Annotated in this window: 50 protein-coding genes, 3 tRNA genes and 2 other annotated features (1 of these 55 running past the window's edge); of the genes, 51 read left to right on the top strand and 2 right to left on the bottom strand. The window is 39.5% G+C overall.

The window, feature by feature from the left end; all coding sequences use genetic code 11:
* The 24 genes from ACKVDP_RS07270 to ACKVDP_RS07155 form a co-directional block, all read left to right on the top strand.
* On the top strand, window positions 1-1,594 hold the 3' portion of the coding sequence (locus ACKVDP_RS07270) for a bifunctional diguanylate cyclase/phosphodiesterase (RefSeq protein ID WP_409228147.1). The gene continues 884 nt to the left of window position 1, outside the view; only the last 1,594 of its 2,478 coding nucleotides appear in the window; its start codon lies off the left edge, out of view; it ends in the stop codon at window positions 1,592-1,594.
* A gap of 66 nt (window positions 1,595-1,660) precedes the next feature.
* On the top strand, window positions 1,661-2,935 hold the full coding sequence (locus ACKVDP_RS07265; RefSeq protein ID WP_409228169.1) for a GGDEF domain-containing protein: 1,275 nt from the start codon (window positions 1,661-1,663) through the stop codon (window positions 2,933-2,935).
* A gap of 32 nt (window positions 2,936-2,967) precedes the next feature.
* Window positions 2,968-3,210: a putative signal transducing protein gene (locus tag ACKVDP_RS07260; protein ID WP_409228146.1), complete on the top strand. Its 243-nt coding sequence runs from the start codon at window positions 2,968-2,970 to the stop codon at window positions 3,208-3,210.
* 78 nt (window positions 3,211-3,288) lie between these two features.
* Window positions 3,289-4,437, top strand: coding sequence for an iron-containing alcohol dehydrogenase (locus tag ACKVDP_RS07255; RefSeq protein ID WP_409228167.1), 1,149 nt, complete (start codon window positions 3,289-3,291; stop codon window positions 4,435-4,437).
* Window positions 4,438-4,536: 99 nt separating this feature from the next.
* Window positions 4,537-4,733, top strand: a binding site (T-box leader).
* 45 nt (window positions 4,734-4,778) lie between these two features.
* Window positions 4,779-5,774, top strand: a complete 996-nt coding sequence (gene trpS, locus ACKVDP_RS07250; RefSeq protein WP_409228145.1) for a tryptophan--tRNA ligase — start codon at window positions 4,779-4,781, stop codon at window positions 5,772-5,774.
* A 332-nt stretch (window positions 5,775-6,106) separates the two neighbouring features.
* On the top strand, window positions 6,107-7,018 hold the full coding sequence (locus tag ACKVDP_RS07245; protein ID WP_409228144.1) for a hypothetical protein: 912 nt from the start codon (window positions 6,107-6,109) through the stop codon (window positions 7,016-7,018).
* A gap of 80 nt (window positions 7,019-7,098) precedes the next feature.
* Window positions 7,099-7,944 carry a fumarate hydratase gene (locus tag ACKVDP_RS07240; protein ID WP_409228143.1) on the top strand — a complete coding sequence of 282 codons (846 nt, stop codon included), beginning with the start codon at window positions 7,099-7,101 and terminating at the stop codon, window positions 7,942-7,944.
* Window positions 7,945-7,960: 16 nt separating this feature from the next.
* On the top strand, window positions 7,961-8,509 hold the full coding sequence (locus ACKVDP_RS07235) for a Fe-S-containing hydro-lyase (RefSeq protein WP_409228142.1): 549 nt from the start codon (window positions 7,961-7,963) through the stop codon (window positions 8,507-8,509).
* Window positions 8,510-8,522: 13 nt separating this feature from the next.
* Window positions 8,523-9,698 (top strand): NAD(P)-dependent malic enzyme, encoded by a 1,176-nt coding sequence (locus ACKVDP_RS07230; protein WP_458306237.1) that lies wholly within the window; start codon window positions 8,523-8,525, stop codon window positions 9,696-9,698.
* Between the two features lie 29 nt (window positions 9,699-9,727).
* Window positions 9,728-10,774 carry an Ldh family oxidoreductase gene (locus ACKVDP_RS07225; protein ID WP_409228141.1) on the top strand — a complete coding sequence of 349 codons (1,047 nt, stop codon included), beginning with the start codon at window positions 9,728-9,730 and terminating at the stop codon, window positions 10,772-10,774.
* Between the two features lie 234 nt (window positions 10,775-11,008).
* The gene (gene iolN, locus ACKVDP_RS07220; protein WP_409228140.1) at window positions 11,009-11,965 is read left to right on the top strand and encodes a 3-dehydro-scyllo-inosose hydrolase; all 957 of its coding nucleotides are present in this window, start codon (window positions 11,009-11,011) and stop codon (window positions 11,963-11,965) included.
* A 24-nt stretch (window positions 11,966-11,989) separates the two neighbouring features.
* Entirely contained in the window at window positions 11,990-12,649 is a 660-nt protein-coding gene (locus ACKVDP_RS07215; RefSeq protein WP_409228139.1) for a nitroreductase family protein, read from the top strand.
* A 26-nt stretch (window positions 12,650-12,675) separates the two neighbouring features.
* On the top strand, window positions 12,676-13,116 hold the full coding sequence (locus ACKVDP_RS07210) for a hypothetical protein (protein ID WP_409228138.1): 441 nt from the start codon (window positions 12,676-12,678) through the stop codon (window positions 13,114-13,116).
* Between the two features lie 77 nt (window positions 13,117-13,193).
* Window positions 13,194-14,297, top strand: coding sequence for a tripartite tricarboxylate transporter substrate binding protein (locus ACKVDP_RS07205; protein ID WP_409228137.1), 1,104 nt, complete (start codon window positions 13,194-13,196; stop codon window positions 14,295-14,297).
* Window positions 14,298-14,382: 85 nt separating this feature from the next.
* A complete protein-coding gene (locus ACKVDP_RS07200; protein WP_409228136.1) occupies window positions 14,383-14,871 on the top strand; it encodes a tripartite tricarboxylate transporter TctB family protein in 489 nt (162 codons plus the stop codon).
* 16 nt (window positions 14,872-14,887) lie between these two features.
* Window positions 14,888-16,363, top strand: a complete 1,476-nt coding sequence (locus tag ACKVDP_RS07195; protein WP_409228135.1) for a tripartite tricarboxylate transporter permease — start codon at window positions 14,888-14,890, stop codon at window positions 16,361-16,363.
* A 35-nt stretch (window positions 16,364-16,398) separates the two neighbouring features.
* On the top strand, window positions 16,399-18,102 hold the full coding sequence (locus ACKVDP_RS07190) for an aldehyde ferredoxin oxidoreductase C-terminal domain-containing protein (protein WP_409228134.1): 1,704 nt from the start codon (window positions 16,399-16,401) through the stop codon (window positions 18,100-18,102).
* 16 nt (window positions 18,103-18,118) lie between these two features.
* Window positions 18,119-18,343 carry a hypothetical protein gene (locus ACKVDP_RS07185; RefSeq protein WP_409228133.1) on the top strand — a complete coding sequence of 75 codons (225 nt, stop codon included), beginning with the start codon at window positions 18,119-18,121 and terminating at the stop codon, window positions 18,341-18,343.
* Between the two features lie 40 nt (window positions 18,344-18,383).
* Window positions 18,384-18,752, top strand: a complete 369-nt coding sequence (locus tag ACKVDP_RS07180) for a cupin domain-containing protein (protein WP_409228132.1) — start codon at window positions 18,384-18,386, stop codon at window positions 18,750-18,752.
* A gap of 154 nt (window positions 18,753-18,906) precedes the next feature.
* A complete protein-coding gene (locus tag ACKVDP_RS07175; RefSeq protein WP_409228131.1) occupies window positions 18,907-20,823 on the top strand; it encodes a sigma 54-interacting transcriptional regulator in 1,917 nt (638 codons plus the stop codon).
* A 94-nt stretch (window positions 20,824-20,917) separates the two neighbouring features.
* On the top strand, window positions 20,918-21,457 hold the full coding sequence (gene pgsA / locus ACKVDP_RS07170) for a CDP-diacylglycerol--glycerol-3-phosphate 3-phosphatidyltransferase (protein WP_409228130.1): 540 nt from the start codon (window positions 20,918-20,920) through the stop codon (window positions 21,455-21,457).
* Window positions 21,458-21,587: 130 nt separating this feature from the next.
* Complete coding sequence (locus ACKVDP_RS07165) at window positions 21,588-22,778, top strand: CaiB/BaiF CoA transferase family protein (RefSeq protein WP_409228129.1); 1,191 nt, start codon at window positions 21,588-21,590, stop codon at window positions 22,776-22,778.
* Window positions 22,779-22,894: 116 nt separating this feature from the next.
* Window positions 22,895-23,105 (top strand) — a binding site (T-box leader).
* A gap of 44 nt (window positions 23,106-23,149) precedes the next feature.
* Window positions 23,150-25,795 carry a valine--tRNA ligase gene (locus ACKVDP_RS07160; protein ID WP_409228128.1) on the top strand — a complete coding sequence of 882 codons (2,646 nt, stop codon included), beginning with the start codon at window positions 23,150-23,152 and terminating at the stop codon, window positions 25,793-25,795.
* 12 nt (window positions 25,796-25,807) lie between these two features.
* The gene (locus ACKVDP_RS07155) at window positions 25,808-27,109 is read left to right on the top strand and encodes a bifunctional folylpolyglutamate synthase/dihydrofolate synthase (protein ID WP_409228127.1); all 1,302 of its coding nucleotides are present in this window, start codon (window positions 25,808-25,810) and stop codon (window positions 27,107-27,109) included.
* Here the strand turns inward: ACKVDP_RS07155 and ACKVDP_RS07150 are convergent.
* The gene (locus ACKVDP_RS07150) at window positions 27,102-27,644 is read right to left on the bottom strand and encodes a DUF4364 family protein (protein WP_409228126.1); all 543 of its coding nucleotides are present in this window, start codon (window positions 27,642-27,644) and stop codon (window positions 27,102-27,104) included. The two genes, ACKVDP_RS07155 and ACKVDP_RS07150, sit on opposite strands and share 8 nt — an antisense overlap.
* Window positions 27,645-28,076: 432 nt before the next feature.
* Here ACKVDP_RS07150 and hpt point away from each other — a divergent pair, with 432 nt between their 5' ends.
* From hpt to argS, 23 genes are all read left to right on the top strand, one after another.
* Window positions 28,077-28,598 (top strand): hypoxanthine phosphoribosyltransferase, encoded by a 522-nt coding sequence (gene hpt, locus ACKVDP_RS07145; protein ID WP_409228165.1) that lies wholly within the window; start codon window positions 28,077-28,079, stop codon window positions 28,596-28,598.
* Window positions 28,599-28,671: 73 nt separating this feature from the next.
* A complete protein-coding gene (locus ACKVDP_RS07140; protein WP_409228125.1) occupies window positions 28,672-29,628 on the top strand; it encodes a CPBP family glutamic-type intramembrane protease in 957 nt (318 codons plus the stop codon).
* 17 nt (window positions 29,629-29,645) lie between these two features.
* Window positions 29,646-30,386 carry a class I SAM-dependent DNA methyltransferase gene (locus ACKVDP_RS07135; RefSeq protein ID WP_409228124.1) on the top strand — a complete coding sequence of 247 codons (741 nt, stop codon included), beginning with the start codon at window positions 29,646-29,648 and terminating at the stop codon, window positions 30,384-30,386.
* Between the two features lie 16 nt (window positions 30,387-30,402).
* The gene (gene hslO / locus ACKVDP_RS07130; RefSeq protein ID WP_409228123.1) at window positions 30,403-31,290 is read left to right on the top strand and encodes an Hsp33 family molecular chaperone HslO; all 888 of its coding nucleotides are present in this window, start codon (window positions 30,403-30,405) and stop codon (window positions 31,288-31,290) included.
* Between the two features lie 46 nt (window positions 31,291-31,336).
* A tRNA-Phe gene (locus ACKVDP_RS07125) sits at window positions 31,337-31,412 on the top strand.
* A gap of 28 nt (window positions 31,413-31,440) precedes the next feature.
* A tRNA-Gly gene (locus tag ACKVDP_RS07120) sits at window positions 31,441-31,515 on the top strand.
* A 7-nt stretch (window positions 31,516-31,522) separates the two neighbouring features.
* A tRNA-Cys gene (locus tag ACKVDP_RS07115) sits at window positions 31,523-31,596 on the top strand.
* A gap of 69 nt (window positions 31,597-31,665) precedes the next feature.
* Entirely contained in the window at window positions 31,666-32,412 is a 747-nt protein-coding gene (locus tag ACKVDP_RS07110; RefSeq protein ID WP_409228122.1) for a DUF6873 family GME fold protein, read from the top strand.
* A gap of 83 nt (window positions 32,413-32,495) precedes the next feature.
* The gene (gene hisS, locus ACKVDP_RS07105; protein WP_409228121.1) at window positions 32,496-33,806 is read left to right on the top strand and encodes a histidine--tRNA ligase; all 1,311 of its coding nucleotides are present in this window, start codon (window positions 32,496-32,498) and stop codon (window positions 33,804-33,806) included.
* A 302-nt stretch (window positions 33,807-34,108) separates the two neighbouring features.
* A complete protein-coding gene (thrS, locus tag ACKVDP_RS07100; protein WP_409228120.1) occupies window positions 34,109-36,016 on the top strand; it encodes a threonine--tRNA ligase in 1,908 nt (635 codons plus the stop codon).
* Between the two features lie 14 nt (window positions 36,017-36,030).
* Entirely contained in the window at window positions 36,031-37,431 is a 1,401-nt protein-coding gene (gene pepV, locus ACKVDP_RS07095; RefSeq protein WP_409228119.1) for a dipeptidase PepV, read from the top strand.
* 192 nt (window positions 37,432-37,623) lie between these two features.
* Complete coding sequence (gene infC, locus ACKVDP_RS07090) at window positions 37,624-38,163, top strand: translation initiation factor IF-3 (protein WP_409228164.1); 540 nt, start codon at window positions 37,624-37,626, stop codon at window positions 38,161-38,163.
* Window positions 38,164-38,181: 18 nt separating this feature from the next.
* Window positions 38,182-38,373 (top strand): 50S ribosomal protein L35, encoded by a 192-nt coding sequence (rpmI, locus tag ACKVDP_RS07085; RefSeq protein WP_409228118.1) that lies wholly within the window; start codon window positions 38,182-38,184, stop codon window positions 38,371-38,373.
* Window positions 38,374-38,404: 31 nt separating this feature from the next.
* A complete protein-coding gene (gene rplT / locus ACKVDP_RS07080; protein WP_409228117.1) occupies window positions 38,405-38,755 on the top strand; it encodes a 50S ribosomal protein L20 in 351 nt (116 codons plus the stop codon).
* 73 nt (window positions 38,756-38,828) lie between these two features.
* On the top strand, window positions 38,829-40,172 hold the full coding sequence (locus tag ACKVDP_RS07075; RefSeq protein WP_409228116.1) for a TrkH family potassium uptake protein: 1,344 nt from the start codon (window positions 38,829-38,831) through the stop codon (window positions 40,170-40,172).
* 11 nt (window positions 40,173-40,183) lie between these two features.
* Entirely contained in the window at window positions 40,184-40,840 is a 657-nt protein-coding gene (locus ACKVDP_RS07070; RefSeq protein WP_409228115.1) for a potassium channel family protein, read from the top strand.
* A gap of 2 nt (window positions 40,841-40,842) precedes the next feature.
* Window positions 40,843-41,631, top strand: coding sequence for a TrmH family RNA methyltransferase (locus ACKVDP_RS07065; RefSeq protein WP_409228114.1), 789 nt, complete (start codon window positions 40,843-40,845; stop codon window positions 41,629-41,631).
* Window positions 41,632-41,712: 81 nt separating this feature from the next.
* Complete coding sequence (gene pheS, locus ACKVDP_RS07060) at window positions 41,713-42,735, top strand: phenylalanine--tRNA ligase subunit alpha (protein WP_409228113.1); 1,023 nt, start codon at window positions 41,713-41,715, stop codon at window positions 42,733-42,735.
* Between the two features lie 14 nt (window positions 42,736-42,749).
* Window positions 42,750-45,143, top strand: a complete 2,394-nt coding sequence (gene pheT / locus ACKVDP_RS07055) for a phenylalanine--tRNA ligase subunit beta (protein ID WP_409228112.1) — start codon at window positions 42,750-42,752, stop codon at window positions 45,141-45,143.
* 64 nt (window positions 45,144-45,207) lie between these two features.
* A complete protein-coding gene (gene zapA / locus ACKVDP_RS07050; protein WP_409228111.1) occupies window positions 45,208-45,750 on the top strand; it encodes a cell division protein ZapA in 543 nt (180 codons plus the stop codon).
* Between the two features lie 15 nt (window positions 45,751-45,765).
* Window positions 45,766-48,171 (top strand): DUF3656 domain-containing U32 family peptidase, encoded by a 2,406-nt coding sequence (locus ACKVDP_RS07045; protein ID WP_409228110.1) that lies wholly within the window; start codon window positions 45,766-45,768, stop codon window positions 48,169-48,171.
* Between the two features lie 12 nt (window positions 48,172-48,183).
* Window positions 48,184-50,565 (top strand): endonuclease MutS2, encoded by a 2,382-nt coding sequence (locus ACKVDP_RS07040; protein ID WP_409228109.1) that lies wholly within the window; start codon window positions 48,184-48,186, stop codon window positions 50,563-50,565.
* 286 nt (window positions 50,566-50,851) lie between these two features.
* Entirely contained in the window at window positions 50,852-52,552 is a 1,701-nt protein-coding gene (gene argS / locus ACKVDP_RS07035; protein WP_409228163.1) for an arginine--tRNA ligase, read from the top strand.
* Between the two features lie 57 nt (window positions 52,553-52,609).
* Here the strand turns inward: argS and ACKVDP_RS07030 are convergent, their stop codons facing one another.
* Window positions 52,610-52,825 (bottom strand): hypothetical protein, encoded by a 216-nt coding sequence (locus tag ACKVDP_RS07030; RefSeq protein WP_409228108.1) that lies wholly within the window; start codon window positions 52,823-52,825, stop codon window positions 52,610-52,612.
* 142 nt (window positions 52,826-52,967) lie between these two features.
* Here ACKVDP_RS07030 and ACKVDP_RS07025 point away from each other — a divergent pair, with 142 nt between their 5' ends.
* From ACKVDP_RS07025 to ACKVDP_RS07010, 4 genes are read left to right on the top strand one after another with little or no spacing between them, the layout of a single operon-like run.
* Window positions 52,968-54,731: a B12-binding domain-containing radical SAM protein gene (locus ACKVDP_RS07025; protein ID WP_409228107.1), complete on the top strand. Its 1,764-nt coding sequence runs from the start codon at window positions 52,968-52,970 to the stop codon at window positions 54,729-54,731.
* Window positions 54,718-55,467 carry a hypothetical protein gene (locus tag ACKVDP_RS07020; protein WP_409228106.1) on the top strand — a complete coding sequence of 250 codons (750 nt, stop codon included), beginning with the start codon at window positions 54,718-54,720 and terminating at the stop codon, window positions 55,465-55,467. The genes ACKVDP_RS07025 and ACKVDP_RS07020 overlap by 14 nt, the downstream gene beginning before the upstream one ends.
* Window positions 55,468-55,478: 11 nt before the next feature.
* On the top strand, window positions 55,479-56,615 hold the full coding sequence (locus ACKVDP_RS07015; protein ID WP_409228105.1) for a tetratricopeptide repeat protein: 1,137 nt from the start codon (window positions 55,479-55,481) through the stop codon (window positions 56,613-56,615).
* A 16-nt stretch (window positions 56,616-56,631) separates the two neighbouring features.
* Window positions 56,632-57,546, top strand: a complete 915-nt coding sequence (locus ACKVDP_RS07010; RefSeq protein ID WP_409228104.1) for a bifunctional enoyl-CoA hydratase/phosphate acetyltransferase — start codon at window positions 56,632-56,634, stop codon at window positions 57,544-57,546.
* Window positions 57,547-57,671: the final 125 nt, after the last annotated feature.

Below are 57,671 nucleotides of genomic sequence, written 5' to 3'. Positions count from 1 at the left end.
GGGAATCGTTACAAAGATAAACAGTTTTGGTGAAATTTTGCTTGGATACAAAGAAGATGAAATAGTAGGCAAGGATGCATATCAAATTTTTATTGATGAGCAGGAAAAAAGTGAGTTGGACATACATCTCGAGAAAGTATTCCAAGGTAAGGCTATGAGAAATATTGAAACTAAGATGGCAACCAAGACAGGTGAAATCAAGACTATTTTGTGGAGTAATAGCTTTCTTAATGACATGAATGGTGAGATTGATGGTTTAGTTTTCGTGGGAGTGGATATCAGCGATAGAAAGGAAATGGAGGAGAAGCTTGAAAGACTTGCATATTTTGATCCTCTTACCGAAATGTCCAACAGAGAGAAATTCAAAGAAGATACTGTGAACATGATCTTGAATAACCAAGATAGTAGCGAAACTTTCGCTTTGGTTTATGTGGACATTGATAATTTTAAACTGGTCAATGACACAATGGGACATGCTGCCGGTGATGAACTGCTTAGGCATGTTGGATATTCAATGGTTGAGATAGTGGGATCAGAAGATAGGGTATACAGATTCGGTGGAGATGAGTTTGTAATGCTGGTTGAAAACATATCTGATGACAGCTTGAATTCAAAAGTCAATGCTCTAATGGAAAAGGTACGGATTCCCTGGTACTATAAGGAGCAACCCTTTCATATATCTGCAAGTGCAGGAATTGCAGTTTATCCCATACATGGACGAAGCTATGAACAGCTGATGCAAAATGCTGATACAGCGCTATCATACGCGAAGGAGGAAGGTAAGAACATTTTTATTGTATATGACAGGGAGATGAGAGAAAGGGCCTGGAATCATATTCAATTGACCAATGATTTAAGATTTGCTTTGGAAAGAAATGAGTTTGAGTTGTATTATCAACCACAGTTTAGTCTCTCAACTGGAAACTTTGTTGGAGTGGAAGCCTTGATAAGGTGGAATCATCCTGTCAGGGGTAATGTTCCTCCCATTGACTTCATACCATTTTCTGAGGAGACAGGACAAATTGACAAAATAGAGGAATGGGTCATTGATACTGCATGTAGACAAGGGAAGGAATGGGATCGGAAGGGCTATGAGAATGTAACCATCTCAATTAATATTTCAGGGAAAATGCTTGGAAGAAGTGAATGGATAGATAGAATACACAAATATATAACTGACTGTCAGAGTTATGGGAGGATAATCTTTGAAATCACAGAAACCGCAATAATATCCGATATGGAAGTCAGTCTAAGGTCTTTGAGACAGATTCATGATTTAGGGATAAAACTGGCATTGGATGATTTCGGAACAGGGTTTTCTTCACTGACGTATCTACAGAAACTGCCCATTGACATTATTAAACTTGACAAGGATTTTATTTGGGAAATAGGTAGTGATCAAGGCAAGGAGTTCATCATTAAATCAGTTATAGATCTCGCTCATAATCTGGGAATGAGTGTTGTGGCTGAGGGTGTTGAAACTGATGGGCAGTTAAGCTTTCTAAAAGATTCTGGATGTGATTATGCGCAGGGATATCTGTTTAATAAGCCTTTAAGTGTCGAGAATGTTGAGGAAGTGTTAAAAAAACTTTGATATAGGGGATTGGTACAAATGAGGGAATTCTTAAACAATGCCAAGATTTGGTTGGTTTTGTTGATTGTGGGCATGCTATTGGTAGTGTATTTAGTTGTCTACTTGCCAATGGTAAACAACTTAAGGTCTCTTACAGTAGAAAATATGCACATGGCTGCTCATTACAAAATGACTATATTGCAAAGGGAAATCAATCAAAGCGTGGTAGGCTCAAAAGGCATTAGCACCAGGAGTCTGCTGAAGGAAAGCCTATACAGATACAGAAACGGTGAACTTAGTCTGGATGAGCTGAGGACAATTTCCCAGAGCAGATTCACTGACGGTATTGATACTCTCGAAAACCTTAAAAGCGCTTTTCGAGTTTCAAATGGTAAGATAATTGCTACTTATAACAATCCAAAACCCTATGATGAAGAAATTCCATCCGGGAATGAAATAATCTACAGCATAGACTTGCAAAAGGATGAACTGAGAGTTATTTCACCAATTCTTAGCAATGGTCAGATTGTTGGTCATGATATTTTTTATTATGATCTAGGTCCAACCATATCTAAACTGGATATGGAAGGACTAAAGGGTACCGTTGTTACAGATGAAGAAATGACTAGTATCTTATCATCATCAAGTTATGTTGATATAGGGGATACCCATGTGATAATTGAGGATAACAGTACCATTTATCATATTGAAAGTATTCCAGGCACTCATGAGTATCTCTTCATTCCGGCAGAAAAGAAAGTACTTTTTAACTCTGTAAATAGGATGACTACAACCAACTTATTGAGTTTCTTTGCGATAGGAATAATTTTTATAGTTGCCTCTAATTTGATTACAACAAAATTGGCGAAAGAGAGGATTGTAGCCCTGGAATCCGGAAGGGAAATGTACAGGTCAAAGTATCTAATAGACCCTCTTACTGGAGCTTATACAAGAAGAGTACTCCTAGATGGGAAAGATGAGAAGCTTTTAACGAATGATATAAGCGGCGTTGCAGTTATGATGGATTTGACCGATTTCAAGTCAATTAATGATAATCATGGGCATAGGGAAGGTGACAGAGTACTTGTAAAACTTGTGGAAACAATGAAGGATGCATTGAGAGAGGAAGATTTTGTAATAAGGTATGGTGGAGATGAATTTTTAGTTCTCCTTAGAGAGTGTGATCTTGATGAGGCCCGTGTTATAATTGAAAGAATAAGGGATAGCTTTCGTCTGTTGCCTCAATTCAAGTATAATATTGACTTTGACTTCGGTATGGAATATTTCAACAATTTAAGTGAATTGAATAGTAGCATTGAAAAATCTGATGAGAGGATGTATATCCATAAATCAAAGAATTAGAATAACCCATTATAGGGTAGGGAGGTAAACTGATGACAGACAATGTTGATCTAGTGGTACTGAGGACAGTTGAGAACGAGTTTGAAATGAACATGATTACTGCGATTCTGGAAGATAACAAAATTCCATTTATCGTCAAAAACAAGGGATCAGGAAGCTACATGAGAATACTGACTGGAAGCTCACCTTTTCTGACTCATATATTGATAGACAGTAGAGACCTTGAAAGGTCGATAGAGCTTATTAGTCCAATTGTTGGTGAAGATCTAGAGTGATTGAATATAAGAAAAATGCTCCAGCTCTAGCTGGAGTAAATAATTCAAAAATAAATTGGAGGGATTGACTTGATTGAGATGTTTGATTTTATTTTGCCGACAAAAATAATATATGGAGCGGGATCCATTAATTTACTAGAGGAAGAGTTGAGGAACATTAAAGCAAAGAAAATTATGATAATTACTGACAAAGGTATAGCAAAATCCGGATTGCTAAGCAAGCTTGAAGACATTATGAATCATGGAGGGTATGACTATATGGTTTTTGATGATATTGAAGCTAATCCAAAGGATTACATTGTTGAGGAATGTGCAAAAACTGCTGGGGAAAATGATATTGATACCTTCGTTGCCTTTGGGGGAGGAAGTCCCATGGATGCGGCAAAAGGTGCTGCTGTGATTTCCAGACAGGGTGGAAGAATTCGTGATTATCAAGGTAAAAACAAGATAGGGGAAGACTGCATGCCCTTGATTACAATACCGACAACAGCTGGAACAGGTAGTGAAGTAACATTCTCATCAGTGATTACGGATACAGACAGGAACTTCAAATTCACAGTGAAAAGCCCATACATAGCAGCGAAAACAGCAATTCTGGATCCGGAGCTTACCATTAGTGTCCCATCTTTGATTACTGCATCAACAGGTATGGATGCCTTGACACATGCTATTGAGGGTTACACAGCCAATTGCACTGAACCAATAGCTGAAGCAATTGGGCTATATGCAGTTGAGTATATAGTTTCAAGCCTATCTAGAGCGGTCAGTAAGGGTGATGATCTGGAGGCCAGAGATAATATGATGATGGGTAGTTTAATGGGAGGACTATCCTTCAGCCATTCAGATGTTGCATCTGTACATTGTATGGCAGAAGCCCTTGGCAGCCTTTATGACGCTCCACACGGACTGTGTAACTCAATATTGCTGCCATACGTAATGGAATATAATCTTCCGGAGTGCGAGTACAAATATGCTAGAATTGCCAGAGCAATGGGAATAGATGACAGCAACGACAGAAGTGCTGCAGAGAAGGGGATAGAATATATAAAGGAGCTATCAGAAGAAATTGGCCTTCCAGGACTGAGCTCTCTTGATATTGACCCGGATGATTTTGAAAGGCTTGCTGAGATGTCAGTTGAAAACGGTTCAAATGCAAGCAATCCAAGAAAAGTGGATAAAGAAACATATATTCAACTGTTTAGAAAAGCTTATGAGGACAGGAGATAATCCCTGTGTGATAATAGAAAATGAGGTTTAGGTTTGGAATATGACTGGTTGAGTGGGATTGATGTTTACAAACCCAATTATTGTAGTATAATATGAGATATAGAAGCTGAAGGAGAATAGTATCTGTGTAATACCCTACAGAGAGTCGATGGTGGTGCAAATTCGACGGGGATAAGCAGTGAATGGGCTCCTGAGCATTGCCTGAAAAAGTAGGGCAAGGGTATCCACCCTTACAGGGAACCAAGCTGGCAGAAATGCAAGAAGAGTGGCAACGCGGAAAACCCTTCGTCTCTTTATCAATGAGATGAAGGGTTTTTATATTTCAGGGAGGATGATTATTTATGGAAAAGAAAATTGTATTCAGTGGGGTACAGCCATCTGGAGCACTGACTATAGGCAACTATATTGGTGCCTTGAGAAATTTTACTGAGCTGCAGGATGAATATGACTGTAACTACTGTGTGGTTGATATGCATGCTATCACAATCCCTCAGGTCCCGAAAAACCTTAGGAAAAACACATTAGATGTTTTAGCCATGTATATGGCAAGTGGAATTGATCCAGATAAGTCAACATTGTTTATTCAATCACATGTTCCAGCACATGCTGAGCTGTCATGGGTACTAAATACCATAACCTATATGGGCCAGTTAAACAGGATGACTCAATTCAAAGAGAAGTCAAAAAAATCAGATGAAAACCTTAATGCAGGGCTGTTCACCTATCCGGTGCTAATGGCAGCAGATATACTATTGTATCAGGCTGATTTTGTCCCTGTGGGGGAAGACCAGAAGCAACATCTTGAGCTTTCAAGAGACCTGGCCGAAAGATTTAACAGTAGATATAGTGATACGTTTACAGTACCCGAACCACTGATAAAGGAATTTGGAGCAAGAATTATGAGCCTACAGGATCCGGTGGCAAAGATGAGCAAGTCGGACAGCGATACCAACGCATATATACTATTGCAGGACAGCAAGGACCAGATTGCGAGGAAAATTAAACGTGCAGTGACCGACTGTATTGGTAGTGTCAATTACACGGATGAACAACCTGGAATAAAGAATTTAATAAATATACATTCAGTTCTATCTGGCATGAGTGTTGATGAAATAATTAAGTTGTACAGTGGAAAAGGATATGGAGTATTCAAATCAGAGCTTGCAGAGGTTGTAATAGATGCTCTTGACCCAATTCAGACAAGATACCAACAATATCTAGACAACAAGGACTTTCTCGAAAAAGTATATTCTGAAGGTGCCAACAAGGCTGAATCAAAAGCGAGAAAAACCTTAAGGAAAGTATACAAAAAGATAGGCTTTGTACCAAGAGGCTAGATTTAATTTTCAAAAAACAAAGCGGAACTTCAATTCAGCATTTCAATGTGAAAAGGTTCTGCTTTTTTTACTTTTTGATAAATCTTATCAGAGGAAGATATATTTAATTTCCATAAATATCTGAGAGCGTTAAAGCCTGAAAATTCAGTAATCTCAAAGAAGGATATAAAAAATAATTTTAATCAAGGACGTCAATAAAGATTTTGGCACATAAATTGCTTATATTAATGGCAACGTTATAAAGGCGTACCATTTCCGGAAATGGAGAAGTCTTAGTTTAAATTTGAAAGTGTTGAAATTAGTTACTAAAAATTTACTGGAGGTAATTTGAAATGATGGAGAAAACTAGAGAGTTTTTGGTTAAGATTGGCTTGCCAGATGGTGATGCATTTGACTGTCCGACTTCTGAGAAAAGGTTCCCAGGAGGAGCGCATTTCGGTATTGAGGTTCCAACAATCAATACAGCAGTGGCCTGTAAAGCGCTGATAGAGGAAGCGGAAAAACTAGGGGTTCAGATCAACAGAGTTGATGAGACCTACGGAGCTTTCAGACATACATTTTCCGAGCTAAAGGAATATGCTGCCATATGCAAGGCACATGGATCAGGTCTTAATATGTCAATCGGACCCAGAGCAGCTTATGATACAAGTGCCACCAGACTTAGCGAGCAGGGAAGAGTAATAGCATACAGGCTTAGGGGTCAGGAGCAGGTTGCAAGAGCTCTTGAAGATGCAAAAAGGATTGCTGAAGCAGGCATAAGAGGACTTATAGTGTACGACGAAGGAATGCTTTGGGTACTCGATGAAGCAAGGAAAATGGGTGAACTACCAGCAGATATGAAATTCAAGAACTCTGCACACAATGGGCAGGGAAATCCAGCAAGCTTTAAATTACTCCAGGATTTGGGTGCTGATTCAATAAACCCTGTAAGAGACCTTTCGATACCAATGCTGGCAGCTTTAAGACAAACGGTAGATGTACCACTTGACCTACATACAGATAATCCACCGGGATCAGGGGGATTCATAAGAGTCTACGAAGCTCCTGAAATGGTAAGATGCTGTGCGCCAGTATATCTTAAGACAGGAAACTCATGCGTATCCGGTCATGGACAGTTGACTACAGCTTCAAACGGAATAGATATGGCTAGACAAGCATCCATAGTCCTGGAAATGGTCAAGAGATACTATCCCGAAGCCATACAACTGAAAGCTGGAGAGGCTGAACCACAGATAGCCGATTAACAGCATAGAAAAACAATTGTCTCTCCTGTTTGACTGAAGTCTTACAGGAGAGATAGTTCTATTACGAAAGGAAGAGTTATATGAGAGAGGTCAATGTATCTGAAATAACAGATGTGGTAGAGAAACTTTGTATAGACTCCAACTATTATCTTCCAGAGGATGTAAAAAAGGCTCTTGAAGATGCGTTGGAAGGTGAAGAATCACCATTGGGAAAGGAAATACTACAGGACATCCTGAAAAACCAGGAAATTGCCAGAACGAAAAACGTACCCATTTGCCAGGATACTGGATTGGCAGTTCTATTCCTTGAATTAGGTCAGGAGGTAAGGCTTATTGGAGGGGAACTGAACGATGCGATAAATGAAGGCGTAAGAAGAGGCTATGAGAAAGGATACTTAAGAAAATCCACAGTGGATGATCCCTTCATGGAGAGAAAGAATCTAGGAGACAACACCCCAGCAATAATTCATACAAAGATTGTACCAGGAGACAAGGTGAAAATGATATTGGCACCCAAAGGTGGCGGAAGTGAGAACATGAGTGCCCTTGCCATGCTAAAGCCATCGGATGGGGTAGAGGGAATTAGGAAATTTGTTCTGGATACAGTGGAAAAGGCAGGATCAAACCCATGCCCTCCAATAATAATAGGGGTGGGAATTGGTGGAACAATTGAAAAGACAACCCTAATAGCCAAGCAGTCCCTCCTTAGGAATATTGGGGAACACAATCCAAATCCGAAGATCGCTGAGCTTGAGAAAGACCTGCTGGAGCAGGTGAACAACCTGGGAATTGGGCCACAGGGCTTTGGTGGAAGGACTACAGCGTTGGCGGTTCATATAGAGACCTTTCCGGCCCACATAGCAAGTATGCCAGTAGCCATTAACATCCAATGTCATGCAGCTAGACACCTGGAAGCAACAATTTAAATTGGAGGTAGTTGATATGTCTAAGAGAGTAAATACACCTTTGACTGAAGAAGCGGTCAAGGACCTAAAGGCTGGGGATAGAGTTCTGCTCAATGGAATCATTTACACTGGAAGAGATGCCGCCCACAAAAGATTGGCAGATATGATAGACAAAGGCGAAGGTCTCCCCATGGATTTAAGGGATCAGACAATATACTACGTAGGACCCTGTCCAGCAAAGCCAGGACAGGCAATAGGATCGGCGGGCCCCACAACAAGCGGTAGGATGGATGCCTACACTCCCAAGCTTATGGACCACGGATTAAGGGGAATGATCGGAAAAGGCCTAAGAAACCAGGCGGTAGTTGATTCCATCATAAAGCATACCGGGGTATATTTTGCTGCCATCGGTGGTGCAGGAGCTCTTCTGGCAGAAGCCATAAAGGAGGCGGAGGTAATAGCATTTCCAGACCTTGGAGCAGAGGCAATATACAAGCTAAGGGTTGAGGATTTTCCCGTGACAGTGATAATAGACAGCCAAGGGAACGACCTTTATAAAATAGGAAAAGAACAATACAAAAAATAGGATGGTGTTGATAATGTCATTAAGAGATGATGCACTAAAGCTACATAAGGACAACAAAGGAAAACTCAATGTGGAAAGCAAGGTCAAAGTAAACGACAAGGAAAGCCTAAGCCTGGCATACACACCTGGAGTTGCGGAGCCCTGCAAAGAGATTTTCAAGGATAAGAATACAGTATATGATTATACATCAAAGGGAAACATGGTTGCAGTTGTGTCAGACGGATCCGCAGTTCTCGGCCTTGGAGATATAGGAGCCAGTGCCTCATTACCGGTAATGGAAGGAAAGGCTGTACTATTCAAGGAATTTGGAGGGGTGGATGCATTTCCAATCTGTGTAGAGACGAAGGATCCCGATGAGATAGTAAACATAGTAACAATGATTGAACCTGTATTTGGGGGAATAAACCTTGAAGATATATCAGCACCAAGATGCTTTGAAATAGAAAACAAGCTTAAGGAAAAGCTTTCCATACCGGTATTTCACGATGATCAGCATGGTACAGCAATAATAGTTTTGGCTGGACTTATGAACGCACTGAGATTGACAGGAAAGAAAATGGAAGAGTTGAAAATAGTGATTAACGGAGCTGGAGCAGCCGGTGTAGCAATAGCAAAGATCATCCTAAACCTAGGGGTAGGGGATATGCTCATGGTTGACAGGTCCGGAATAATCTATCAAGGTAGAGAAGAAGGAATGAACTGGGCAAAGGAAGAAATGGCTGAAATCACTAACAGAGAGTTAAAGAGTGGTAGCCTTGCCGATGCCATGAAGGAAGCGGACGTATTCATAGGAGTATCTCAGGCAAACATCCTTACAGAGGAAATGGTCAAATCCATGAATAAGGATCCGATAATATTTGCCATGGCAAATCCAGTTCCGGAAATCGATCCTGAACTTGCCAAGAAAGCCGGAGCCCGAGTGGTGGGTACAGGAAGGTCAGACTATCCAAACCAGATAAACAACGTCTTGGCATTCCCAGGAGTGTTTAGAGGTACCTTTGATGTAAGGGCATCAGAAATAAATGAAGAAATGAAAGTAGCCGCAGCAAATGCACTGGCGGGGCTTATATCAGATGAAGACCTTAAGGAAGACTATATAATACCAATGCCATTTGATAAAAGAGTAAGACCCGCAATCGCTGAAGCGGTGGCAAAAGCGGCCAGAGATACGGGAGTAGCCAGACTGTAGGTAAAGATTAGGCAAAGGGGATGAAAAACTTGGATAAACCTATTATATATGAGGTGGAAACACTAAAGGAGTTTAGCATAGACATGCTTACAAAGGCAGGAATGAGTGTTCAAGATGCTGAAATCATAACCGACACACTACTCTTTGCCGAACTGAGAAACATAAAATCCCATGGAATCGTTAGGCTGCCTACATATATCCAAAGAATGGAGAATGGAGTAGTCAATCAAAACGCAGATATGAAATTCAAAAAAATGAAGGCACCTGCGGTAGGCATGCTGGATGCAGACAATGGAATGGGACAGATTGCAGGATACAAGGCAATGAAGGAAGCAATCAACATAGCTAGAGTTTACGGTATAGGAATGGTAACAGTCAAGGATTCCAATCATTTTGGAGTGGCTTCATACTTCTCCATGTTGGCATCCAAGGAAGATATGATTGGATTGGTTATGACAAATGCATCCCCCGCAATTGCACCATTTGGAACAAAGACACCTCTCCTGGGAACAAATCCCCTCACGGTGGCAGTACCAGCTAAGGTAGGCAAACCTATTGTTCTGGATATGTCCATGTCCACAGTAGCTAGAGGGAAAATTAGGATTTCTGCAATGCAAAACAAGGAAATCCCCAGTGATTGGGGCTTGGATAAGGATGGAAATCCAACAACAGACCCCAATGAAGCACTTGAGGGGAGTCTAGTTCCCATTGGTGGAGTAAAGGGTTCAGGACTTTCGTTGATAGTTGATTTGATGACGGGACTTTTGACAAAGACCTGTATGACCGGTGAAGTCAAAAATATTACAGACATGAGTGGTCCTTCAAAAACAAGTCATCTTTTCCTGGCAATTGATATTGAGAACTTTATGGATGTGGATGAATACAAGCAGGATGTAGACAAGACAATAGAAAAGATCAAATCACTGACTCCTAAAGGGGACAATAATATCTACATGGCAGGAGAGATAGAACAAAATGTTATGGAGGAAAGAATGTCCAAGGGAGTGCCTGTTGATGTGGAGGTTGTGGAAAAGCTGAATATGCTTGCCGAGAGATATGGCTCCTCGGTGCTATAGATTGATTGGACCGATCCAACTATAATAGTCGCTTTTCAAAATAAAATTACAATCCACCATTATTCAAATAAATATTTTTCATAATGAAATGGCTTTTCCCATACACAGTGGTAAATTATTAACAATTAAGCAAATCACTAGAAAATACAAAGAATATTCTGTAAAAATTATTGGCATCTAAATTGCATTATTAAATATTAGCTTAAAGTAAATTTATTAGGAGGTGCTTTTAAAGTGAAATATGATATTTCAAAGGGTTCTATGGATAATGCCGACAAGGTTTATTTTCAGAACATGACAGGAAAACAGGTTAAAGAAAGACTTAAGGAAAACGATATTATTATAATACCCATTGGTAGTACTGAAGCCCATGGTAATGGTCAGTGTTTTGGTGAGGATACCTTCCTTGTTACCAGAATGGCCGAGACAATTGCAAAGAAAACAGGATGTACAGTATCGCAACCAATTTGGTTTGGATCACATCCTTGGGCACATATGGGAATGCCTGGAACAATTGTCATACCGGAAGAAACCTTTACAAACTACTTAAGATGTATACTCGCTGGTTTCTGGAATGCTGGCTTTAGAAAAATGATACTTCTGAATGGTCACGGTCAAGAGTATGTAATTCCAAATGCGATACATCAGTTTGGCAAGATATGGCAGGTACCTGCAGTGATTACCTTTGTGAACTGGCCAACAGTAATACCAAATCATCTAAAGGACAAGGAACATGGGGGGCCATTCGAGACCCCGTTTGCACATGCTGATGAAGCCGAAGCATCCTATTCCCTGGCGCTGTTCCCAGAAATGAACAGTATGGAAGATATGGAAGACACTGTTCCAAAGGGTAAATTCCCCAAGGGTTGGATCGATAAAGGTGGAGACGTTTATCAATCTCCGATTCCAGGGCATGCACAAATTGGTAATGGGGGCCTGGAAGTCAAGATGTATCCAGAAGCAGTAATCGGGAAGCCATCATTGGCGGATGCTTCAAAAGCCATGGATGGATTAGAGGCTCTATTTGATTTTATGGTGGCATTGCATGATGAAATAAGAAGAATTTATCCTGTGGGAGTCCTACCAGACATTGAAACTTTTACTGAAAAGGATAAGGGACTAATCGAAGATGTCATTAAAGGACCTTTAAATGGTGGCAAGAGTATTTATGCAATTCACCATCCAGTGTAGAAGGTAATATTAGGAGGCGATAAAATGACTGATGTCAACAAGGAATTTTGGCAAGTAATTTTGGATAGAAGAAGTATAAGGAAATATGAGGATAAGCCAATATCAGAAGAAGATATAAAAATCATTATGGAAAGTGCTAGACAGGCTCCCTCAGGAGAAAATGCACAACCATGGAGATTCATTATAGTCAAGGATCAGGAGAGCAAGGATTTCCTATCCTACGTAGGCAAAGGAGGTAGCGGTAGAAGGTTTACTGGTGAATACCTAAGTAAACACATGCAGACCAGGTTTGAAGCCCTCGAGGATGAGGAAAAAAAGAGAAAAGCTTTTAAGAAATTGACATCAGGTAATGTTTCTGCATTTGTTAACCAGGCACACATGGATATTCTTGTACTTGGGAAAAAGGAGGTTTGGGACGCTCCATTCGATACATCAGCTGCCATTCAAAACATGTTGCTAACAGTAACAAGTCTGGGTTTGGGGGCTTGCTGGTTGGTTGCACCAACAATTGATATTCGCGATGAACTGAGAATGAAAAACTATTTTGAGATTCCAGAGGAATACAAGCTCTATGCGATCATAGCGGTTGGAGTACCTGGTGAGGTCAAGAACCCAAGACCAAGGATACCTTTGAATGAACTTGTATACAGTGAAAAGTTTGGAGAGGAGTATTACAAGGAATAAATCTATCGCATGGGGAGGTTTGAAAATTGAGTGACATAGGAAAATTGAAAGATAAATTACTTTTTGAAACTCAGAAGGCATTTTATGATGAAAGAGGTAAGGGAGCCAGATACAGAATGACTCTTGTTGGAGTTGAATATATCGAAAATGAGTTGGGCGAAAAAGCACATGATATTGAAGCTCTTGCTGAATGGATGAAGGAAAAAGGATTTTTTGAGGATATTGAAATAACCCAGGACGAGTTTACATTCAAAGCTAATGTCAAGAATTGTTGTCTTAAGGGAATCAGAGACAGCTTTGATGAGAAGGGCATGCAGCCGCTAAGCTGTCCTATTGGCAATATGTTCATGAACGCAATCGAAAGTGAGAATGGACTGTCACCTGAGCTTATGCCAATAGATATTGATGCTGAGAATTGCGGATTGAGCATGGCTAAATTTGGAAGTTCAGATGTTGTTGTAGATTAACAAAAATAATTAGAGAGGGAGGGTATTTAAAATTTGATGTAGGCGTAGTAAAACAAATTCAATTAGGGGGGAAGGTAATGAAAAAATTTAGGTTTTTGTATTTAGTACTTACATTGGTTCTTGCTATGTCATTATTTTTAACGGGCTGTAGCACACCAGCAGAGGAGCCAGCTGAGGAACCTGTAGCAGAAGAGCCTGTAGCAGAAGAGCCTGCTGAGGAACCTTCTGAAGAGCCAGAGCTTGCTTATCCAGAGCGACCAATCAATGCTGTTGTTGGATTTGGAGCTGGTGGACCTACTGATGTTATAGCAAGAGGGATTGTACCAATCCTTCAGGAGAAGGTTGGCGAAGGGATAGCAATTACAAACACACCTGGAGCGGCAAGTGCAACAGCAGCTTCAAACGTACTTAACACAACTCCCGATGGTTACACCTTATTCTTTGGATCTGAGATAATGTCTGTTTGGCAGACTATGGACACTATGGATATGCATCCGACCAGAGATTTTATTCCAATAAAGCTTGTTGCTGAAGCTACTCCTGTTCTTGCAGTACCTCCAAATTCACCATTCAACTCGGCAGAAGAATTAATGGAGTATGCAATTGCAAATCCAGGGGAGCTTACCATTGGTACTGCAGGTCCTGGAACGGTCCCACATATAAGTGGACTTCTTTGCGAACAATACCTTGGTGCTGAATTCACATTTGTACCATTCCTTGGTGGCGGTCCTGCAATAACAGCTGTAATGGGTGGTCAGGTTGATGCTACAATAGAAATGGTGCAATCAATGGTTGAAGCCCATAAGGGTGGAAACCTTAAGATATTAGCTTCATTTACGAATGAGCCTATACCAGGCCTTGATGAAGTAGTGCCAATTGGAACAGTATATGATGAGCTTTCTCCATATATCCCATACGGTCCCTATTTCGGCTTGTTTGCAGCTAAAGGAACACCAGAGGAGATAACGGATTATCTTCAAAGAAAAATGGAAGAATCCATGGCGGACCCCAGATGGGATGAATATTGCGAGAATCTTTACCTAACACAAATCGACTACAGTGGACAGGAAGCTATTGATTACCTTGAAGAGTGGACCTCCAAAGCTGCATGGTTGTTGTATGACACTGGCGCAGCTGCAAAATCACCTGAAGAATTTGGGATTGAAAGACTAGACAAATAAGGGGATTGCAGCCCCTTATTTTGAAGGGGCTGCAATTTATTTAAATGGTTTTAACAAATTTTGAGGATGATTGGGAGGTGTCAGCATGAGAAAACTGGGATGGCTGGACTACTTGATTTATCTGTTTATAGGAGCCATCGGAGCATTTGTAATGATCAGTATACGTAATTGGATGGTTATAAGAAACTTGGCACTATTTTCCACGACATCACCAATAATCTTTCCTTTTCTAATAGGGACAGCATTACTAGTTTTCATTTTACTTACCATAATTAGTGACATACGTAGAGTGAAAAAAAATGAGGTTGAAGATGAGGAGGACTACAAGGATATATCAGTGGATCTTGGCATGGCTGTATTATATTCTGCAGGCGTTGTCATTTATACCTACGTAATTAGGAAAATCAGCTTTTTACCTGGGACAATATTATTTCTAATAATTGCAATGATGGTAATGAATTATGAGGAAATGAACCTGGGCAAAAGAGTTGGCAAGGCTGCAATAGTTTCCTTTGTCGCTGTACCAGTGTTATATTTTGTGTTCTATAAAATTTTCAACGTGATGTTGCCATAGGAAGGAGGTCGAAATTATGATTGAATTTGAAGCTATATACATCTTGTATATTATTGTTGGAAGTCTTGTCGGCCTTGTTATGGGATCATTACCAGGATTGACCGTTACCATGACAATAGTACTGGTAGTTTCACTGACATTTGGATGGGAAATGATACCTGCTTTGGCATTTATAATCGGATCATTTGCAGGGGGAGTAATTGGAGGTTCCATTTCTGCGATAGCACTAAATATACCAGGAACGGCAGCTGCAGTATCCACAACTTTTGATGGATATCCTATGAAAATGAGAGGAGAAGCAAATACTGCTCTGGGATTGTCATTATTTGTAAGCTTAGTTGGTGGTTTGTTTGGTTTGGCCATGCTGTCAATTGCTGGACCAGTTTTGGGAAGCATAGCCTTGAAGTTTGGACCGCAGGAGTATTTTCTAATTACAATGTGGGGTATAACCCTTGTAGCAGTTTTAAGCCAAGGGAGAATGACAAAAGGCTTGGTTGCAGCTTTTCTAGGTGTTTTCATAGGAATGGTGGGAATGGACCCCATAACAGGTTTAATGAGATTTACTTTAGGTACCAAGGTACTAAGTGGAGGAGTTAACTACATAGCAGCTATGATAGGACTATTTGGAATGAAGGAGGTTCTTGTACAGCTAAAGAAAACTAAATCCTTTAAAATTGATGAGTCATACAAAATAAGAGACTTATTTCCAAAATGGGAAATAATTAAGAAGGTTATTCCCACAATGACCTGGTCAGCTGTAATTGGTTGGGTTATAGGTCTTCTACCTGGTACTGGAGGAGATATAGGGTCGTTGGTGGCTTATGGAGCTACAAAAGGAATAGTGAAAAAACCATCCAGACCTTTTGGCAAGGGAGCATATGAAGGTGTTGCAGCTCCAGAAACAGCTAATGATGCTGCAATTGGGGGAGCCTTGACAACCATGTTGACCCTTGGAATTCCTGGAGACTCCATCACTGCAGTAATAATTGGGGCTTTTTACATGCATGGATTGTTACCAGGACCGACCTTTATGATAACTGAAAGGAAGTATTTTTATTATATCCTCATCTTCCTCGCAATTGGAACATTGGTATCCTATGTTATTGGAATTCTTGGTTCAAACCTGATGCTTAAGATACTTAAATTTCCAAAATGGGCACTGGTTCCTTTGATTTCATTGCTTTGTATAATAGGATCCTATGCATTGAACAATAACATAAATGACGTATTGATAATGGTTGCATTCGGTCTAATAGGATATATGTTCCAGAGGGCCAATTATCCGGTTTCGCCAATTGTACTTGGTATAATACTAGGTCCTATGATTGAAACCAATTTCAGACAGGCCTTGATTAGTTCAAGATCATTTGGGAATCTGATGGTATCATTTGTAAGCAGGCCAATTTCATTGATTTTACTCGTGTTAATAATAGGTTCGTTTATACTCCAATCCTTTACCTTTAAGTCAAATATTGCACCTGATGAGGATTAGATAACTGTAAATATTCATAACAAAGAGGGGATAATATGCAAAAAATACTAAGAGTTGATATGACGACAGGAAATATAGTTACTGAGGAAAGGAAAGAATACCAATTTCTTGGTGGCAGAGCTTTGAGCTCAAGAATTATTTATGACGAAGTTGAACCAACTAGTGAGCCCTTAGGAAAGAAGAATAAGCTGGTATTTGCAACGGGACTCTTGTCAGGTACAATTGCTTCCAGTGCCAGTAGACTCTCCATCGGAGGGAAAAGTCCACTGACAAATGGAATAAAGGAAGCAAATAGTGGTGGAACAGCAGGAGCCCGGCTATCGAAACTCGGAATCCAAGCCATAGTTCTTGAGGGCAAGGCTAAAAGTGAGGATTGTTATCTGCTTATTGTGAAGAAAGGTGAATTCAGTCTAGAAAAAATAAATAGTCTGAAGTATGAAGGAACGTATAGAACGAGCGCTTTGTTGAGAAAAGACTATGGGAATAAAGCTGGTATTATATGTGTTGGTCCAGCAGGCGAAAGAGGATTGAGAGGAGCTGCAATAGCAGTTATGGATCCACATGGTGAATTGAAGTTTGCTGCTAGAGGTGGATTAGGAGCAATTATGGGGTCAAAGGGCTTGAAAGCTATTGTAATTGATGACACTGAGAGTGAACTGGTGGAATACAAAGACAAGGATAAATTCAATGAAATAGCTAAGGAGTTTAATAAAAAATTAGCTAATGACCCTAAGACGAAGGACATTTATCACAACTTTGGTACAACTGGAATCGTAAAGGCGGTAAATAGCATGGGAGCACTGCCTACTAATGGTTTCAGATATGGTTCCAGTGAACACGTAGAAAATATTTGTGGTGAAAAATTGAATGAAACAATACTTTCCAGAGGAGGAGAAGGAAAGCTAGCAGTATCTTGCATGGATGTTTGTGCCATCAGGTGTAGTACTGTTTACCCAGATGAAATGGGAAATAAGATAGTCTCAACGCTTCAATATGAGAATATTGCGCTTCTTGGCTCAAATCTGGGGATGGATAATCTTGATTCTGTGGCAAGGCTAAATTATGAAATAAACGATTTAGGTTTGGACACCATAGAAACAGGGTGTGCTCTAGGGGTAGCTCTTGATATGGGTTACGGAAAGTTTGGAAGTGAAGAGGATTGCATGGCTTTGGTAAATGAAATAAAGAGAGACACTATAATTGGTAGAATGTTGGGAAATGGAGCGAAAATTACCGGTCAGGTGCTTGGATCAGAGAGGATTCCAGTTGGAAAAGGGCAAGGCTTCCCGGGCTATGATCCAAGAGCACTTAAGGGAAATGGGGTGACATATGGTATGTCAACCATGGGCGGTGATCATACAGCAGGGAACTGTTTTGGTTCAAGAAACGCGGTTGATCCATTGGGTACTGAAAATCAGGGTGAGCTTTCAAGAAAGCTTCAAATTCAGATTGGTACACTGGACTGTATAGGACTGTGCATGTTCGCAAGAGGACCGTTGTTTGCAGAACCAAATGTTCTGGCGGACATTGTAAATTACAAAGCTGGCACGAAATTCGATTCTGAGACTATTTGGAGCATTGCAGAAGAGACAATTAAGATTGAAAGAGAGTTTAACGTGGGATCGGGTGTCAGTCCAGCAGATGATAAGCTACCAGAGTTTCTATACGATGAAAAGCTTGAACCCACCAATGCTGTTTTTGATTTAACAACGGAAGAAATGGAGAAATCATTAATATAGATATTCAGGTGATTCTATGGTAACAGTCAAATTGAATCTGACATTGATCAATCAGTCTGGTGATGAGGAGTTCAGAATTGACATTGAAAATTCAATGTCCTTTGAGCAAATGATTGATATGATTGGTATTGAAAAGGAATCCGTGGGAATGGTCATCAAAAATGGAAGATGGACACCGATTGATTGTACAGTAGAAGCTAATGATAAAATAGAGTTATTTCCTCATTTAGAAGGTGGTTAATCAGCTTGCAAAATCCATATTATGAAAGGAGTAGAATATCATGACAAAAGTGATAGTTAGAGAAAGTGAGATTGAAGGTGCGTTGAAAACACCTCATCCGAGAGTGTCAAAAGTGCTGATCAGTGAATTTACAGTAGGTGCAACCAAAATTGCCATGGGTACCAATGTAACTGAACCAGGAAGTAGAATCCCACTGCATAGACATGAAGGTTCTGAGGAAGCAATGTTTGTAATTGAGGGAACAGGAAAACTGATTTGTGGTGATGAAGAGTACGATTTGTATCCAGGTACAGCTATTTATTCGCCTCTAGGTGTGGATCATGAAATAGTAAATACTGGAGATACACAGTTCAAGATAGTGTGGGCTTACGGTCCTCCTTTGGAGAGTCACTTAAAACCCAAGGAATAGATATAACTCCGGCTAAGCCTGTGGGGAAATAGCAGAAATCCCACAGGCTTTTATCTGAATATTTAAACAACAGCCATTTATTAATCAATAAAAATGAGATATAATAAAGGTTGTATTTAAGTATTTAAATCTGGATTTGAGAGGTGGAGCTCCCATGTATGGCAGAATTGTAATTATTTCACCTGATGAAAAGTTCACAGAGTATTCAAGAGAAGTAGTGGATCTTCTAAATGAGGACATTGAGGTTATTGAAGGTTCATTCAGCGTTGGTCTTGGAAAGGCCAGGAAGGCTGAAAGAGACGGAGTAGGTATAATTATAAGTCGAGGTGGCACAGGGAAATTAATAAAGAACAATGTCAGTATACCGGTGGTTAACATTGATTTTAGTAGTTATGATGTTATAAACTCCCTGTCAAAAGCTATGGATTATTCCCATAATATAGGTATTATTGGGTTTGAAGATCTTGCTGATGCATATGAAAGTGTTAGAACAATTCTTGAGAAAACCTTTAAAGCCAATATAAACGTTTGCACAATTTCATCGACCAGAGAAATTGAAGGCTGTATAAATCTACTTTATAAAAAGGGAAGCAGGGTGTTTATTGGAGGGCATCAGGTTGTAGAGTCTGTGGAATCAAAGAGACTTGATGCTGTTCTTATTGAAACAGGAAAGACAGCTATTATAGATGCAATAAAATATTCACATAGACTACTTGAAGTTCAGCAAATAGAGAAAGAAAAAGCAGCAATTCTAAAGTCTATTATTGACTTTGCTTATGATGGAATTCTTGGAATTGATGACAAGGGAAGGGTCACTGTATTCAATCCAGTGATACAGAAATTGACTGGGATATCCTATGATGACGCAATAGGTGAACTTGTCGATAACGTAGTCGAGAATACCAGGATGACCAAGGTGTTGAAATCTGGTGAATCAGAGCTGGGAGAGATTCAAAAGATAAAAGGAACAACCATCATAACAAATAGGGTACCAATATTGGTTGACAATAAAATTGTTGGTGTTGTGGCTACTTTTCAGGAAGTTGAAAAAATCCAGAAGATGGAGACTCACATCAGAACAAAGCTACACGCAAAAGGTCATGTAGCTAAAACATACTTTGATGATATTATTGGAAACAGTGTAGCAATAAGTCGTTCAAAGGAAAAGGCTAAATTGTTTTCACAGGTTGATAGTACGATTTTGATACAGGGTGAAACTGGAACCGGAAAGGAATTATTTGCTCAAAGCATACACAATGCCAGTGGAAGAAAGGACAAGCCTTTTGTTGCTGTAAATTGTGCAGCATTACCTGAAAATCTTTTGGAAAGCGAGCTTTTCGGTTATGTTGAAGGAGCCTTTACCGGAGCCAGAAAAGGTGGAAAGACTGGTCTTTTTGAATTAGCTCATGAAGGCACGATATTCCTTGATGAAATCAGTGAAATGTCGATGAGTATACAGGCAAGATTCCTTAGGGTAATTCAAGAAAAAGAGGTGGTTCGGCTAGGGGACGATAAGATCATTCCTGTAAATATTAGAGTGATTGGAGCAACCAATAGAGATTTATTAAGGCAAGTTGAAGAAATGAAGTTCAGGGAAGACCTTTACTACAGACTGTGTGTCCTCACACTTGAGATACCACCATTGAGAATGAGGAAGGAAGACATACATAACTTGGTTGACTACTTCCTTGTGGGGAAAAGCAAGGAATTGAATATTAAGACCAAGGGAATCGATCACGATGCAATGGCAAGGCTTTTACTTTACGATTGGCCAGGAAACATCAGACAATTGGAAAATCTTGTGGAAAGATGTGTAGTCCTCTCAAGAGATAAAGAAATATCCATAGAAGTCATGGATGAAGCGATTTCTGGAATACCTCAATTGGGTCGTGAGGCAGACCATCAATATGTAGAGCATGAGAATGATGGTAAAAAAGGAGTCCTGAAGCAAATTGAAAAAGATACAATAATGAATGTTTTGGAGGAAACTGGAGGCAATAAGACATTAGCTGCCGAGAAGCTGGGAATAAGTGTAACAACTCTTTGGAGAAAGCTAAAAACCATGGAGTAAACCATATAGTTGGAGCGGTTGACCAGGTGAATCAAATAAAGTAGAATATCTCTAAGGCAATTTAGAAGTCATATTCGTACAAGGAGAGAGTGAAATGACATTACCTAACCTGATTACCGTATTTAGAATTATACTTATACCAGTATACCTAGTATTGTTTTTCTCAGACATTGAAGATAAGGTATTTATTCTGGGAATGATTTTTATGATAGCAGGTGTATCTGATGTACTGGATGGATACATAGCAAGAAGATTTAATCTAATGAGTAAACTGGGAGCAGCTCTGGATCCATTTGCTGACAAGATGATGAGTTTCACTGTATTGGTCACTTTTACAATGATTGGTCTAATACCAGTTTGGATATTGATTCCTATGCTCGTTAAAGAAATAATTATGATAGGTGGGGGCCTAATCTTATATATAAAGCATGGAAGGGCAGTAATTCCATCTAATAAGTATGGTAAAGTAGCTACTTTTTCCCTTTATGCTGCAATTCTGTCTATCGTATTTAATCTGAGTATGACAATTTCAATAATTTTATTATCCATTACTGTAACTCTAAATCTTATTGCGTTCTACAACTATCTCAAGATATTCAGAAAGCTACTTGATGATGAAAAGAGTTCATTATAGAGATTAATTCCCCATCTCAATATTCCCAGAAATTTATTTGATTTGTGCTTTTCAAACAAAAATTTTATCAAAGATTTGAAATCAAGACGATTCATAAAAATTATGATAGCGCGGGAAAGGAGATTGCGGTATGAAAAAGGCTTTGGAAGGAATTAGAGTTTTGGATTTCACACAGTATTTATCAGGACCACATTGTACTTCTGTATTATGTGAGTTGGGAGCTGAGGTAATTAAGGTGGAGAGACCCGGAACCGGTGAACCAGAAAGAAATGCAGCACCAATGACTCCCTCAGGAGAATCATATCAGTTCTTATCTTACAACAGAGGTAAGAAAAGTATAACTTTGAACTTGAAAAATCCTAGTGGCTTGGAGCTTGCAAAAAAACTGGCCGCTGAATGTGATATAATCGTAGAGAATTTTGCACCTGGTATATTGGATAAATTAGGATTGGGCTATGATGAAGCAAGTAGAATCAATCCAGCAATCATTTATGCATCAATTTCAGGATTTGGACAGACTGGACCAAGAAAAGACGAGGTCACCTATGACATGGTCGGGCAAGCTATGGGTGGTCTCATGAGTGTAACAGGGTATAAGGATGGTGAACCGCTAAAGGTAGGCGTATCACTGGCGGACTATATGGGTGGCTACAACGCGGTTATAGCAATACTAGCAGCATTGCATTACCGAAGCATGACGGGAGAGGGTCAACGCATTGACATATCAATGCAGGATGGAATGTGGGCTATGGTATTTCCGGACAGAGCAAATTACTTTGATACTCTTGAGGAACCTAAGCGTATGGGCAATAAGCTAAGCAGTTCCTCGCCATTTGGATCATATAAGGCCAAGGATGGATATGTTGTTATTTGCACAATAACAGACGGTCAATGGATGAATGTTCTAAAGGCCATAGACAGGGAGGATTTGCTGGAAGATGAACGGTTCAGAACCAGGGTGCTGAGAGCTCAAAATATGGAAGCTGTTGAAGAAATACTAGATAATTGGTTAAGGAACAAAACCGTAATTGATGCAGTTGAACAATTGAGAAAGTTCAAGGTTCCAACATCTGAAGTGCCTACCTTTGGACAGGTAGCAAACGACCCACAGATAAAGCATCGTGAGATGATAGTGGAGGTTGAGCAACCTTTGTGTGGGAAAGTGAAGCTGTCTGGCTCAGTATATAAAATGTCCAAAACTCCAGGTGACAGAAAAATGCGTATACCAGAAATTGGTGAGTATAATAAGTATGTATATTCACAGTTGTTAGGATTGAATGATGAGGAAGTGGAACGCCTGGAGTCTGAAGAGATTATTTGATCAAGCAGATATATGGAATTTCCTTGTAAATTATTGGTTGAGTATCTATATTCTGAGATCTACATGGGAAAACTTCATTGACAAATTTCCCTTTTATAGCTATAATTGTGACTATATATTTTGTGATGAGAAAGAGGAGTAGTCTGATTCTCTTATAAGAGAATGGATTCTAGGCTGGAAAATCCTAAGCAAGAATCAGATGAAGGTAGCTTTCGAACATTCAAACTGAATTAGAAGTAGGTTTGAACGGGATACCGTTATCTATGAATTAAGTGCCATGGTAATGCCATGGAATTAAGGTGGTACCGCGAACCCTTCGTCCTTATTATAGGACGGAGGGTTTCTATAATTTTTGCCAAGGAGGGAAAAATATGAGAGAAAATTTACCAAAGAATTATAATCCTAAGGAGTTTGAAGATCGCCTATATGGTTTCTGGAATGATAATGGATACTTCACGCCGGAAATTGACGAAAACAAAAAGCCATATACTATAATGATGCCGCCTCCTAACGTGACAGGAAGCCTTCATATGGGGCACGCATTGAACAATACCATCCAGGATATTCTTATAAGATGGAAACGCATGGAGGGATATTCTGCTTTGTGGCTACCAGGTACTGACCATGCAAGTATATCAACTGAGGCAAAGGTAGTTGAAAAAATCAAGTCTGAGGGAAGAAGCAAGGATGAGCTTGGAAGGGAAGGTTTCCTGAAGGAAGCATGGGAATGGACGGACCTATATGGAGGAACCATCAAAAATCAACTTAAAAAGCTTGGAGTATCCTGTGACTGGACCAGAGATAGGTTTACCCTTGATGAAATGCTAAGTAATGCAGTTGAAGAGGTATTTGTAAGACTGTATGACAAAGGCTTGATTTATAGGGGTGATAGAATAATTAACTGGTGTCCCAGCTGCCATACTGCAATATCAGATGCTGAGGTAGACCACGAGGATTCCCACGGACATCTTTGGCATGTAAACTATCCTATAAAGGACTTGGATGAAACAATAACAATAGCCACTACAAGACCTGAAACAATACTGGGGGATCTGGCGGTTGCTGTTCATCCAGATGATGAGAGATATACACACTTGGTTGGAAAAACAGTAATATTGCCATTGGTAGGTAGGGAAATTCCAATAATAGCGGATAATTATGTAGAGATGGAGTTTGGAACTGGTGCATTGAAAATTACACCATCCCATGACCCCAATGACTTCGAAGTTGGAGCTAGACATGGTCTTGGTCAATGTGTAGTTATTGATGAAGACGGATTTATCAATGAAAATGGTGGAGAATTTAAAGGGCTTGAGAGATTCAAAGCTAGGAAGGCCATTGCTGATAAATTAAAGGAAGAGGGCTATCTTAAAGAGGTCAAGGATCATGAAAATGCAGTGGGGCACTGTGAAAGATGTAAGACGGTTATAGAACCAATAATTTCAAAACAATGGTTTGTTAAAATGGAACCATTGGCAAAACCATCTCTTGAGGCATACTACAAGGGTGAAATAAATTTTGTACCCGAAAGATTTGGCAAGGTTTATGTACACTGGCTAGAGAATATTAAGGATTGGTGCATTTCAAGACAGCTTTGGTGGGGGCACAGATTACCTGTTTACTACTGTGATGACTGCGGTGAGATAATTGTATCAAGAGAGGATGTAACAAGCTGCAGCAAGTGTAACAGCACAAAAATAAGACAAGAAACCGACACTCTGGATACATGGTTTTCATCAGCACTTTGGCCATTTTCAACATTGGGATGGCCTGAAGAAACTGAAGACATGAAATACTTTTTCCCGACAGATGTTCTTGTCACAGGATACGATATAATTTTCTTTTGGGTTATAAGAATGATCTTCTCAAGTCTTGAACAAATAGGAGAGCTTCCCTTCAAGGATGTATTCCTTACAGGACTTGTAAGGGATTCAGAGGGAAGGAAAATGAGCAAGTCTCTTGGCAACGGCATCGATCCTCTTGAAATCATAGATGAATACGGTGCAGATGCCCTTAGATTCACCTTGATAACTGGTAACACTCCTGGTAACGATATGAGATTCTATATTGAGAGAGTTGAAGCTAATAGAAACTTTGCAAACAAGCTATGGAATGCAACCAGATTTGTATTGATGAATCTTGATGAAAATATGGAAAAAGCGACTCTTGAGGGAATGGACCTACAGATTGAAGACAAATGGATACTGACAAGACTAAATACGGTTATTGGCGAAATCAAGGATAATATGGATAAATATGAAATTGGACTGGCGGGTCAAAGGATATATGATTTCATATGGGAAGACTATTGTGACTGGTATATTGAGATGGTAAAGTCCAGATTATATGGAGATGACAAATTATCTGCTGAGACAGCGAAGAATGTATTAGTTGTAGTATTAAAGGAAACACTAAAGATTCTGCATCCATTTATGCCATTCATAACTGAGGAGATATGGCAGCATCTTCCAGGAAGTAGTGAGGCATTGATAATTGAGTCCTGGCCTAAATCTAATAAAGATTTAATCTTCCAAAAAGAAAAGGAGGACATTGAGTTTATAAAAACCGCCATAAAGGGAATTCGTAACGCAAGGGCGGAAATGAATATCATACCATCAAGAAAATCAAAATTGATATTTGTACTTGAGGACCACTCATTGAAGTCAGTGATTGATGATTCCAAAGTTAAGTTTATGGCTCTTGCAGGCGCTGAGGAAGTTATATATGAAGATAACAAGAAGAACTTGGGAGAAGATAACATATCAGTTGTTCTAGATGGTTGTGAGATTTATCTTCCATTAAGCGACCTGATTGATTTTGAAAAAGAAATTGAAAGACTCCAGAAGGAGAAATCCAAGCTTGAGGATGAGATAAAGAGAGTTAAGTCAAAGCTATCCAATGAGGGCTTTGTCTCAAAAGCTCCCGAAAAAATTGTTGCAGAAGAAAAGGAGAAGCAGACTAAATACTCACAGATGTTGGAGAATGTCCTGGAAAGACTGGAATCACTAAAGAAATAGCAGGAGGAACAGATGAACTACGAAGAGGCACTTGCCTATATAAATGACAAGGAAAAATATGGTTCAAGACTGGGGCTTGATTCCATCAGAACATTGTTGGGTCACCTGGGAGACCCTCATATTGGAATGAAATATATCCATGTGGGTGGTACAAATGGTAAGGGTTCAACATCGGCATATCTTGCCCATTGTTTGGAGGAAGCCGGTTATAGATCAGGTCTTTATACATCCCCCTACCTTGAAAGGTTCACTGAGAGGATTCAGATCAACGGTGAGGACATCCCACAGGAGGTTTTGGGGGATATAACCTCCAAGGTAAAGAAAGCCGCTGACAGGATGGTTCAGGACGGGATGGAACACCCAACAACATTTGAACTTGTAACTGCAGTTGGGTTTGAATACTTCAATAGGAGCAATGTTGATTTCGTAATTTTGGAGGTAGGTCTTGGAGGTAGGTTTGACAGCACTAATGTCATACAGTCATCTGTTGCGTCTGTGATTACTACAATCGATTATGACCATACTGATGTATTGGGAAAAACCCTTGCAGAAATTGCCTACCAAAAAGCTGGGATCATTAAAGAAAACGGTCTTGTGGTTTCATATCCACAGAAAATGGAAGCAGAGAAGGTAATTGCGGAAGTGGCATATGAAAAGGGAGCTGATTTTGTGAAGCTACCCATTGACAACCTAAAGATAAGAACAAGTACGTACCAGGGAAGTGTTTTTGATTTCAAATACAAGGGAAATGCATACGAAAATCTACAGATTTCAATGCTGGGTGACTACCAGGTAATGAATGCAGCATTGGCTGTCACAACTATCTTGGAATTGAGGGACAGGGGTATTTTAGAAATTACAGAGGGACAACTTAGGAGTGGCCTCCTGAAAACAAAGTGGAAGGGGAGACTTGAGGTTCTTTCAAGGGATCCTATTTTCTTGATTGATGGCGCTCACAATCTACAGGGAATAACCCTTTTGGCGGATGCAGTGAAGATGTTCCCATACAATAGGCTAATTCTTGGGATGAGTGTTCTAAAGGATAAGGATTATACCCACATGATAGAAAAGCTTGTACCATTGGCCGACCAGGTGGTAGTGACTGAGGTGAATATGCCCAGAAAGCTGGCGGCGGAGCTTCTTGGAGAAGAGGTAAGAAAACTTACATCTAATGTCCACGTTGAGAAGACAATAAAAGGAGCTGTAAGAAAATCAATTGAGTTGGCTAAAAAAGATGATATGATATTATTTGGAGGATCACTTTACATGATAGGTGAAGTGAGATCCCATGCAATAAACCTACTAACTAAATAGTAGGTTTATTGTCTATGAACAGTTCTATTATTGATTTATAATAGTAATCAGGAGACTTTTCCCACTTTTCCATGAGGACGGCTGCCTGCTCTTGATTTGGAACGCTTATATACATGCTGAACACTGTTTCATCCATCTCAGTGAGCTTAAGATTTACATTTATTTCCCCATTGTCTCTTGGATAGGATGTGGCTTCAGTTTGTACAGGGGTAGGATTGCCTGAAGAGTTGAGATTAAATACTCCGTGGACCTTTGAAATCATGGAATCTGTCATTTTTGATTTGAAGTAATCCAAACTTTTCGAACCACTATTTTCAAGTACTAGAACTTGATTGCCTTCATCATTGTCTAGACTTACAAATCCTCCTGATGTAAGCTCGGAGAGATATTGCTGGATGATGAAGAAATTCATATTGAAATTATCTATCAGAATCTCAGAAAGCTTTTCCTTCGTAAGAGAACCTGGTGATACTTTTAGAATATACAATAATAGTAGCTTTTGTTTTGCAACATCCTCAGTGTTGTTTTGAAACATTTTTACACCCCTTTATAAATGAGATTAATTGATTATACCATAAAAAGCATATTAGATGCATTAAGGTAACTTTTTTGATATTCATCAACAGAAATTTCTAGTCCTTAGAAACAGAAGTTCCCTGTTCGAAATAATAAATATACTGATGATAGGTTTGAAAAAGTCACAGAAGATCAATAATATATTTGTATGAGGATGACCGTTTTAAATGAGTTATGATTATTGGTCCAGGGTATAATCCATTGAAAGGGTATAAATCGGCTGTTTAAAAATAAAGGAATGATTATTATGCATACACAGTTGCTAATAGGGGCAATAATCTTTATAATAGTTGTAAGTCTTCAATTGACTTTGAATTTAATCTTAAAAGAATTAAGGGAATTGAAGGATATATTAAGAAATAAATTTAAATAGGAAGGAGATAATAGCTTGATAGATAACAAGAAGGAAAAAATTCTATTTTCAAGAGAAGAGATTGACAAGAGAGTCAAGGAGATGGGAAAGGAATTGAGCCAACAATACAAGGATAGAGACCTTGTTATTGTATCCTTGTTGAGGGGAAGTTTTGTGTTTACAGCTGACCTTGCAAGAGAAATGAGTATTCCAGTGGAGATTGAATTTATGACCACAGCAAGCTATGGAAACGAAGAGGTTTCATCAGGTATTGTCAAGATTCTGCAGGATGTAAGAGGTAGTCTTAAGGGAAAGGATGTGTTGATAGTAGACGATATTATCGACACTGGGCATACTCTTAAAAAAGTTATCGAGCACCTTGAAGCGAAGGAACCCGATACTATAAAAGTTTGTGTAATGCTGGATAAACCTAGCAGAAGACAGGTTGATCTTGAGCCTGACTATGTAGGATATGAAATTCCTGATGTTTTTATAGTGGGATATGGTTTAAATTATGGGGATTATTTCAGAAACGTCCCATATATATTTACATTTGAGTAATGACTATTTCACCTACAGGAGACTGTAGGTGTATTTAATGGAGTTTTACAGCTAAAGGATGGGGTGAGAATTTATGAGGTCAAAGAGCCTGCCGACAATAAATGAAGTAAATATACTCTTTTTGGTACTGGGTCTAGTATTGCTTATATTCGGGTCAATGGCACAGCGGAGAGACCTTTATACTGGAGTGCTAATTACTGAGTATATTTTTATTCTGGCCCCTAATATTATTTATCTTAAAATGAGGGGTTATTCTTTAAAAAATGTCCTTGGCTTAAACCCAATAACAGCTAGACAAATTATCCAGATTTTTTTCATAATGGTTTTTGCATATCCGATGGCAGTCTTTCTAAATTACATTGTGCTGGTAATGGTCAATTCAGTGAGCCCTGCCATGCCAATTGGTGTGCCAGTCCCAACAAATCTAATAGATTATTTAATTGGACTTATTGTAATTGCTGTGACTCCTGGGATATGCGAGGAGGTAATGTTTAGGGGAACAATGCAAAGTGCATATATTAGAATGGGAGAGAAGCAAGCAATCCTAATATCGGCTTTGCTGTTCGGGATGTTCCACTTCAATCTTCTTAACCTTCTGGGACCTCTTTTTCTAGGTATTGTACTGGGGGTAATCAGATACAAAACAAATAGTTTGTACGGGTCCATACTTGGTCATACTATAAATAATGGAATTGCATTGACTTTGGGGTTTGTACTAACAGGATTAACAGAGAACATTCAGGAGATCACTGAGCAGGCTCCTTTGATACCTGAAGGTCTTCAATTGATTATAACCTTGGTGATGTTGGGTAGCTGGGCCTTGTTCTCCTTTGTTGTCTTGTACCTACTCTTAAAGAATCTACCAGGTCCAAAGGATAATAGTCGAGTTGAACACACCATGGAAACCGTAGATTCTACTTGGGAGTTAGAAGAGATGGAAACAGATAGCTATAAAATTTCATGGGCACCAATTGTTGTTATTGCGGGTATTTTTATATTTTTGAATTACAGATACTTTTTCCTTATATGAGAAGGATGTGATATATTGTGAACAGTTACGGAGAATTTGCTTTATTGTACGATGATTTGATGGATGACTTTGATTATGTAGCCTGGAGTGAGTACATTCAAAATATATTGATTCGAAATGGATTTGGGAAAACTTCAATTCTTGAAATGGCTTGTGGCACTGGCAACCTAACGAAGGAGCTGCTAAGACTAGGTCATACCGTTGATGGTTTTGACCTTTCGCATGAAATGCTTGCAATAGCAAACAATAAATTATCAAGTTACAAGAGTAAAAGGCTCTTTAATATGGATATGAAGGAATTCAAGATGGACAGGAAATACCAAGCTGTAGTTTCTGCATGTGATAGCATAAACTATATTTTGGATGAAGCATCTCTAAAAAGAACCTTCAGCAGCGTATTCCAACATTTGGAGGAGGGTGGGATATTTGTCTTTGACATCAACTCTGAATATAAGCTAAAGGAGATATTAGGTAACAATATCTTCATTGAGGATAGGGACGATGTTTTCTACACCTGGGAAAATCAGTTTGATATAGGCACTGGAATATGCGATTTCTATCTTACTTTTTTCATCTCAGATAATGGGACAGACTACAGAAGGTTTGACGAACATCACAGAGAAAAGTCTTACGATGTTGAGACTGTAAAAAGCTTGCTTAGCGAAGCCGGCTTTTCAGAGACCTGTGTTTATAACGCATTTGGATTTGAAGATATAACAAACGAAAGTGAACGAATTAATTTTGTTGCGAAGAAATGAAAAAGAGGGTGATTTTATGAAGGATTATATGATTAGGGGTATGGATAGAGAAGGTAGACTTAGAGCATTTGTTGCAAGGACAACTGAAATGGTGGATGAGGCTCGAAGAATTCATAATACTTCAGCTACTGCAACAGCTGCAATAGGTAGACTATTGACAGCTGGAGCTATGATGGGAGCTACGATGAAAAACGATACTGATCTGTTGACCCTTAAGGTGGCAGGAGATGGACCAGTGGGAACCATAACAGTTGTTGCAAACAATCGTGGGGAAGTCAAGGGATTGATTGATAATCCCGCGGCAGATTCCCCCTCGACAGCTTCAGGGAAGCTTGACGTTGGAGCAATAGTTGGAAAGAAGGGAACATTTATTTCGATAACTGATGTTGGCATGAGAGATCCCTATGTTGGCCAGACTAGTCTTGTGACAGGCGAAATTGGCGATGACATAGCCAACTTTTACAGTGAATCAGAGCAGATTCCAACAGCAGTAGGACTGGGAGTATTAGTCGATAGGGATCTGTCCTGCAAGGCGGCGGGAGGTTTTATTATTCAGTTGCTACCCTTCATAACAGATGATGAAATAGCTATGATTGAGTCATCCTTAAAGAAAGCCAGACCACTTTCAACATTGATTGATGAGGGTTATAGTCCGGAGGAAATAATGGAGGAATTGCTGTCTGAATTTAACATGGAGACTACAGAGAAGATTAACGTAAGCTATACCTGCGACTGCTCATCTGAAAAGGTTGAGAAGGTTTTGATAAGTCTTGGTGAAAAGGAAATAAAGGATATCATAGAGGAGGACGGCGAAAGTGAAGTTGTCTGTCACTTCTGCAATACTAAGTACCATTTTCACAAGAATGACCTTGAGAAAATCCTGTTGACAATCAAAGATAAATAATGTATACTAGCTATTGTGACATCGGCCAGAAATGGTGCGATTACTTGCCCAGATAGCTCAGTCGGTAGAGCAGTGGACTGAAAATCCACGTGTCGCTGGTTCGATTCCGGCTCTGGGCACCACAATGGTTTTGTGGTAAAATAATAGCAAGCGGGAGTGGCTCAGTGGTAGAGCATCGCCTTGCCAAGGCGAGGGTCGCGAGTTCGAATCTCGTCTTCCGCTCCAAAAATATGGCGGCATAGCCAAGTGGTAAGGCAGAGGTCTGCAACACCTTCACCCCCAGTTCAAATCTGGGTGTCGCCTCCATAACGAAATCCTTCTGTTGAAAACAGAAGGATTTTTTAGAATAAAGCAGTTTTAGAAGGATGAGGGATCATGAAAAATCCATTTGTTCCAAAAAAAATGGTTGATATAGCAATAATAAGTAAAGATGCATCTTCCGATGTCTTTAAAGCTATTGAAAGCATGGGAATCAGTGCCATACCAACCATTGAATCAACCAGGCTGCAGGCACCTGTTGCAAATCATCCGGACATGGTCCTGTCACCACTACCAGATGGTTCTGTTGTAGCAGATCCATCAGTGTGGGAGTATTATAGCAACGAACTGGTGGAACATGGTATTCAAGTAATAAAGGGATCAAGTCAGGTAGAGAAGAAGTATCCAAAGGATGTACCATATAATGTGGCTTACTTGAAGAATGCTCTTATACATAGGCTGGATGCAACTGATGGAATTATCCTGGATTTCGCAGAAAAATTTAAGCTTAAAAAGTTTAACATCAGACAGGGTTACTCTAAATGTTCCTTGGCAATAGTGGGTGAGAACAGTGGAATAACCTCTGATGAAGGAATATTTAAGATGCTTACTGGAGTTGGCTATGACATACTGCTAATAAAACCAGGCCATATAAAGCTTCCAGGAATGGAATACGGCTTTATCGGTGGGGCCACAGGGTTGGTTTCTCCCGATAAGATGGTCGTAACAGGCAGTCTGGAGCTGCATCCCGATAAAGGTAGGATTGAGGATTTTCTTGCTCAAAAGGGAATAAGCCTGGTATACCTGTCAGAGGAACCTGCAATGGATGTGGGGACAATAATCGGACTCAGCTCCAAGAAATAGATAATTACATGGACAAGGCATCTTTCAAAAGTAGGGAATAAGTGGTATTATAAAACATATATACAAAATCAGGGAGGGAAAATATGGGAAATGATATAGTAAAGCCATCAATACTGCCTGGATTTATGGAATTGAATCCTGGTGACCAGATTCTGTTTAACAGAATGATGGATACTATCAGGAGAAACTATGAAAAGTTTGGATTTTTGCCAATTGATACGCCAGTAATCGAAAAATCGGAGGTCCTACTGGCAAAGGGTGGAGGAGAAACTGAGAAGCAGATTTACAAGGTTGTCAAGGGTAGCACAGACATGTCAATGAGATTTGACCTGACTGTACCATTGGCTAGGTACGTTGCCCAGCATTATTCTGAGCTTAACTTTCCATATAGAAGGTATCACATTGGCAAGGTCTATAGGGGAGAAAGAAATCAAAAAGGACGTTTCAGAGAATTCTATCAGGCTGACATTGACATAATTGGGAATGGGAAGCTGGACATAATTAATGATGCAGAGATACCAAGTGTTATCTACTCAACCTTCAAGGATTTGGGATTCGAGGAGTTTACAATTAAAATAAACAATAGAAAAATTCTATCTGGATTCTTTAATTCGATTGGAATCGAGGATGCTCATGTGGTATTGAGATCAGTTGACAAGCTGGAAAAGATCGGCATGAAAAAAGTTGAGGAAGAGCTTGAAGAGAACGGATTGACCAAAGATCAGATAACTAGCATAAAGAGGTTTATATCCATTAGTGGAAGCAATGATGAAATAGTTGCTTCATTGACCGAAATGGGCATTGAAAACGATCTTTTCAAGGAAGGTCTCGATGAAATAGCCACAGTGGTAAAATATCTAAGGTTGTTTGGAGTTCCGGAATCCAACTTTGCAATTGACCTTACCATTGCTAGAGGCCTGGATTATTATACTGGAACGGTATATGAAACATTACTCGATGAATATCCATCAATCGGAAGTGTATGTTCAGGTGGTAGATATGACAATCTGGCTACCTACTACACAAAACAGCAGCTTCCTGGTGTTGGGATATCAATTGGTCTGACGAGATTGTTCTATCAGCTAATGGAAGCTGGAATAATAAATACCCAGGAGAATTCACTTACAAAGGTTCTTGTAATTCCCATGGAGGGCTACATGGATGAGTCGATAAAACTGGCTGCTGCATTGAGAAAAGAGAACATTTTCACACAGATATATCTGGAGGAGACTAAATTAGGCAAAAAGTTCAACTATGCGGACAAGATGGGAATACCTTTTGTTATTGTCATAGGTGAAGAAGAGAAGAAGAGTGGAGAGTATACACTGAGGGATATGAAATCTGGTGAACAGACCAAGTATGACATGAGTACCTTACTGGAAGTTTTAAAGTAACACATTTGTGGTATATACAATAATAGCTTGACAATGATGTACAGAATTGTTAAAATCTATCTAATTAAAAATAAAAGGTGTCGATGGGAAGAGTATGTTGACAATAATTGTCAGAGAGAGAGAACCCAGGCTGAAAGTTCTCTTCAAGAATGTTGACCGAAAACCACCCCGGAGCCGTACCTGAAAGGGTAGCCGCCTAGAGGCGTTATTTGAAATGAGTATAAATTAGGGTGGAACCACGGTCTTTCGTCCCTACAGAAATGTAGGTATGAGGGACCTTATTTTTTTAAGGAGGGAAAAATATGATTAAGATTACTTTGCCTGATGGTTCAGTGAGGGAGTATGAGGACGGTGTAAAGGTTTATGATGTAACAGCAGATATTTCTGAGGGCCTTGCAAGGGTTGCCATGGGAGCTGTGGTGAATGGCAAAATAATGGGAATGCAGGAGACGATATCGGAGGATTCAGATTTTAGGGTCGTAAAATTTGAGGATCCTGAAGGAAAGAAAATTTTTTGGCATACTTCTGCCCATATAATGGCACATGCAGTTCAGAACCTTTTCCCAGGCGTTAAGTTTGCAATTGGACCTGCAATTGAAAATGGATTCTATTACGACTTTGATACTGAGCACAGGTTTACTCCAGAGGATCTGGAAAAGATTGAGGATGAAATGAAGCGCGTTGCAAAGGAAGGGCATGTACTTGAAAGATTTGAAATGCCGAGAAATGAAGCATTGGAGTTTTTCAAGGAAAGAGGAGAGGAGTACAAGGTTGACCTAATTGAAAATCTCCCTGAGGATGAGATCATCTCTTTCTATAAACTTGGAGAATTCACTGACCTTTGTGCTGGACCTCACCTATACGATACAAAAAAGGTTAAGGCAATTAAGCTAATGAGCATTGCTGGTGCATACTGGCGAGGTGACGAAAACAATAAGATGCTTCAAAGAATTTATGGAACAACCTATGAAAAGAAGAAGGATCTTGAAGAATATCTGAATAGACTTGAAGAAGCAAAAAAGAGAGATCATAGAAAGCTTGGCAAGGAACTGGATCTTTTCAGCATGCAGGAAGAAGGCCCTGGATTTCCATTTTTCCATCCAAAGGGAATGGTTATTAGAAACATATTGGAAAGCTTCTGGAGAGATGAACATACAAAGAGAGGATATGGGGAAATAAAGACACCTCTAATTCTAAATGAAAACCTATGGCATCAATCAGGTCACTGGGATCATTACAAGGAAAACATGTACTTTACAACAATTGATGAGGGTGCATATGCAATCAAACCCATGAATTGCCCAGGATCAATACTTGTTTACAAATCAAAGATGTACAGCTATAGAGACCTTCCACTAAGATGGGGGGAACTGGGACTTGTTCATCGTCATGAGCTTTCAGGGGCCCTTCATGGTCTTATGAGGGTTAGAAGCTTCACTCAGGATGATGCTCACCTTTATATGCTTCCATCCCAGGTTAAGGATGAACTGAAGAAGACGATTGATCTGGCAGATTATATTTATGATGTTTTCGGCTTCAAGTATAACATTGAACTGTCCACAAGACCTGAAAATTCAATGGGAACTGAAGAACAGTGGAATCTTGCAACTGATAGCCTGAGAGAAGCTTTGGAGGAAAAAGAGATATCATTTAAGATAAACGAAGGTGATGGGGCATTCTATGGTCCGAAGATTGATTTCCATCTAGAGGATGCAATCGGAAGGACATGGCAATGCGGTACAATACAGCTGGATTTCCAGATGCCAGAAAGATTTGATCTGACATATGTGGATCAGGACAATGAGAAGAAGAGGCCTGTAATGGTCCACAGAACAATACTTGGAAGTATGGAAAGATTCATGGGAATCCTGATTGAACACTTTGCTGGGAAGTTCCCGGTATGGATTGCGCCTGTTCAGGCTACAATTCTTCCAATATCAGACAAATTTAACGATTACGCCAAAGAGGTGGCTAAACAGCTGGAGGAAAAAGGGATTCGTGTTGAGGTCGATGAAAGAGCGGAGAAGATTGGATATAAGATCCGTGAAGCTCAGATGCAAAAGCTACCTTATATGCTAATTGTAGGAGAAAAAGAGGTTGAAGATAGGCTTGTATCAGTGAGAAAGAGAGATCAGGGAGACATGGGTCAAATGGGTATGGAAGCCTTCATCGAGCAGATAATGGAAGAGGTTGAGACTAAAGCCAAATAGACCGGAGGTACAGGATGGAGTTTAAAGATACAATAAGTAAGCTTGAACCTGAAATAGTAAAGTCAATCCAGGAGGCAGTTAGGATAAAGTCAGTAGAGGAGGAGCCACTTCCAGGGATGCCCTTTGGAAAAGGCTCCTACATGGCTTTGGATTTTATGCTGAAGCTTGGTGAAAGCATGGGTTTCAGCACCAAAAATCTGGATGGTTATGCAGGGCACATAGATTTTGGTGAAGGTAATGAGACAGTGGGTATTCTAGCCCATGTGGATGTTGTCCCTGAGGGTGACGGTTGGACATACCCACCATATGGTGGTGAAATTCACGATGGAAAGATATTTGGGAGAGGTACAATGGATGACAAGGGTCCCGCAGTGATTGCTCTATATGCTATGAAGGCATTGGCTGATAGTGGAGTAATCCCAGGTAGAAGAATCAGACTGATTCTTGGAGCAAATGAGGAAAGTAGATGGGAGTGCATGAAGCATTACTTTGAAAATGAGGACCCTCCAACCATGGCCTTTACTCCAGATGCCGATTTTCCTGTAATCCATGGTGAAAAAGGGATTACAGGCTTTGACCTTAAGTTCCCATATAAGGGGACAGAGAACAGTGACATCACTCTTCTTGACATAAAGGGTGGTAATGCAACCAATATGGTTCCAGACAGGGCCTGGGCCAGTCTTAATGTAAAGGACAAAAGCCTATTTATTTCACAATTTGAAGATTACATCAAGAATAAGGATTTTCAAATTGACCTTGAGGAAACATACAAAGGCTTTGAGGTTACGGCTAAAGGGAAATCAGCTCATGGTAGCACACCCTCCAAGGGTGAAAATGCAATAAGCTATTTAATGGACTTCCTTGGGTTTGTATATTCCGGGCAGTGCCCTGTTTGCAGATTCATAGACTTCTATAATAATAGAATTGCATTTAAACATCATGGGGAAGGAATAGGTTGTGCTCTGGAAGACGAACTTTCAGGGAAACTGGACTTCAATCCTGGCCTGATAAGCTATGATGGCAGCCATATAGTACTTTCTGTCAACGTAAGATATCCAATAAGCAGCTCCGCAAAGGAAGTGTTCATTGGAGTAAGAGAGAATATCAAGGACACTCCCATTGATCTAAAGGAAGGTGCGATAGATTCCAAGCCCTTGTATGTGCCAAAGGAAAATGAACTTGTGAAGACCTTAATGAAGGTATATAGGGAAAAAACAGGAGATCTGGACTCGGAGCCCATAACAATAGGGGGAGGAACCTATGCTAGGGCCATGAGTAACGCAGTGGCTTTTGGGCCGGTGTTTCCTGGCCAAGAGGAGTTGGCCCATCAGAAGGATGAGAATATCACCATTGAAAACGTAATAAAGCTTACGGAAATCTATTCTCATGCACTTTATGAGCTTGTTCAACAATAATGTTTGACAAATATATGATGATGTCATATAATGGTTAAGGAATTGAATATATAATTCAAAGTAGAAGTTCCGCTTCTCACCTTATAGCTGCGGCTCATAGGGTTGACAGAATTAACCTGTGAATTTATAATTTAACAGGAGTTGCCATGCGATGGTATTTGAGCGGACATTCTATGTCCGCTTTTTTAATTTATTTTTTTAAACTACAGGAGGTGTAGGATTATTAAAGAACTTCAAATCAACGAAGAGATAAGGGAAAAAGAAGTTAGACTTATTGATGTGGATGGTAGTCAGCTAGGTGTGGTGCCACTTAAGAAGGCATTGGATGTTGCATTCGAGAGAAGACTTGATTTGGTAAATGTTGCTCCAACTGCAAAACCAGCAGTGTGCAGAGTAATGGATTACGGAAAATACAAGTACGAAATGGCTAAGAAGGAAAAAGAAGCCAGAAAGAATCAAAAGATTATCAACATAAAGGAAATAAGGTTAACACCCAATATCGAAACTCATGACTTGAATGTTAAGGCAAACCGGGCTATCGACTTTCTTAAGGATGGCGATAAGGTAAAGGTTTCAGTTAGGTTCAGAGGTAGAGAGATGGGCCATACTGAAATGGGAAAAGAAGTATTGGATGAATTTGCCCAGCTGACGAGCGAAGTTGGGAAAATCGAAAAAGAAGCAAAGCTTGAGGGCAGAAATATGGTTATGTTCCTTATGCCCAAAGCAGACTAAGTTAGGAGGAATTGGACAATGGCAAAGATGAAAACACATAGAGGCTCAGCAAAGAGATTCAAGAGAACCGCTTCAGGTCTTCTGAAGAGATTTAAAGCTTATAAGAGCCACAAGACTGGAAAAAAATCACCTAAAAGAGTGCGAAACCTTAGGAAAGGTGCATACGTAAGCAAGGGAGATCAAAAAAGAATCGATTCAATGCTACCATAGTATTGAGAAACTTATATAGGAGGCGTGTACAATGGCAAGAGTAAAAAGAGGCGTTAATGCCAAAAAAAGACATAAGAAAGTGTTAAAGGCAGCAAAAGGATATTATGGTGCAAAGAGTAAGCTTTTCAGACCAGCAAACCAAGCTGTTATGAAATCATTAAACTATGCATTCATAGGACGTAAACAGAAGAAGAGAGAGTTTAGAAAAATGTGGATTGCAAGGATTAATGCAGCTGCAAGAATAAACGGAATGAGCTACAGCAAGTTTATAAGTGGACTTAAAAAATCAGGAATCGAAGTAAACAGAAAAATGCTTTCAGAAATGGCTATACATGATTCAGAAGGCTTTGCTAAACTTGTAGAGATAGCAAAGGAAGCATAAATGCAAAAGTTCCATTAGGAACTTTTTTTGCATTTATAGCAATAATTTTCTACATACATAATGGAGGACTATTATGTCATACATAAAAGAAAGACTGTATTTATTTGAATTGAACCCTCCGAGGGTACTTGCACTTGGATTTTTTGTGTTAATATTGATAGGGTCAATACTACTTAACCTTCCCATAGCATCAGCTGATGGCAATAGCATAGGTATTTTGGACGCACTGTTCACTTCAGCTTCTGCTGTATGCGTTACAGGCTTGATAGTAGTCAATACCGCAACCCACTGGTCGATGTTTGGTAAAGTTATAATACTCTTGTTGATTCAGATGGGTGGCCTTGGAATTATGACCATGGCAACCATGGTCGCCTTGATAATGGGCAAGAAAATATCCCTCAAGGAGAGGCTGATTATCAAGGAGCAGTTGAATCAGGAGACGATGTCAGGAATGGTAAGGCTGATTCTATACGTATTGGCAATGACCTTCAGTATAGAGGCTTTAGGAGCAGTTCTGCTATCATTTAATTTTATACCTGAGTATGGTGTTGCTAAGGGGATTTGGTTTTCAGTCTTCCACTCCATATCAGCTTTTTGTAATGCAGGGTTTGATATCACCGGAAACAGCTTTATGTCATACACCGATTCACCGATCACAATCCTGACACTAAGCGCATTGATAATAGTGGGAGGTACTGGATTCGCAGTTCTCAACGATCTTGCCAAGCATAGGAGATGGGTTAGATTAAGCCTCCATACCAAGCTTGTGGTAACCATGTCCTTTGTGCTCTTGCTGATTGGAACCTTATTTATCTTTATTCTAGAGTATTCAAACCCTGAAACATTAGGCCAGATGACCTTTTGGGAAAAAGTATCATCCGCTTTTTTTGCTTCAGTTGTTCCTAGAACCGCTGGATTCAATTCAATTGATACAGCGGCACTTAGGGAAAGCAGCGTGTTTCTTACCATAATCCTGATGTTTATTGGAGGATCGCCAGGCTCAACTGCCGGTGGAGTTAAGACAGCTACCATAGGGGTTGTCCTAATGGCTACAATAAGTATTATTAGAGGGGAAAAAGACATTGAAATGTACGAAAAGAGACTAAATCAGGAGACGGTGTTCAAGTCCTTGGCAATAGTAACAGTAGGGATGGTTATGATTGTCCTGATATCATTTTTACTTACTATCACAGAGAGTAAGAATTTTCTGGATGTACTTTTTGAGGCCACATCTGCCTTTGCAACAGTTGGTCTATCAAGGGGAATTACATCAGAGCTCACTGGATTGGGCAAGGTAATAATCATCGGTACGATGTATGCAGGAAGAGTCGGACCACTTACAATGGCTTATGCCATAGGATATAATAAAAAGCATAAGAGATATAGATATTCAGAAGGACATATATCAGTTGGATAGGAGGAAATTGGATGAAGTCTTTTGCGGTAATTGGGTGCGGTAGATTTGGTTCAGCAGTTGCAAAGACGCTGTTTGATCTTGGTAATGAGGTTTTGGCAATAGATGGGGACATGGATGTCGTTGACAATATAGCCGGGCACGTCACCCACGCCATACAGGCAGATGTCATGGATGAAGGTGTTCTAAAGGAGCTGGGTTTAAGCAATTTTGATGTAGCAATAGTAAGTATAGGATCCGATTTGCAGGCATCCATAATGGCTACATTGATAGTTAAGGAGCTGGGTGTTAATAAGATTGTCGCCAAGGCACAATCTGAGCTTCATGGCAAGGTTCTTAAGAAGATAGGAGCAGACAAGGTCATATTCCCAGAAAGGGACATGGGGGTAAGGGTCGCACACAACCTGACATCCAACAGTATAGTTGACTATATTGAGCTCTCTCCGGATTACAGCATACTTGAAATAGAAGCAATCCCAAAATGGTATGAAAGAAACCTTGAAGAATTGAGGCTTAGAAATAAGTACAAGGTAACTGTCATGGCGATTAAACGAGGGGAAGAGGTAAACGTGTCTCCCGGTCCCAAGTTCCAAGTCCAAAAGGGGGATATACTTGTTGCATTGGGAGCTTCGGAAGCGATAGATCATATTGCGGAGGAAGCGGGTGAGTAAACATGATTGAAGTGACTTCTTCAAAAAATCCTTTGCTTAAGGAGATCAAGGCCCTGGATAGAAAAAGGTATCGTTGGGAGCAAAAAAAATTCCTTGTGGAAGGAATAAAGTCGGTAGGAGAAGCCCTTGAAACGGATGGTTTGTCAACCAAAGTGATCTTCACAGATTCTCTTGCCAGCAATGATAAGGGTGAAACGTTGTTCCATACACTTAGTGGTATGTCAGATTCAGTCTATATGCCAGAAGGATTGTTCAAGACCATTTCCAATGTGGAGAATTCACAGGGGGTTTTGGCAACTGTTAATTTCATCCCAAAGGGGATTGAAGAGATTCCTAAGGAAGGGATTTTGATATATTTGGATGGCTTACAGGACCCTGGAAATCTGGGTACGATAATCAGGTCGGCTGATGCATTTGGAATCAGCGGGATTGTCCTTGGAGAAAACTGTGTAGACCCCTATAATCCAAAGGTTGTGAGAGCTACGATGGGATCCATATTCAGGGTCCCTCTATACTTTCAAAAAAGCAATGAAGACTTTTTTGACCAGATATCTGATGATAGAAGAATACTAGCCACCTCACTTGATAATGCAACCCTATTGAACTCGATCAAATTCAGCAAGAAAGATGTAATTGTAATTGGTAACGAGGGGCACGGTGTTTCTGACCATATTCTTGAAAGATCGGATTTGAATATTGTCATTCCAATGGTGGGTAATGCAGAATCACTTAATGCAGGAGTGGCAGCATCCATTATAATGTATGAGACTAGTCGAGAACTTATTAAATAAGTTGAGTTTTCGCCATTGTGGTGCTATAATTTAGTAAATAATCTGAAATTTCATTATAAATAAATTTGAAAGGAGCCTATTATGAAGGAGAGATTGGAAGCCTTGAGGGATGCGGCCTTCAAGGAAATACAGGACAATATAGATTTAAATGAGCTGGAGGAGCTTCGAGTTAAGTTTCTCGGCAAGAAAGGCGAAATAACCAAAATTCTAAGAGATATGGGCAAGCTATCAGCTGAAATGAGACCAGTAATTGGTCAAATGGCTAATGAAGTGAGAGCTGACCTTGAGAATAAAATAAACGAAACGAAGGAGATACTCAAAACGAAAGCCAAGGAGCAACGAATTGACTCCGAGACAATAGATATAACAGTAAATACCAAGGATATCAAAAGGGGTCATAGGCATCCTCTAATCCAAACTGCAGAAGAACTGGAAGACCTATTTATATCAATGGGATTCTCAGTGGTCACAGGTCCTGAAATCGAAACTGTAGAAAACAACTTTGATGCTTTAAACTCGCCTGATAACCATCCATCAAGAGACCTTTCAGATACTTTCTATATTAATGATGAACTGCTGTTGAGAACTCACACCTCACCGGTTCAAATAAGATCAATGAAGAAGTACGGAGCACCCTTGAGAATTGTTTCGGCAGGTAGAACATTCCGTTACGACGATGTTGATGACACCCACTCACCAATGTTCCATCAATTAGAGGGCTTGGTTGTGGATGAAAATATTTCAATGGCCAATTTGATTCATACTTTGGATATATTCATCAAGGAGCTTTTTGGTGATGATATGAAGACACGATATAGACCACATCATTTTCCTTTTACTGAGCCTAGCGCAGAAGTTGATGTAACATGTATCGAGTGTAGGGGAGAAGGCTGCCCAGCTTGTAACTTCACTGGATGGAGCATGGAGCTATTAGGATGTGGAATGGTGCATCCTCAGGTTCTTGAGAATTGTGGGATAGATTCTGAGAAGTATACAGGTTTTGCGTTTGGCATGGGAATAGACCGAATTGCCATGGTCAAGTATGGCATAAAAGACATTAGACTTTTATTTGAAAACGACAATAGATTTCTTGAACAATTCTAGGGGGTATTGAAAGGATGTTATTACCAGTTAATTGGCTAAAAAAATATGTTGACCTGAGCATTTCTTCAAAGAAGATCGCCGATGGTCTTACTTATTCAGGATCACACGTTGAATCCATAACAAACATGAACAAGGGAATTGAGAAAGTTGTGGTTGCAAAACTAGAAAGCATCGAAGAGCATCCAAATGCTGACAAATTGTTGGTATGCAAGGCTAACACAGGAGAGGAAACTTATACAGTTGTGACTGGAGCAAAGAATCTCAAGCCTGGTGACTTCGTACCAATGGCTTTGCCAGGGGCAAAACTCCCAGGAGGCATCGAAATTGGGGTTACCGATTTTAGAGGTATAGAATCACAAGGAATGCTGTGCTCTTTAAGGGAACTTGGTTATGCTGACAATGTAATACCAAGGGAGATGAGAGATGGAATATTTGTTTTTGACAAGGAGTATGAGCTTGGTAAAAACGTAGTTCCTCTAATGCAGCTTGATGACGATGTCATTGAGTTTGAAATTACACCAAACAGACCGGACTGCCTAAGCATATATGGAATGGCAAGGGAAGCGTCTGCAACATTTAAGGGAGAGTTAAAGGAGCCTGAAATAGAAATTGATAATGAAGTGGACGACATACATGAATATACTAATGGAATAGAAGTGCAGACACAAGCCTGCAGAAGATATTATTCAAGGGTAATTAAGGATGTCGTAATTAAGCCATCACCTCTATGGATGCAGACAACCCTCATGAATGCAGGAGTAAGACCAGTAAATAATATGGTCGATATTACCAACTATGTAATGCTGGAGCTTGGGGAGCCTCTTCATGCCTTTGATCTTGATAGGCTGGGAGGTAGAAAAATAATTGTTAGACAAGCCAGTAATGATGAAAAGCTAACAACATTGGATGATGTTGAAAGAAGCCTGGATGAAAATGATGTTGTTATAGCAGATGAAAACACCGCAATTGGCTTGGCGGGAATCATGGGTGGACTGGACAGTGAAATCACCAAAGGGACCAAGACTGTCTTGCTTGAAGGTGCCAACTTCAGCCCAAGACATGTTCGTCTGACATCAAAAAAATTGGCTTTGAGATCAGAAGCCTCCACGAGGTTTGAGAAGGGAATTGACCCTAATCTTTGCAGCCAAGCTGTTGAAAGGGTTTGTGAGCTGGTAGAGGAAACGGGAGCAGGAAAAGTAGTCAAGGGTGTAATAGATGTTAATCAGACAACAGGCAATCCTAATACAATCATATTGAGGCCTGAACGGGCCAGGATGCTTCTGGGAGTTGATATACCCAATGATGACATGGTTGGTTATCTAGAAAGACTAAAATTCAGGACGACATTCAAGGAAGGCAACATAACAGCAGAGGTACCGTCCTTTAGAGAGGATGTTAAGGTTGAAGCGGACCTGATTGAGGAAGTAGGAAGATTGTACGGGTTCCACAATATTGAAAGCAAACCACTCACAGGAGGGTTAACACGAGGAGAGAAGCCCTACAACAAGCAGATAGAAACCAGGGTGAAATCAGTTCTCCAGGGAATTGGCTATAATGAGGTCATGACCTATTCATTTATCAGTCCCAAGGCTTATGACAAGCTCAAGCTTCCAGAAGATGCTCCCGAGAGAAACTATATCAGACTGATGAATCCATTAGGCGAAGACTATAGCACAATGCGTACCACTTTGATGTCAAACATGATGGATTTGTTGGGGAGAAATGAAAACAAGGGAATAGAAGAAGTATTTGCTTACGAAATAGGATATATATTCATTCCAAAGTCTTTACCTGTAGTGGAGCTTCCAGAAGAGAAGCAGGTTCTTTCCATAGGCTTCTACGGGAATAAGGATTTTTATTACATGAAAGAAACACTTGAAATGGTTTTTGAAAGACTGGGAATTGGGAAATTGAACTATAAGCGTCTGACTGACAATCGATCGTTCCATCCAGGAAGAGCAGCCACTGTGTATTCAGGAGATGAAGTACTTGGAGTGTTTGGAGAGGTTCACCCAGATGTAGCAGCTAATTATGAACTTAAGAATAGACCATACGTAGCTACTATAAACTTTGATAAAGTTGTTGAGCTGACGGATTTGGATATTAAATATAAGCCATTGCCAAAATACCCTTCCATGACAAGAGACATAGCTGTGGTTGTGGATGAGAATATAATGGTTGGAGAACTTGAAGAAGTTATCACAGTCCATGGCAAGGACCTTGTTGAATCAATTGAGCTGTTTGATATTTATAGGGGAAACCAGGTTGAAAAGAATAAGAAAAGTGTTGCCTTCTCAATAGTATACAGATCCTACGAAGGTACCCTTACTGATTCTGTAATAAATGAAATTCAAAGCAGTATAATCCGTGACCTGGAGACTAAATTCGATGCAAAGCTTCGTAGTTAGGGGAGATTTTCCTCCCCAACCATGAAGCATGTAAAGATACTGGACTGTTTTAAGGAGGATGGTTATGACAGAGAAAAGAAAAATTAACGTGTTGATTGATGGTCGTAACTTTACAGTAGTAGGTGCCGAGGACGAAAGATATGTGAGAGAACTGGCGGCATATGTGGACAGTAGTATCAAAAGGATGTCAAACAAAAATGAGAGACTCAGCCCAACAATGGCTGCAACCCTGACTGCTTTCAATATTGCGGACGAGCTTTACAAACTACAGGACGAGCACAAGGAGCTTAAAAAGAGATCCAAGGAGCCCCTTGAAAAATATGATTCCCTAAAAAAGGAAGTCCAGGAGGCAAATGTAAAGATCAGGGAGATGGAGACTAAAAGCCTGGAATACCAGGATGAGGTCATCAAGACGAAGCTTTCCAAAGAAGAGCTCTTTGGAGAGATTAATGAGTTGAAGGAAAGTGTAAAAAGCAAGGATGAAGAGATACATAAGTGCCACCTTGCCCTGAAGGAATATAAGGATAAGCATTTTAAAACCCAGATGGAAATTGTGGAGCTTAAGAAGCAACTCAAAGAGACACTAGAGCTTCTCGATGAGAATTGATCAGGAGGAGAATATTTGATTAAAAATTTGGAATTATTAGCTCCCGTAGGGAGTACAGAAGCCCTCCAGGCTGCTGTAATGAACGGAGCAGATGCTGTTTACCTAGGAGGGAAGCTATTTAACGCACGGCAGTATGCCTCCAATTTTGATTACGAACAATTGATGGAGGCAGTTTCTTATGCCCATTTAAGAAATGTATCTGTTTTTGTAACCGTAAATATTCTATTGGATGACAAGGAAATACCTGATGCCATTGATTATGTGAAGTATCTATATGAAATTGGGGTTGATGGAATAATCGTGCAGGATATTGGCTTTGCAGCGATTGTTAGAAGGATTTTCCCAAAGCTTCAGGTTCATGCCAGCACGCAGATGACAATCAACAATCTGGAGGGAGCAAAGCATCTGGAGGAACTTGGGTTCACACGTGCAGTACTTGCAAGAGAAGTTCCTTTGAGTGAAATTGAAAGAATTTCGAAAAATAGCAACATTGAACTTGAAGTATTTGTCCACGGTGCATTGTGCTTTTCATATTCAGGACAATGCCTGATGAGCAGCCTTATTGGAGGTAGAAGTGGAAATAGGGGAACATGTGCTCAACCATGCAGAATGGAGTATAGCATAGTTGATAAGAATGGGAATTTGACAGGGAAATTTGATAAGGGGTACTATTTGAGTACACGTGACTTGAACACCCTTGATCAAATACAAGATCTAATTAGGGTCGGTGTCAAGTCATTTAAAATTGAAGGTAGAATGAAAAGACCAGAATATGTGGCGACTGTAGTTGGTGCATACAGAAAAGCAATAGATGGTGGAAGTTCACTGCTTACACATAGGGATAAGATTGATGTTGAGCAGATGTTTAATAGGGAGTTCACAAAGGGTCTAACCTTTGGAGATTTTGGAAGTGACTTTGTTTCGGTAGAAAGACCTGACAATAGGGGAAGAGTGGTTGGCAAGGTAATCTCATCAAAGAAGAACAGCATACAGGTTTTATTGTATGAGGATGTTAATGTTGGAGACGGATTGGAATGGGATACCTATGGAAGAGATAGGTCTGGTACAAAGGCACAATTCAATGGTAAGAAGGATGAAATAGTCTGGATTGATAGAATAAAGGAAGCTGCTTTGGAAGGCTCTCAACTTAGGAAGACTTCTAGCTCCGAGTTACTTGATTCTGCCCAGAAATCCTACAAACATTCCGACAAGGATTTTTCAGTGGACATGGAAGTTATCTTACACATTGGCCGTGAACCTGAGCTAATAATGGACTACAACAATACGACTGTAAAGGTATCTGGAGACAGTATGGTGGAGAATGCAATAAAGGCACCAATTTCAAGGGATCGAATTTATGACCAGCTGTCAAGGCTTGGAGATACAGTTTTTTCACTGAGAAATCTGGATTTGGAAATGGATGAGAATGCTTTTATAACAGTAAAAGAGATAAATAATCTCAGAAGAAAAGCCACTGAAAAACTTGGGGAAAAAATAGTCGGAAGCTTTGGAAGAAAACTGGATATAGTTTTCAATGAATTGAAGTCCAATGAGTTAAACGTTGTTAAAGAAGAGAAGGAAAAAATAAGACTCACAGTTAGGGTTAACAATCAGAAACAATTGAATCAGCTGAACCTGGAAAAAGTGGATAGAATTTATATTGGATTTGATGATAATCTTAAGGAGAATCTAGGAAGACTTAAGGATAGAGGCTTAGAGGCTTATTATTGGACTGATAAAATACTGTATGAAGAAGACCTAAATAAACTACAAAGCGTTGTAGATGATAATTCTGAGCAGCTGGATGGAGTATCAACCTCAAATCTTGGGACAATTCAATTTATTAAGGATCGGTTTAATACAAAACTACATGGTGATATTGGCCTGAATTGCTTTAACTCCTATTCAATAGATTATTTTAGAAAAATCGGAGTTGGCGGAGTCACCTTGTCACCAGAGTTGAATCTTGTTCAAATACGTAATGTAGCTGAAAAGAAGGGTGGAGAACTCGAAGCTATTGTCTATGGCTACCTACCTTCCATGATTACCAGAAACTGCCCCATGGCATATTTGAAAGGCTGCAAAGATGATAGAGGTTGCAAAACCTGTCAATACTCAGAAGGATTTATGCTAAAGGATAGGATAGGGAAGAATTTCAGGATGCAAAGGGGAAATGGATTTACAACAATATATAATTCTGTGCCAGTGATGATACTTGATCGGCTTGAGGATGTTCAGAAGTCTGGAGTAACATCCTTCAGACTAGATTTTACATTTGAGGAGAACATATCTGAGATTCAAGAAATTTATTATGACTATCTGAACAACAAAGTTGGCAAGAATGATGCCATCAGTTTTATGAATGAATACAAATCAAAAAATGAAGTAACAAATGGACACTTTTTTAGAGGTGTTGTTTAACGGGGTGATTTTTTGAACCAGAAAAGCTTAAAAGTACTTGAATTTTTCAAGATTAGGGATATGCTTGTGGAAAAGGCTGAATCTACACCTGGCAAGAAGATTGCTATGGAGCTGATGCCATCAGTTGATTCCCATGAAGTAAAATACTCTCAAGATGAAACCAATGAAGCACTGACGCTCTTGATTAAGAGGGGTAATCCTCCACTCTTTGGCATAAACGAGGTAAGGGATGATGTAAAGAGGGCAGAACTTGGAGGTATGCTACATCCTGGCTCCCTATTGAAAATCGGAGAAAGTCTTAGGGTTTCAAGAGCTTTGAAAAACTATATGAGGGACACACGGGAAGATTCTTCAGAGGGTTATAGAATAATTGGAAATATGATTCAAGATCTGGGAGTGATCAAGGATCTTGAGGATGCCATCAGTAATGCAATAATTGGCGAGGATGAAATATCTGACAACGCAAGCTCTGCATTAAGAAACATCAGAAGACAGATTCGAGCTAAAAACGAAGGAATAAGAGATAAATTAAACAGCATAATAACCTCTTCAACACATAGAAAATATCTTCAGGATGCTATTGTAACAATGCGGGAGGGCAGGTATGTAATCCCAGTCAAGCAGGAAAACAAGGGGAGTGTTCCTGGCCTAGTCCATGATGTTTCATCAAGTGGAGCAACTGCATTTATTGAGCCTATGGCAGTGGTTGAATTAAACAATCAGCTAAAGGAGCTTGAGATTAAAGAGAAAGAAGAAATTGAGAGGATTCTATTGGAACTTTCTGGCATGGTTGCAGAGAATGCAGAAGGCATCAGAAGCAATGAGCTATTGCTTTCAAGGCTTGACTTTGCATTTGCAAAGGGGAAGCTTGCTCTGTCAATGGATGCGACAAAGCCTGTTTTTAACGAAAATGGATACTTGAACATTAAGAAAGGAAGACATCCTTTACTGGGAAAAGAGGTAGTACCAATAGATGTGTTCCTGGGAGATCAATTTAATACTTTGATTATTACAGGCCCAAACACAGGAGGGAAGACTGTAACATTGAAGACAGTTGGTCTTTTCACACTGATGGGTCAAAGTGGAATTCATATTCCAGCAGATTTCAACTCTGAACTATCAATATTTAAGAAGGTTTTTGCTGATATTGGAGATGAGCAAAGCATTGAGCAGAGCCTCTCAACCTTCTCATCCCACATGACCAATATAGTTGATATACTTGAAACCGTAGATAATAGCAGCCTTGTTTTGTTCGATGAACTTGGCGCAGGCACTGATCCAACGGAGGGAGCTGCCCTTGCAATGTCCATACTTGATAATCTTAGGACAATGGGGATTAGAACTCTTGCCACAACCCACTACAGTCAACTGAAGGTATATGCCTTGACAACTGACAATGTAACAAATGCTTCTGTTGAGTTTGATGTCGAGACCCTAAGTCCTACCTACAAGCTATTGATTGGAGTTCCAGGAAAATCAAACGCATTTGAGATTTCCAAACGCCTTGGTCTTCAGGATTATATAATTGACAGGGCTAGAGAGCTTCTGACAAAGGAAAGCATTGAATTCGAGGATGTCCTACAAGCTATGGATAGAGACAGAAGGATTGCAGAGGAAAACAAAACTGAGACAGAAAGGTTAAAGCTAGATCTACAAAATCTTAGGGACCAATTGAATAAAGATAAGAATAAGACCGAGGAAATGCGCGAAAAAATCCTTCAAAAAGCCAAGGAAGAGGCAAGACAGATTGTAAGAAATGCAAAGGATAGTGCTGACCTTATAATTGATGAATTAAAAAGCATTTCAAGTGAAATTGACAGGGATAAGGGAAGAAGACTTCAGGAAGCTCAGGATTTACTGCGAAAGGAAATTCGAGAAAAGGAAGCCCAGGCAAGCTCAGGGATTAAAGAGGTCAAGTCTAAAAAACCACCCAAGAACCTAAAAGCTGGAGAGGCAGTGGAGGTACTTTCACTTAATCAGCATGGTACGGTTGTTACACCGCCAGATGATAAGGGAAATGTGGAGGTACAGATAGGAATAATGAAGGTTAACGTTTCCGTATCAACCCTAAGAAGGACTGAAGGCAAGGAGCAGTCCAGCTCTCTGGAGAGAAGCAAGTCTGTCAAGACAAGAAAGGCAAAGGCAATCAAACCAGAGCTGGACATTAGGGGAAGGAATATCGAGGAAGGGACATTTGAGCTTGATAAGTATCTTGACGATGCATTCATTTCAGGATTGAAAGAGGTATATATAATTCACGGGAAAGGCACAGGTGCTCTGAGGGATGGAATAAAGTCATACTTGAAAGGACATAGACTGGTTAAGTCACAAAGATCAGGTAAATATGGCGAAGGTGGAGATGGAGTAACGGTGGTTGAATTGAAAAACAGTTGAAATTTTAACTGAAATCAGTTATATTTATTCATATACTAAAACCTAGGAAAAGAAGAGTAGGGGACAAGCTGTCCATAGCGAGCTGGAGATAGGTGGAAGCCAGCAACAGCAAATCCGTTGAAAAGAGTCTTTGAGGTTGCTTCGGCACGTTAATCACGTTAAGATTTCGAGTGGGCTTAGGCCAATAAGAGTGGTAACACGGGGTGACTCTCGTCTCTTTATCAAGGGATGAGAGTTTCTTTTTTTGTATAAAATATGCACCTAATATAATGGGGAGGGGAAAATGTTGATAAATTTTAAAGATAAGGTAATAGAGCTTCTTGATGAAAAGATAAGCAGCTTGTCGATTGAAGAAATTGAAGGACTTATAGAGGTACCACCTTCATATGATATGGGAGACTACGCTTTTCCAACTTTCAGACTGGCAAAGGAGTACAGGAAAGCTCCAAATGCAATAGCCGAGGAAATTGCTTCAACCATGGAAGGAAATGAGTTCTTTGGAAAGGTGCAGAGCCAGGGACCTTATGTAAATTTCTTTATAGACAGGAATAAGCTTGTGGAAGATGTAATGACAGAGGTAATGGATAAGAAGGAAATGTTTGGATCTTCAGAACTTGGAGAGGGAAAAAAAGTAATCGTTGAATTTTCATCGCCTAACATTGCCAAGCCATTTCACATAGGCCATATAAGGACAACTGTAATAGGAAACTCCTTGGCCAAGATTTACAAGTTCCTTGGATTTGACACAGTTACAATTAATCACTTGGGAGACTACGGAACACAATTTGGAATGCTAATCTCCGCTTATAAGAAGTGGGGTGATCGTGAGGTAATAGAGTCAAATCCAATTTCTGAACTTTTGAAGCTTTATGTAAGATTCAACAAGGAAGCTGAGGAGAATCCAGAATTACAGGATGAAGCTAGATATTGGTTCAAGGAGCTTGAAAACAAAAACGCAGAGGCCATGGAATTATGGCAGTGGATACGAGATATAAGTCTAAAGGAATTTAACAGAGTTTACGATATGCTGAACATTAAATTTGATTCATATGCAGGAGAGAGTTTTTACTCTGATAAGATGCCAGAGGTTCTTGAAGAAATGAAGGAAAAGGGAATTGTCAAGGAGTCAGAGGGTGCCTTGATTGTGGATCTTGAAGATTATGGTATGCCACCTGCGCTTATTATGAAAAAAGACGGTTCAACCCTATATACAACTAGAGATATAGCTGCAGCATTATACCGGAAAAAGCATTATGATTTCCATAAGAACCTATATGTAGTTGCTTCACAGCAGAATCTACACTTTAAGGCGTGGATCAAAATTGTTGAACTGATGGGCTATGAGTGGGCTAAAGATTGCATACACATACCTTTTGGGATGGTAAGTCTTGAAGAAGGAACTCTTTCCACCAGAAAAGGAAGGGTTGTATTCTTGGAAGATGTGTTGAATAAGGCAATTGAAAGCACTAAAAAAATCATTGAGGATCGAAACCCAAATCTTGAAAACAAAGAAGTTGTGGCAAAACAGGTGGGAATTGGTGCAATTCTATTTCAGGAGCTTTTCAATCAGAGAATAAAGGATTATACCTTCAACTGGGACAGGACCTTAAGCTTTGAGGGTGAAACTGGACCATATGTACAATACACTCACGCCAGGGCAAACTCCCTATTGGAAAAAGGTGATTTTAATCAAGAGGATCAGATAAGCTTCCATAAACTTACTGGTGAGGATGAAATAAATATTATAAGAATGCTATATGATTTTCCAGATGTTGTGATTGATGCAATGGAGAAAAACGAGCCATTCTATATTACAAGACAGATAGTTGAAATATCCAAAGCATTTAACAAGTTCTATAACAGCACCCAGATAATCACTCAGGATGAAGAAACGAAGAAGGCAAGGCTTATGCTTGTTTACGCAACTAAGACAGTAATAAAGACAGGTCTTGGTTTGTTGGGTATTGAAGCACCAAATAAAATGTAAGAGACGTTAAAATATTAGAGTGTAAATACTCTGTCAGAAAGAAAAAAGAGACCTTATCTAGAATGATAGGGTCTCTTCTTTTAAATAATCAAGGAATTGGTCTTGGGTCAGTTCTGCCAGTGAGGATAATTCCAACAGTATGTTTTCCCTTAAAGCAAGAAAATCATCTATGTTTGTAGCCTTGCCGGTATACTCAAGCGCCTCTATTATCAGTAACATATCGTCCTTAGACATTTCCTGGATAGAAATTTTGTCAAAATCAAAATGCTTCATCTTATGTCCCCTTTCATTAGTTCTACTATACATTCTAGTACTTTTGAGAGGATTATTCAATAGAATTAAGGTTAATTATATTGGCCTTGTTAAGTATTTTAAGGTAAAATAATAATGGCGACTCAAAGAAAGGAAGATTAGCATGACAGTTCTATTAACAACTCTCAATTCAAAATTCATTCATTCAAACCTTGCATTGAGATACTTGAAAGAATATACAAAGGACATTGTAGATATCAGCATTGTAGAATTTACAATCAATCAAAACCTTGCTGAAATAGCAGCGAAGATTTATGGAATGAAACCAAAACTTGTCTGCTTTTCAACCTATATATGGAATATAGATCAAACATTGGAAGTTTGTGAAAGAATAAAGCTTGTGAGCCCACAAACCAAGATACTTCTAGGTGGGCCTGAAGTATCATTTGATATGGAAGACTTGATGATACGAAACAATTATATAGATTATTTGATATTTGGAGAAGGGGAGGAGTCATTTAGAGAACTCCTGATATCGAAGGAACCTTCAAAAATTAAGGGATTAGTTTATAGAAATGGGAGTCGAGTGATTGTAAATCCACCAAGACCTTTGATTAGTGATTTAAATATAATTCCGTCACCATATGAGACCATTGGAGATGAGTTCAGAAATAAAATAGTATATTATGAAAGCTCCAGGGGATGCCCATTCAATTGTGCTTTCTGCCTTTCTTCAACAATTAGAGGTGTTAGGTACATGAGTATTGACAGGGTTAAGAGAGATTTGGACAATCTCATTGATGCTGGAGTAAAGCAGGTTAAATTTGTGGATAGAACCTTTAATGCAAACAAGGAATTTTCAAAGGAAATCATGAAGCACATCATAAAGAGAGACCCCAAGGGCATAAATTTTCACCTTGAGGTAACTGCACATCTCATAGATCAAGAACAACTGGAATTTTTTGAGAGTATAAGGGAGGGTTTGTTCCAATTTGAGATTGGTGTCCAGTCAACATATCCAAAGACTATTGAAGCCATTGGAAGAAATACTGACTTTGATAAATTATCAACTGTAAGTAAGGCAATTAAGAAAAACAGAAATATACATCAGCATCTGGATCTGATTGCGGGGCTACCTTATGAAGATTACCAAAGATTTGGAGAATCCTTCAATCACATATATGCCTTGAGGCCTGAGAAGATACAGCTGGGGTTCTTGAAGCTTCTTAAGGGTTCTGCTTTACGAAAGATGAAGGTTGAGTATGGATATAAGCTAGTGGATAGAGCACCCTATGAGATTATGGAGTCAAAATGGCTAAACTATGATGATGTAATAGCCTTAAAGGGTATAGAGGAATTGGTGGAGAAATATTACAATGAAGAATTCTTTAGACACAGTCTTGAATATTTAATAAGTAACCACTTCAAAAGCCCTTTCATATTTTTTGAGGACTTCATGCATTTTTGGAAGGAGAAGGGATACTATGAGTATTCTCATAGCAGGGAAAAACTATACGAAATCTTGTATGATTATTATAAAATGAAAGCATTTGAAGGCTTGCAGGTTTTTTCAGATTTCCTTATCCTGGATTATCTTGAGAATAATGGGGGAAAACCGGTGCCTGATTTTCTAAACAGGGTGGAAAATCAGTCCTATATTGATTATCATGGCATCCTAAAGTCAGATAAGATCGTAAATAGATTTTTACCAGAGTACTATGGTATGCCAACTAAGAAGGTTCTAAAAAAGGTAAGGCTGTATAGCTTTACGTATGATATATTCAAGATAATTGATGATGGATATAAAGAGTATGGAGATAAGAAGAGGACATTACTTTTATTCAAATATACGGATGGTACTCTTGAAAGGTGCAAGACGTATAATATCACAAGCTGCTTGGAGGAGTTTACCGATGAATATAATTAACGACATAATCCTTGTAAATAAGGAAATCGCACAGAAATCAAAGGATTCAATCATGAAGAACCCTGAAGTCCTGCTATTGGGTGTAGTGTATTCAGTCATGAGTATCGTTGCGGGAATGCTTGTTTTTAATCTACTTGCCGGACTTGGGATACTCTTGGGTATCATATATGCATTGGTGGAAAGTGCCATTGTTTCAAGTTACTTGTTTGTTCTTCACAATGTTGTAGTGTATAACAGATTCAGATGGAGGGACATCAAGCATGGATTTACGTATTACATTAGAAAGGTATATGGTGTATTGTTCATATTTTACCTTGCGAATCTTATATTGGGATTTTTGTCCAACCTCTTAGGTCCAATGATAGTGGCACTTATTTTTATAATTGGAATTGGAGCTTTAGTAGTTTTAAACCCATTGCCGGAAGCATTGTATGTCAAGGACAGAGATTCTCTTCAGACAATCCTTTACTGTGTAGATTTCATGAAGGAAAACTGGATAAATTGGTTATTTCCAAACATCATTCTAACATTAATCCTATATTTACTAACTGGTGGTATCCTCAACGGGGGATTAAACCCATTTAGAGGCTTATCATTTAGTGTCTCAATTTCATCTATTGTTCTATATTTGATTGGAAGTGCTATACTTTCTACTGCAATGATTTATAGGGGACATCTATTCAAGCTATTAAGTACAACCACATTAAGAAAAAGAATGTTTATGAGAAAACTATAAGGAGGAGTTATATGTCAGCAGGAGAAAAATATTTCAGTTCAAAGACTGAGCTGATAAGCTTCGTACAGCTTAAGGATGAAAGCGAGGTTATCTTAAAGGGATTTGAATTGGATCAATCAATACCTTTGCCTGTAGTGACCGATAAACTGCTAAGTCAGTTGAACAAGGTTGACAGTGATCAGGGTATTACATTGGAGAGAGTTATAGAAGGAATACTTTATTTGATGGGAGCTGACCAGGATTTTCTTCACCATGATTACTATGGCCGGATACTTGAGGCCTACAACCCTGATATGGAAAAGGAATTATTCAAGAAAGCTCTATTAGCCCTGGAAAATGGGAATCATATGGAAAGTGGACTTTATCTTAGGGCATTCAATAGCCTGTATGGAACAAAGGAAGGCTTGTTCTACTATGCAATGGTCCTTGAGGCAATGGGGAAAAATGAAATCGAAGAAGGAAGCATTGAGGATGGCAATAATTACCTTGAGGAATCAACAGCTATACTAGAGGAATTGTTGGATGAAGATGAAAAGTACTACCCGGCATATTACAAACTTGGCTACCACTATAAATTCTATGAGCAATATGTAAAAGCAAAATTGACATGGGACAAGGTTCTTATATATGATCCTGATGAGAATCGGAGGCAGGAAATCAGGCAGGAATTGGATATTCTAGATCCTGAGTATAGAGTAGAACTTGGACTGACATATATGAACAACATGAATTACGAAAAAGCGATTGAGGTCTTATCCAAGCTAATGCCAAAACATATAAAGAATTGGTATGCTAATTATTTGCTTGGTATGGCCTACAGGGGCTACGGAGACAACCAAATGGCTATGGAATATTTCTACGGAGCTATGGATAGCGATCCTTCCATACCCGAAGTTTATAATGAATTGGGGATATCATACTTCAATGAAAATGACATTGAAAAGGCTATGGAAATATTCACACAAGGAATTGAAGCAGGTAGTCAGGATGATTACAGGTTGTATTTCAATAGAGGGCTTGGATACCTTAACCTAGGTGACATTGATAATGGTTTTGATGATATCTATAGGGCCCATCAACTGAATCCAGAGGACGAAAATATCAAAGCTCAGCTTAATGCAATAGAGAGATACAGAAAAAACCAATAAGCCAGGAGGGTTAGATATGATAAGAGAATTGAACAAATTGTTGTCGATCAAGGGTGATAGGATGAAGCTTGCAGTTGTAGCATGCCAGGATGAAGATGTACTTGAAGCGGTTATTGAGAGCTCAAGACTTGGTATAAGCGAACCGATACTAATTGGTTCAATGGTGGAGACAAAGGCAATTGCAAAAAAGCTTAATATTGACATTTCAGATTTTGAATTTATTGACGAGGAAGATCTTGCTTCAGCAGCTGAAATTGGAGTTAGAATGGTAAGTGAAGGCAAAGCAGATTTTATCATGAAGGGGCTTGTGGATACATCCATATTGCTTAAGGCAGTCTTAAACAAAGATTGGGGTCTTCGAACCGATAGTCTGTTAAGTCATGTAATGGTTTATGATGTTGATACGTACCACAAGCTGCTTTACCTAACTGATGGTGGAATGAACCTAAATCCATCCTTGGAGGAGAAAAAGAAAATCATTAAGAATAGTATTATTGTAGCCAGGGCTATGGGATGTGAAAATGTTAAGATAGCAGCATTGGCAGCAAAAGAAAAGGTAAACCCCAAAATGCAGGCTACTGTGGATGCAAATGAGCTGAAGAATATGGCAGAGGAGGGAGCGTTCGGTAAGGGTGTTATATTAGAAGGGCCACTGGCATTGGATCTGGCATTGTCCAAGGAAGCTGCAAGAATCAAGAAAATCGAAAGTCCTGTTGCAGGTGACGCTGATGTACTGCTAGTTCCAAACATAGAAATGGGGAATGGTATCGGTAAAGCCATAACATACTTGGCAAACGGAAAGTCAGCCGGTATCATAATGGGAGCAAAGGCTCCTGTGGTGTTGGTATCAAGGGCTGATGACAAGGATACAAAGTTATTCTCAATCGCTTTAGGAAATATGATTTCTAGCTATCTAAGGAAGATGGCTTAAAACAGTGATCCAGCAACAATATTACTGTTAAGGAAACGTTAAATTTATTGTAAAAAATCGTTGACTTTAGACTCAAAAGATGGTAATATTTAAAAAGTCAGCAAAACACATAAATAAAGCAGTTG

The sequence above is a fragment of the Gudongella ferriphila genome (assembly GCF_046224405.1).
In the GTDB taxonomy this organism is placed as follows: Bacteria; Bacillota; Clostridia; order Tissierellales; family Tissierellaceae; genus Gudongella.
This window is presented reverse-complemented; position numbering and strand designations above follow the sequence as displayed.

Coding starts and splice junctions, on each gene's coding strand:
- ACKVDP_RS07260 (WP_409228146.1), top strand. CDS start 2,968: ATGACAGACAATGTTGATCTAGTGGTACTGAGGACAGTTGAGAACGAG.
- ACKVDP_RS07255 (WP_409228167.1), top strand. CDS start 3,289: ATGTTTGATTTTATTTTGCCGACAAAAATAATATATGGAGCGGGATCC.
- trpS (WP_409228145.1), top strand. CDS start 4,779: ATGGAAAAGAAAATTGTATTCAGTGGGGTACAGCCATCTGGAGCACTG.
- ACKVDP_RS07245 (WP_409228144.1), top strand. CDS start 6,107: ATGATGGAGAAAACTAGAGAGTTTTTGGTTAAGATTGGCTTGCCAGAT.
- ACKVDP_RS07240 (WP_409228143.1), top strand. CDS start 7,099: ATGAGAGAGGTCAATGTATCTGAAATAACAGATGTGGTAGAGAAACTT.
- ACKVDP_RS07235 (WP_409228142.1), top strand. CDS start 7,961: ATGTCTAAGAGAGTAAATACACCTTTGACTGAAGAAGCGGTCAAGGAC.
- ACKVDP_RS07230 (WP_458306237.1), top strand. CDS start 8,523: ATGTCATTAAGAGATGATGCACTAAAGCTACATAAGGACAACAAAGGA.
- ACKVDP_RS07215 (WP_409228139.1), top strand. CDS start 11,990: ATGACTGATGTCAACAAGGAATTTTGGCAAGTAATTTTGGATAGAAGA.
- ACKVDP_RS07205 (WP_409228137.1), top strand. CDS start 13,194: ATGAAAAAATTTAGGTTTTTGTATTTAGTACTTACATTGGTTCTTGCT.
- ACKVDP_RS07200 (WP_409228136.1), top strand. CDS start 14,383: ATGAGAAAACTGGGATGGCTGGACTACTTGATTTATCTGTTTATAGGA.
- ACKVDP_RS07195 (WP_409228135.1), top strand. CDS start 14,888: ATGATTGAATTTGAAGCTATATACATCTTGTATATTATTGTTGGAAGT.
- ACKVDP_RS07190 (WP_409228134.1), top strand. CDS start 16,399: ATGCAAAAAATACTAAGAGTTGATATGACGACAGGAAATATAGTTACT.
- ACKVDP_RS07185 (WP_409228133.1), top strand. CDS start 18,119: ATGGTAACAGTCAAATTGAATCTGACATTGATCAATCAGTCTGGTGAT.
- ACKVDP_RS07180 (WP_409228132.1), top strand. CDS start 18,384: ATGACAAAAGTGATAGTTAGAGAAAGTGAGATTGAAGGTGCGTTGAAA.
- ACKVDP_RS07175 (WP_409228131.1), top strand. CDS start 18,907: ATGTATGGCAGAATTGTAATTATTTCACCTGATGAAAAGTTCACAGAG.
- pgsA (WP_409228130.1), top strand. CDS start 20,918: ATGACATTACCTAACCTGATTACCGTATTTAGAATTATACTTATACCA.
- ACKVDP_RS07165 (WP_409228129.1), top strand. CDS start 21,588: ATGAAAAAGGCTTTGGAAGGAATTAGAGTTTTGGATTTCACACAGTAT.
- ACKVDP_RS07160 (WP_409228128.1), top strand. CDS start 23,150: ATGAGAGAAAATTTACCAAAGAATTATAATCCTAAGGAGTTTGAAGAT.
- ACKVDP_RS07155 (WP_409228127.1), top strand. CDS start 25,808: ATGAACTACGAAGAGGCACTTGCCTATATAAATGACAAGGAAAAATAT.
- ACKVDP_RS07150 (WP_409228126.1), bottom strand. CDS start 27,644: ATGTTTCAAAACAACACTGAGGATGTTGCAAAACAAAAGCTACTATTA.
- ACKVDP_RS07140 (WP_409228125.1), top strand. CDS start 28,672: ATGAGGTCAAAGAGCCTGCCGACAATAAATGAAGTAAATATACTCTTT.
- hslO (WP_409228123.1), top strand. CDS start 30,403: ATGAAGGATTATATGATTAGGGGTATGGATAGAGAAGGTAGACTTAGA.
- ACKVDP_RS07110 (WP_409228122.1), top strand. CDS start 31,666: ATGAAAAATCCATTTGTTCCAAAAAAAATGGTTGATATAGCAATAATA.
- hisS (WP_409228121.1), top strand. CDS start 32,496: ATGGGAAATGATATAGTAAAGCCATCAATACTGCCTGGATTTATGGAA.
- thrS (WP_409228120.1), top strand. CDS start 34,109: ATGATTAAGATTACTTTGCCTGATGGTTCAGTGAGGGAGTATGAGGAC.
- pepV (WP_409228119.1), top strand. CDS start 36,031: ATGGAGTTTAAAGATACAATAAGTAAGCTTGAACCTGAAATAGTAAAG.
- rpmI (WP_409228118.1), top strand. CDS start 38,182: ATGGCAAAGATGAAAACACATAGAGGCTCAGCAAAGAGATTCAAGAGA.
- rplT (WP_409228117.1), top strand. CDS start 38,405: ATGGCAAGAGTAAAAAGAGGCGTTAATGCCAAAAAAAGACATAAGAAA.
- ACKVDP_RS07075 (WP_409228116.1), top strand. CDS start 38,829: ATGTCATACATAAAAGAAAGACTGTATTTATTTGAATTGAACCCTCCG.
- ACKVDP_RS07070 (WP_409228115.1), top strand. CDS start 40,184: ATGAAGTCTTTTGCGGTAATTGGGTGCGGTAGATTTGGTTCAGCAGTT.
- ACKVDP_RS07065 (WP_409228114.1), top strand. CDS start 40,843: ATGATTGAAGTGACTTCTTCAAAAAATCCTTTGCTTAAGGAGATCAAG.
- pheS (WP_409228113.1), top strand. CDS start 41,713: ATGAAGGAGAGATTGGAAGCCTTGAGGGATGCGGCCTTCAAGGAAATA.
- pheT (WP_409228112.1), top strand. CDS start 42,750: ATGTTATTACCAGTTAATTGGCTAAAAAAATATGTTGACCTGAGCATT.
- zapA (WP_409228111.1), top strand. CDS start 45,208: ATGACAGAGAAAAGAAAAATTAACGTGTTGATTGATGGTCGTAACTTT.
- ACKVDP_RS07030 (WP_409228108.1), bottom strand. CDS start 52,825: ATGAAGCATTTTGATTTTGACAAAATTTCTATCCAGGAAATGTCTAAG.
- ACKVDP_RS07025 (WP_409228107.1), top strand. CDS start 52,968: ATGACAGTTCTATTAACAACTCTCAATTCAAAATTCATTCATTCAAAC.
- ACKVDP_RS07020 (WP_409228106.1), top strand. CDS start 54,718: ATGAATATAATTAACGACATAATCCTTGTAAATAAGGAAATCGCACAG.
- ACKVDP_RS07015 (WP_409228105.1), top strand. CDS start 55,479: ATGTCAGCAGGAGAAAAATATTTCAGTTCAAAGACTGAGCTGATAAGC.
- ACKVDP_RS07010 (WP_409228104.1), top strand. CDS start 56,632: ATGATAAGAGAATTGAACAAATTGTTGTCGATCAAGGGTGATAGGATG.